Source organism: Paenibacillus sp. J31R109 (genome assembly GCF_059692055.1).
Genome location: NZ_JCAUAR010000023.1, coordinates 1 through 57,671, shown reverse-complemented (window position 1 = coordinate 57,671; position 57,671 = coordinate 1). Strand labels below are relative to the sequence as shown.

The 57,671-nt window shown below is 47.5% G+C and carries 50 protein-coding genes and 1 pseudogene (1 of these 51 running past the window's edge); 9 read left to right on the top strand and 42 right to left on the bottom strand.

Annotated features, from left to right (window positions below):
* Together AC58QT_RS31960 and mutY are read right to left on the bottom strand one after the other, a co-directional pair.
* Positions 1-7: the beginning of a DUF805 domain-containing protein gene (locus tag AC58QT_RS31960; RefSeq protein WP_497412541.1), read on the bottom strand. The gene continues 338 nt to the left of window position 1, outside the view; only the first 7 of its 345 coding nucleotides appear in the window; its start codon is at positions 5-7; its stop codon lies beyond the left edge, outside the window.
* 168 nt (positions 8-175) lie between these two features.
* Positions 176-1,300: an A/G-specific adenine glycosylase gene (mutY, locus tag AC58QT_RS31955; RefSeq protein WP_497412540.1), complete on the bottom strand. Its 1,125-nt coding sequence runs from the start codon at positions 1,298-1,300 to the stop codon at positions 176-178.
* A gap of 99 nt (positions 1,301-1,399) precedes the next feature.
* Between mutY and AC58QT_RS31950 the strand changes: the two genes are divergently transcribed.
* Positions 1,400-1,999, top strand: coding sequence for a hypothetical protein (locus AC58QT_RS31950; RefSeq protein WP_497412539.1), 600 nt, complete (start codon positions 1,400-1,402; stop codon positions 1,997-1,999).
* 666 nt (positions 2,000-2,665) lie between these two features.
* Here the strand turns inward: AC58QT_RS31950 and acpS are convergent.
* Entirely contained in the window at positions 2,666-3,052 is a 387-nt protein-coding gene (acpS, locus tag AC58QT_RS31945; RefSeq protein WP_497412538.1) for a holo-ACP synthase, read from the bottom strand.
* Between the two features lie 199 nt (positions 3,053-3,251).
* Between acpS and AC58QT_RS31940 the strand changes: the two genes are divergently transcribed.
* Entirely contained in the window at positions 3,252-4,229 is a 978-nt protein-coding gene (locus AC58QT_RS31940; protein WP_497412537.1) for an aldo/keto reductase, read from the top strand.
* Between the two features lie 55 nt (positions 4,230-4,284).
* On the opposite strand, the gene AC58QT_RS31935 is transcribed toward AC58QT_RS31940, so the two are convergent.
* From AC58QT_RS31935 to AC58QT_RS31800, 28 genes are all read right to left on the bottom strand, one after another.
* The gene (locus tag AC58QT_RS31935; protein WP_497412536.1) at positions 4,285-5,847 is read right to left on the bottom strand and encodes a response regulator transcription factor; all 1,563 of its coding nucleotides are present in this window, start codon (positions 5,845-5,847) and stop codon (positions 4,285-4,287) included.
* Positions 5,825-7,738, bottom strand: coding sequence for a sensor histidine kinase (locus AC58QT_RS31930; protein WP_497412535.1), 1,914 nt, complete (start codon positions 7,736-7,738; stop codon positions 5,825-5,827). Before AC58QT_RS31930 ends, AC58QT_RS31935 begins: the two co-directional genes overlap by 23 nt.
* A gap of 129 nt (positions 7,739-7,867) precedes the next feature.
* Positions 7,868-9,571, bottom strand: a complete 1,704-nt coding sequence (locus AC58QT_RS31925) for a type 2 periplasmic-binding domain-containing protein (RefSeq protein WP_497412534.1) — start codon at positions 9,569-9,571, stop codon at positions 7,868-7,870.
* 90 nt (positions 9,572-9,661) lie between these two features.
* The gene (locus AC58QT_RS31920; protein WP_497412533.1) at positions 9,662-10,549 is read right to left on the bottom strand and encodes a carbohydrate ABC transporter permease; all 888 of its coding nucleotides are present in this window, start codon (positions 10,547-10,549) and stop codon (positions 9,662-9,664) included.
* 21 nt (positions 10,550-10,570) lie between these two features.
* A complete protein-coding gene (locus AC58QT_RS31915; RefSeq protein WP_497412532.1) occupies positions 10,571-11,539 on the bottom strand; it encodes an ABC transporter permease in 969 nt (322 codons plus the stop codon).
* A 193-nt stretch (positions 11,540-11,732) separates the two neighbouring features.
* Positions 11,733-13,166, bottom strand: coding sequence for a M56 family metallopeptidase (locus tag AC58QT_RS31910; protein ID WP_497412531.1), 1,434 nt, complete (start codon positions 13,164-13,166; stop codon positions 11,733-11,735).
* 70 nt (positions 13,167-13,236) lie between these two features.
* Positions 13,237-13,575: a BlaI/MecI/CopY family transcriptional regulator gene (locus AC58QT_RS31905; protein ID WP_397341913.1), complete on the bottom strand. Its 339-nt coding sequence runs from the start codon at positions 13,573-13,575 to the stop codon at positions 13,237-13,239.
* A gap of 213 nt (positions 13,576-13,788) precedes the next feature.
* Positions 13,789-14,598 carry an NAD(+) synthase gene (nadE, locus tag AC58QT_RS31900; RefSeq protein ID WP_310502147.1) on the bottom strand — a complete coding sequence of 270 codons (810 nt, stop codon included), beginning with the start codon at positions 14,596-14,598 and terminating at the stop codon, positions 13,789-13,791.
* Positions 14,599-15,046: 448 nt separating this feature from the next.
* Positions 15,047-15,484: a BrxA/BrxB family bacilliredoxin gene (locus AC58QT_RS31895; protein WP_310502146.1), complete on the bottom strand. Its 438-nt coding sequence runs from the start codon at positions 15,482-15,484 to the stop codon at positions 15,047-15,049.
* A gap of 129 nt (positions 15,485-15,613) precedes the next feature.
* On the bottom strand, positions 15,614-16,006 hold the full coding sequence (locus AC58QT_RS31890) for a DUF3905 domain-containing protein (protein WP_497412530.1): 393 nt from the start codon (positions 16,004-16,006) through the stop codon (positions 15,614-15,616).
* Positions 16,003-16,938: a hypothetical protein gene (locus tag AC58QT_RS31885; RefSeq protein ID WP_497412529.1), complete on the bottom strand. Its 936-nt coding sequence runs from the start codon at positions 16,936-16,938 to the stop codon at positions 16,003-16,005. Before AC58QT_RS31885 ends, AC58QT_RS31890 begins: the two co-directional genes overlap by 4 nt.
* A gap of 161 nt (positions 16,939-17,099) precedes the next feature.
* Positions 17,100-18,077 (bottom strand): substrate-binding domain-containing protein, encoded by a 978-nt coding sequence (locus tag AC58QT_RS31880; protein ID WP_497412528.1) that lies wholly within the window; start codon positions 18,075-18,077, stop codon positions 17,100-17,102.
* A 15-nt stretch (positions 18,078-18,092) separates the two neighbouring features.
* Positions 18,093-19,886 carry a cache domain-containing sensor histidine kinase gene (locus AC58QT_RS31875; RefSeq protein ID WP_497412527.1) on the bottom strand — a complete coding sequence of 598 codons (1,794 nt, stop codon included), beginning with the start codon at positions 19,884-19,886 and terminating at the stop codon, positions 18,093-18,095.
* Positions 19,883-21,505 (bottom strand): response regulator, encoded by a 1,623-nt coding sequence (locus tag AC58QT_RS31870; protein ID WP_497412526.1) that lies wholly within the window; start codon positions 21,503-21,505, stop codon positions 19,883-19,885. The genes AC58QT_RS31875 and AC58QT_RS31870 overlap by 4 nt, the downstream gene beginning before the upstream one ends.
* 171 nt (positions 21,506-21,676) lie before the next feature.
* On the bottom strand, positions 21,677-24,730 hold the full coding sequence (lacZ, locus tag AC58QT_RS31865) for a beta-galactosidase, LacZ type (RefSeq protein ID WP_497412525.1): 3,054 nt from the start codon (positions 24,728-24,730) through the stop codon (positions 21,677-21,679).
* A gap of 49 nt (positions 24,731-24,779) precedes the next feature.
* On the bottom strand, positions 24,780-25,604 hold the full coding sequence (locus AC58QT_RS31860) for a carbohydrate ABC transporter permease (RefSeq protein ID WP_497412524.1): 825 nt from the start codon (positions 25,602-25,604) through the stop codon (positions 24,780-24,782).
* Positions 25,601-26,479, bottom strand: a complete 879-nt coding sequence (locus tag AC58QT_RS31855; protein WP_497412523.1) for a carbohydrate ABC transporter permease — start codon at positions 26,477-26,479, stop codon at positions 25,601-25,603. Before AC58QT_RS31855 ends, AC58QT_RS31860 begins: the two co-directional genes overlap by 4 nt.
* A gap of 111 nt (positions 26,480-26,590) precedes the next feature.
* The gene (locus AC58QT_RS31850; protein WP_497412522.1) at positions 26,591-27,898 is read right to left on the bottom strand and encodes an ABC transporter substrate-binding protein; all 1,308 of its coding nucleotides are present in this window, start codon (positions 27,896-27,898) and stop codon (positions 26,591-26,593) included.
* Between the two features lie 183 nt (positions 27,899-28,081).
* Positions 28,082-29,860 carry a sensor histidine kinase gene (locus AC58QT_RS31845; protein ID WP_497412521.1) on the bottom strand — a complete coding sequence of 593 codons (1,779 nt, stop codon included), beginning with the start codon at positions 29,858-29,860 and terminating at the stop codon, positions 28,082-28,084.
* Positions 29,861-29,880: 20 nt separating this feature from the next.
* On the bottom strand, positions 29,881-31,425 hold the full coding sequence (locus tag AC58QT_RS31840) for a response regulator (protein ID WP_497412520.1): 1,545 nt from the start codon (positions 31,423-31,425) through the stop codon (positions 29,881-29,883).
* Between the two features lie 223 nt (positions 31,426-31,648).
* A complete protein-coding gene (locus AC58QT_RS31835) occupies positions 31,649-32,650 on the bottom strand; it encodes an ABC transporter substrate-binding protein (protein WP_497412519.1) in 1,002 nt (333 codons plus the stop codon).
* Positions 32,651-32,714: 64 nt separating this feature from the next.
* Complete coding sequence (locus AC58QT_RS31830) at positions 32,715-33,698, bottom strand: ABC transporter permease (RefSeq protein WP_497412518.1); 984 nt, start codon at positions 33,696-33,698, stop codon at positions 32,715-32,717.
* 10 nt (positions 33,699-33,708) lie between these two features.
* Positions 33,709-35,211 carry a sugar ABC transporter ATP-binding protein gene (locus AC58QT_RS31825; RefSeq protein WP_497412517.1) on the bottom strand — a complete coding sequence of 501 codons (1,503 nt, stop codon included), beginning with the start codon at positions 35,209-35,211 and terminating at the stop codon, positions 33,709-33,711.
* Between the two features lie 654 nt (positions 35,212-35,865).
* Positions 35,866-36,552, bottom strand: coding sequence for a PspA/IM30 family protein (locus tag AC58QT_RS31820; RefSeq protein ID WP_310502131.1), 687 nt, complete (start codon positions 36,550-36,552; stop codon positions 35,866-35,868).
* A gap of 3 nt (positions 36,553-36,555) precedes the next feature.
* Entirely contained in the window at positions 36,556-37,050 is a 495-nt protein-coding gene (locus AC58QT_RS31815; protein ID WP_497412516.1) for a PspC domain-containing protein, read from the bottom strand.
* Positions 37,019-37,714 (bottom strand): PspA/IM30 family protein, encoded by a 696-nt coding sequence (locus AC58QT_RS31810; protein ID WP_310502129.1) that lies wholly within the window; start codon positions 37,712-37,714, stop codon positions 37,019-37,021. Before AC58QT_RS31810 ends, AC58QT_RS31815 begins: the two co-directional genes overlap by 32 nt.
* 50 nt (positions 37,715-37,764) lie before the next feature.
* A complete protein-coding gene (locus AC58QT_RS31805; protein WP_310502128.1) occupies positions 37,765-38,061 on the bottom strand; it encodes a LiaF transmembrane domain-containing protein in 297 nt (98 codons plus the stop codon).
* A gap of 224 nt (positions 38,062-38,285) precedes the next feature.
* Positions 38,286-38,987, bottom strand: coding sequence for a 3D domain-containing protein (locus AC58QT_RS31800; protein ID WP_497412515.1), 702 nt, complete (start codon positions 38,985-38,987; stop codon positions 38,286-38,288).
* Positions 38,988-39,150: 163 nt separating this feature from the next.
* Between AC58QT_RS31800 and AC58QT_RS31795 the strand changes: the two genes are divergently transcribed.
* On the top strand, positions 39,151-39,483 hold the full coding sequence (locus AC58QT_RS31795; protein WP_497412514.1) for an ArsR/SmtB family transcription factor: 333 nt from the start codon (positions 39,151-39,153) through the stop codon (positions 39,481-39,483).
* Between the two features lie 43 nt (positions 39,484-39,526).
* Entirely contained in the window at positions 39,527-40,057 is a 531-nt protein-coding gene (locus tag AC58QT_RS31790; RefSeq protein ID WP_497412513.1) for an SRPBCC family protein, read from the top strand.
* A 62-nt stretch (positions 40,058-40,119) separates the two neighbouring features.
* Here AC58QT_RS31790 and AC58QT_RS31785 read toward each other — a convergent pair whose 3' ends face one another.
* The 3 genes from AC58QT_RS31785 to AC58QT_RS31775 are packed head-to-tail and all read right to left on the bottom strand — an operon-like array spanning position 40,120 to position 42,052.
* The gene (locus tag AC58QT_RS31785; protein ID WP_497412512.1) at positions 40,120-40,803 is read right to left on the bottom strand and encodes a hypothetical protein; all 684 of its coding nucleotides are present in this window, start codon (positions 40,801-40,803) and stop codon (positions 40,120-40,122) included.
* Positions 40,800-41,696 (bottom strand): ABC transporter ATP-binding protein, encoded by an 897-nt coding sequence (locus AC58QT_RS31780; RefSeq protein ID WP_497412511.1) that lies wholly within the window; start codon positions 41,694-41,696, stop codon positions 40,800-40,802. The genes AC58QT_RS31785 and AC58QT_RS31780 overlap by 4 nt, the downstream gene beginning before the upstream one ends.
* The gene (locus AC58QT_RS31775) at positions 41,696-42,052 is read right to left on the bottom strand and encodes a GntR family transcriptional regulator (protein ID WP_497287734.1); all 357 of its coding nucleotides are present in this window, start codon (positions 42,050-42,052) and stop codon (positions 41,696-41,698) included. Before AC58QT_RS31775 ends, AC58QT_RS31780 begins: the two co-directional genes overlap by 1 nt.
* A gap of 395 nt (positions 42,053-42,447) precedes the next feature.
* On the opposite strand from AC58QT_RS31775, the gene AC58QT_RS31770 reads away from it, so the two are divergent.
* Positions 42,448-43,452 carry a metallophosphoesterase family protein gene (locus AC58QT_RS31770; protein WP_497412510.1) on the top strand — a complete coding sequence of 335 codons (1,005 nt, stop codon included), beginning with the start codon at positions 42,448-42,450 and terminating at the stop codon, positions 43,450-43,452.
* A 393-nt stretch (positions 43,453-43,845) separates the two neighbouring features.
* Here AC58QT_RS31770 and AC58QT_RS31765 read toward each other — a convergent pair whose 3' ends face one another.
* From AC58QT_RS31765 to AC58QT_RS31740, 6 genes are all read right to left on the bottom strand, one after another.
* Positions 43,846-46,059 carry a hypothetical protein gene (locus tag AC58QT_RS31765; protein WP_497412509.1) on the bottom strand — a complete coding sequence of 738 codons (2,214 nt, stop codon included), beginning with the start codon at positions 46,057-46,059 and terminating at the stop codon, positions 43,846-43,848.
* A 19-nt stretch (positions 46,060-46,078) separates the two neighbouring features.
* The gene (locus AC58QT_RS31760; protein ID WP_497412508.1) at positions 46,079-47,254 is read right to left on the bottom strand and encodes an ABC transporter permease; all 1,176 of its coding nucleotides are present in this window, start codon (positions 47,252-47,254) and stop codon (positions 46,079-46,081) included.
* The gene (locus AC58QT_RS31755; protein WP_497287513.1) at positions 47,251-47,976 is read right to left on the bottom strand and encodes an ABC transporter ATP-binding protein; all 726 of its coding nucleotides are present in this window, start codon (positions 47,974-47,976) and stop codon (positions 47,251-47,253) included. The genes AC58QT_RS31760 and AC58QT_RS31755 overlap by 4 nt, the downstream gene beginning before the upstream one ends.
* Before the next feature lie 33 nt (positions 47,977-48,009).
* On the bottom strand, positions 48,010-49,707 hold the full coding sequence (locus AC58QT_RS31750) for a permuted SH3 domain-containing protein (RefSeq protein WP_497412507.1): 1,698 nt from the start codon (positions 49,705-49,707) through the stop codon (positions 48,010-48,012).
* Positions 49,708-49,764: 57 nt separating this feature from the next.
* Positions 49,765-50,004 carry a hypothetical protein gene (locus tag AC58QT_RS31745; RefSeq protein WP_497412506.1) on the bottom strand — a complete coding sequence of 80 codons (240 nt, stop codon included), beginning with the start codon at positions 50,002-50,004 and terminating at the stop codon, positions 49,765-49,767.
* A 344-nt stretch (positions 50,005-50,348) separates the two neighbouring features.
* Positions 50,349-51,503 carry a hypothetical protein gene (locus tag AC58QT_RS31740; RefSeq protein ID WP_497412505.1) on the bottom strand — a complete coding sequence of 385 codons (1,155 nt, stop codon included), beginning with the start codon at positions 51,501-51,503 and terminating at the stop codon, positions 50,349-50,351.
* A gap of 245 nt (positions 51,504-51,748) precedes the next feature.
* On the opposite strand from AC58QT_RS31740, the gene AC58QT_RS31735 reads away from it, so the two are divergent.
* Positions 51,749-52,135: a DoxX family protein gene (locus tag AC58QT_RS31735; RefSeq protein ID WP_497287517.1), complete on the top strand. Its 387-nt coding sequence runs from the start codon at positions 51,749-51,751 to the stop codon at positions 52,133-52,135.
* 66 nt (positions 52,136-52,201) lie between these two features.
* Here the strand turns inward: AC58QT_RS31735 and AC58QT_RS31730 are convergent, their stop codons facing one another.
* Together AC58QT_RS31730 and AC58QT_RS31725 are read right to left on the bottom strand one after the other, a co-directional pair.
* Positions 52,202-53,716, bottom strand: a complete 1,515-nt coding sequence (locus tag AC58QT_RS31730; protein ID WP_497412504.1) for a sensor histidine kinase — start codon at positions 53,714-53,716, stop codon at positions 52,202-52,204.
* Positions 53,713-54,396: a response regulator transcription factor gene (locus tag AC58QT_RS31725; RefSeq protein WP_310501792.1), complete on the bottom strand. Its 684-nt coding sequence runs from the start codon at positions 54,394-54,396 to the stop codon at positions 53,713-53,715. The genes AC58QT_RS31730 and AC58QT_RS31725 overlap by 4 nt, the downstream gene beginning before the upstream one ends.
* Positions 54,397-54,626: 230 nt before the next feature.
* Between AC58QT_RS31725 and AC58QT_RS31720 the strand changes: the two genes are divergently transcribed.
* The 3 genes and pseudogenes from AC58QT_RS31720 to AC58QT_RS31710 form a co-directional block, all read left to right on the top strand.
* Positions 54,627-55,541, top strand: coding sequence for an FAD:protein FMN transferase (locus AC58QT_RS31720; protein ID WP_497412503.1), 915 nt, complete (start codon positions 54,627-54,629; stop codon positions 55,539-55,541).
* A gap of 204 nt (positions 55,542-55,745) precedes the next feature.
* A complete protein-coding gene (locus AC58QT_RS31715) occupies positions 55,746-57,005 on the top strand; it encodes a BaiN/RdsA family NAD(P)/FAD-dependent oxidoreductase (RefSeq protein ID WP_497412502.1) in 1,260 nt (419 codons plus the stop codon).
* Positions 57,006-57,144: 139 nt separating this feature from the next.
* A pseudogene (locus AC58QT_RS31710) lies at positions 57,145-57,671 on the top strand (hypothetical protein); the annotation flags it as partial.

The following is a 57,671-nucleotide window of genomic DNA, read 5'->3' as shown; positions in this document are numbered from 1 at the left end:
ATTCCATGCACATCAACTCCTTTGTGTTTGTTTACAACGGTATTCTGCGATATCTACACGCCAGCTTTTCTCCTCCATTGATATTCCTTTCAAAGGAATATCATTCATTTTGTTTTAAATGGAAATGCAAAAAAGCGACCCCTCGGGTCGCTTTCTTATGAATAACGCTGTCGTTTTACGCTTCATTGCGTTCCTGATATTCCCTCATAATCCGTACAAACACATTCGGGAAAGCATAATTCTGGAGATCCTCCGGACCTACCCAGCGGTAATGAAAAGGAATCCATTCCTCCCCAGTGCTCGGACGGTTCACGTCGCCAAGCTTCGCGCGATACACCTTCATTTTCCATACAATATGGCTGAAAATATGCTCCGTATCCATGAACCAGGCCTCCGGCTGGATCCCGATCTGTTCCTGCTCCGCAAGTGCCGCACGAAGTGCCTCCTGGTTGTCCTCATCAGACTGCCAAGCCGTTGTCGCCCATTCGACATGCGGGAGCTCCCACATCCGAGCTAGCAAGCCCTCTTGCGGGCGCTGTCTGATCAACCATTTGCCTGCATGCTTGCCAGTGCCCTCGATCAGTGCGACAGCGCGCAGCTCAGGACGTGGCGGCTTCGCTTTCTTTTTGATGGGCAGCGCTTCTTCCATGCCAGCTTCACGTGCTGAACAATGTGCCATGACAGGGCACGTCAAGCAGTGTGGTGACCGTGGGGTGCACACCATGGCTCCGAGCTCCATCAGCGCCTGGTTGAAGTCGCTGGCAGTTCCGTCCAAGATAAGCTCGCGCGCCAGCTTTTCCATAATCGTCCGTGTGGACGGCTTCATAATGTCTTCTTCAATGAGAAAATAACGCGAAAGCACGCGCATGACATTACCATCGACCGCAGGCTCAGGCTTATTGTAGGCGATGCTCAGGATCGCTCCTGATGTATACGGCCCGACGCCTTTGAGCGCGGAGATGTCCTCTTTACTCGCTGGGACAACTCCGTGGTAACGTTCGTGTACTTCTCTGACGGCAGATTGAAGGTTCCTTGCTCGTGAATAGTAGCCGAGTCCTTCCCAGGCTTTAAGGACATTTTCTTCTGGTGCGGTCGCAAGCGCCTCGACAGTTGGAAATTGATCAATAAATCGATGAAAATACGGAATTACGGTATCCACACGTGTTTGCTGCAGCATGACTTCGGAAATCCATATATAATAAGGGTTTTTACTTCTACGCCAAGGTAAATCACGTTTATGTGTCTGGTACCAATCCAAGAGGTTCTTAGAAAAATACATCTTCTGTTCTTCGCTGTACATGAGCTCTCCTTCTCTATGGGGCACGTTCAAGTTATAATGGATGAATGGATATGGTACCATTATACGAGAAGTTCGGAACATAAAACTAGAGGTGAATGTATGCAAACGTCGAAGCAAGCTAATTTGACTAAACCAGGGCAACAGCAATTAACAAATAAAAGAAGAGATTGGCTGCGCGAAGCTCAGGGACTTATTCCCCTTGTGTTCATTTGGGGCGCCGAGTGGGTGTTTAGCGCTGGAGTTGATTTCGCCCTTTACTGGCGCGATTTGGATTGGTTGAAGCAAGCAGCTTTCATCACCGCTGTAGTGGCTAGCTTGATCCAGATTTGGGGGATGCGCAAATCCTTGAGTCCTGGAAGCACAAGTGATACGGAGGATTCTGTGAAGCATGGCTGGGGGCATCCTATATTTCTAGTGCTGCCAGGAGCACTGCTCGTTGCTGCCGTTGCTTTATTGGATGCCATCGGTGCAGTGAGTCCGCTGTTTGCACCTATCTTGCGAGCGTTCCTACTCGCGATCGGGTTCGTTCAGGTCGGCCTGCTGCTCGGCAGATCGCTTATTTATTTAGGCTTGTGGCTTTTCACGCTAACTGCGGTGATGGCCGTGTGGTATTTGGGCTATTCGGATGTGATTCTCGAGGGGATGGGCGGCATCAGCCTGCTCGTGAGCGGGTACATGCTAAAGGTTTGGGCGAGGTAGGCGGCACTAAGCCAAACACCAACCCAAACTGCTAGTCCAAACTGCTAACCCAAACTAACTGGAATTTCGAGACTGTCGATTAACTGTTTATCCTGAATATCCTATAAACATTTGAAATGGAGAGAAACAACCGGGAACTTCTGCAACTCGAGATAACTAATCGCTTCCATGACATAAGAGATGAACCTCGTTTGCAAAATAGCGTTATGAAAACATCTTATTTATTAGTTTAGGTAGAGAATACGGAGAATAACGTTATAGAATAGCGTTATTTCACTCTAAATGGATAAATTCCACTCCATTTGGTCGAAATAGCGTTATTTCGTAATGCTATATTTTCACAGAACATGCATATGTAGCAAATAACGTTATGCCACACCTTTATTTGAAATCGCATGTGACCGTACCTTTGTAAAGAGAAACCAACCTCCTCTGAAACTAACAATTTTTATAAAAATTCACTAAGTTGCATGTTTATTAAGCCTCGATTCATTAATCGACAGTCTCATTTCTCCAGCTATTTTGAGAGATATGTACGTTTTTCAACGATTAGATGCATTTCTGCATCTATTTTCGCCGGAAACAGCCAATTTGGCTCAAACGGCTGAAATGAACTGTAGAAACTCCATCTATTTGCTTTTAAGTGCCAAACCCGTAGGCAGACAGTCACAGCTGCTCAACAATCGCATAAGCCGCAGCCATTGACGCAGTATGCGTAATGCTAATATGTATGCGGTGACTGCCCTGAAGACCTGCCCGCAGCAAAGCCCCCTCTTTCACCTGGCAGACGGGTTTGCCAAGTAGGTCCGGCAGCACTTCGATATCTTGAAAACCAATCTGCTTTCCGATCCCGCAGCCAATGGCTTTCACGATCGCTTCCTTCGCCGCGAATCGACCTGCAACAAACTCCGCGAGCCGTCCGCGACGCTTCTGCGCCAACTCCCGCTCCGCCGGCGTCAAAATCCGCTCCAGAAACCGATCGCCAGACGACCCCTCCAGCATTTTGCCTATCCGCTCAATCTCAACTAAATCCGTTCCGACCCCAATGATCATCGCTATAATGGCCTCATTTCTACTAACGATTCGCTTTGCGTACAATTTAACTGATTCCTTCGCTAAGGTCAAGCGAGATGCCCTGCACAACCCCCATTGCTTACGTTAAGGTAAGTAAGTAACCCTATTTTCAGCTCTTATGTCATCCGGCCGCAAGCGTTATACTAGGCATAGAAATTATAGCTAGGAGGCCATCATAGTGAAAATCATGCCACTGGAAAGACGCGGGATTTCAAACAGCCGCATTGTCTTCGGATGTATGGGATTAGGCGGAGATTGGGCCGGCAATCCATTAACCAAGGAAGATTACATCACCGCTGAAAAAGCTGTAGAAGCCGCATTATCAATTGGAATTACGATGTTCGATCATGCTGACATTTATAAAAGAGGGAACTCTGAGACCGTCTTCGGTCAGGTTCTCAAGAATAGACGGGATTTGCGCGACCAAATCATTTTACAATCGAAATGCGGAATTCGCTTCCAAGATGAACAGCATCCTCAGCGTTTTGATTTTAGCAAAAACCATATCCTCAGCTCCGTAGATGGTATCCTCGGTCGTCTTGGTGTGGAGCACATCGATATCTTGCTGCTGCATCGCCCGGATCCGCTCATGGAGCCTGAAGAAATCGCGGAAGCTTTCAATACACTGCGCTCCGCGGGTAAGGTTCGCCATTTCGGTGTGTCTAACATGACCTCCGCACAGATGCGCTTCATCCAAAACTCCCTGCCAGAGCCACTTGTCGTGAACCAATTGGAGATGAGCTTGGCACGCGTGGACTGGATTGAGCAAGGCATTCTGGTGAATCAAAAGGTAGGAGCCAGCGTTAACTTTGCCGATGGTATCCTTGAACACTGTCAGATGAACGATATTCAAATTCAAGCATGGGGCCCTCTTGCTAAAGGTAAGTTCTCCGGCGGCGCTGCTGAGGATGCGCCTGACACCGTCAAGAAAACGGCCGCGCTTGTTCAGAAGCTAGCTGCTGAGAAAGAAACAACGCCAGAAGCCATCGTGCTCGGCTGGCTCATGAAGCATCCGGCTCGCATTCAGCCGGTCATCGGCACGTCTTCCGCGCAGCGTATCGTCGCTTGCGAGGACGCGGTTCGCATCGCGGACACGATGACACGCGAAGAATGGTACGCGCTGCTCGAGAGCTCCCGCGGCTTGCGTATGCCGTAGCCATACAAAAGAGGGTCTCCCAATGCCTAGTGGCGGGGGACCCTCTTTTTTACCCTTAGCTAATCACTTCACGCAGATCCCTATACTCCTGGGGACTAACGCCCTCCATCTCTTTGAACACGCGGCTAAAATGTTTCACATTCTCAAATCCAGCCCGCTCGCTGATCTCGTAGACTTTGAAGTCGGTCGTGGCCAACAGCTCGCGTGCCCGCTCAATGCGCAGCTTTTTCAAATAGTGCACGAAGCTTTCACCCGTGTACTCCTTAAAGGCCTGACTGAAATAGGAGTAATTGAAGGACACATGGTTCGAAACCATGGCCATATTCAAATCTTTATCAAAGTTCTCCTGTATGTATTGTGTGGCTTTCTTCATTTCTCTGTGGTCGATATGGAACGTCTTCATCGTGCGCACATACGCATTGAGTCGATCCAACAGCCCCTCGACACTATGATAATAATCGGAGAAATAATAGAAATTCGAGATATCCCCTACCTTTTTGAACAGCCGCAGGATCTCCACAGACTCTCCGCCGTACACATGAAATATTTTATCAAAAACAAGCTCGTTCAAGGCTTTGCTCACAGACTCTACATAGGCGATATCGAACCTAGTCACAGTTTTCATGTCCAGTATTTCCAGCAACAGTGCAGACATTTCCTTATTGCGGTCCGTTCCGAGCATATTGGCGATTCGTTGAATTGCAGCAACCGGCACAGTGAAATCCTTATTTTTATGACAAATCGTCTCATAACTAACGCTGCCTGGCCCCGACTGCAAAAACGTATACTTCAGAGCCTCTAGAGCCTCCACATAAGCAGGCTGCAACCGCTCCGCTCCACGGGTGTACTCACTTACCCCCATGCTGTACATGAAATACCCCGCCCCAGCGATCCGCTCCGTTAAATACGGAAACAACTCCCCCTGCTCAGCGATAAGAACTAGCTGGTTTTCTTTATCCAGCACAATTGCGTGCCGCTCACGGCAATGATCGGGCACATGGGCAAGCTCATCTTGGATTCGAGAGAGAAATTCAGCATGCCCCATCCCTGCAGCAGTACCCCGATACTGAAGCACACCAACTTGAAACCCTGCATCCACCCAAGCCATGTCAATCTGCCCCAGCTTGCTCCGTATAGTCTCCCCATCCATATGGGAATGCCTGAGCAAATAACTCAACTGACTCTCCTTGAAAGCCTCCCTTTGCTGCAAGGAACTGCTCAATTGCTCGGAGATTTGCTCTTTCAGCTTTAGATCATGTTCCAAACGAACTAGGGCGCTAAACAGCTCATCCCGAATAATCGGCTTTAAAAGATATTCCTTCACTTCACAACGGATCGCTTCCTTCGCATAGGGGAAGTCATCGTGTCCGCTTAAAATAATAACCGCAGGCTTCAAAACCATCTCCTGAATACGATTAATTAGCGTTATTCCATCCATCACGGGCATACGAATATCCGTAATGACAATATCTATCGTGACGCTCTGCATCAGCTGCAGGGCTTCTTCACCGTCCCCAGCAAACTCGAACGTATATGCTTCGGGAAATTCACGGGCAATCATGGCTTTCAGGCCGAGTCGGATATTTTTCTCATCATCAACGATAAGTATGTTTCTCATCCGTAGACATCCCTCCAGACAATATCAAATATGGCAGCTTCATGAATACTTTGGTATACGTCCCCTCTGCACTCTCTACCCAAATCCCATACTCATTCCCGTAGTACATTTTGATTCGCTGCGTCACATTACGCATCCCAATGCCGTTGCCTTCCTGCTCACGCTCGGGCCTATTCCCATATTTGTTATGAAAATAAGCGTCCTCCATATGCAACTTCTCATGAAGCTCCTCTAGCTGATGGGCTGACATGCCTGCGCCATTATCTCCCACTTCAATGAGCATGCCCTCCTCGCTCTGACTCGCGCGGATCCAGATCGTGACACCCTCTCGTCTAGCCCTATCGATATTCATGCCGTGCTTCACGGCATTCTCCACGAGGGGTTGAAGCGACATTTTCAATACTTCCTGATCGAGATAGCTGCTCGGAATATCCAGTTTCAGTTCTAATTTATCATCATAGCGGATGTTCATGATCGCGATATAGTTCTGAATATGCTGAATTTCATGGCGCAGCTGAACCTGATCGCTGGACCACTTCAGACTGTAGCGCATCATCGCGCCAAGTGAAGTCAACGCATTAGAAATCGTATACTGCGATTCGACTTCAGCCATCATTTTCAAATTTTCCAAGGTGTTGTATAGGAAATGCGCGTCGATCTGATTTTTCAGCGAGCTCAGCTCTGCCTCTTTGGTCGCTGCTTGTTTGTTCACAGCTTCCACGATGAGCTCATTCATTTTTTTCATCATTTGCCGAAAATGATGGGCAAGCTCGCCCACTTCCCCGCCCGCATCCATATCAATTTGTACATTGAGATCGCCTCTGCGCACCTTTTTCATGGAGTCTCGCAGGATATGCAATTTTTTCAAGATTAAGCCTTGTAGGAAATACGTAATCGCTGACAATAGCGCAATTAACACAACGGCAGCCGCGATAAATAAATTACGCGTATGATGAATTTGCGTCACGGGTTCTTTTAACGACACCACATTCAGTAAGTGAGCATCCAGATTATCGATGGCCGTCGCCAAAACCAAGTAAGGCGTATCCCCTATGTTGACTGTGAAATTAGATCCCTCCGGATGCGGGTTGGCATTCCAAGCCTGGCGCAGCTGCTCCATATTCATGCCTTTGAAAAATTCATCACCATTCCCAGTAAACATCCCACCATGTCGATCGATAACGAGCATATGTGACTGTCCATCCTGAATGGGACTGAACAGCTTCTGAAAAAACTTCTCCATCAGCATATCGACCTCAAGAATGGCAACGCGTGTGTCCTTGGGATAGTAAATTTCTTTCAACAGGGAGACGTATGTCCAGCTAGTTTCATTACTCGTGTTGTAGCGATTCATAATATCTTTCTCATTCTGCAAAATTTCCCAGCGGGCCTCACCCTTCCGTTCCAGCACGTCCTTGTACCAAGGTCTATCTGCGATTCGACTCTCTTTTAGAAAAATGGGCCAAATCTCTTCGGTATTCGGATTATCTGTAAACAAGCGCACATTGGCGATACTTGGGTTATTAAACAGGAGACGCTGTAAATTTGAAAACGTATTCATATTAAAATCAACAAGCTCAGAAACTTCTAGCTCATGCGCGCTATGCAAATATTGAATAACCTCTTTGTCCGTGATGGAGAACTGTGCTGCACGCCCCATCGCTTCAATATTGCCCAGAATACTCGCCTTCTCACTTTCTAACGCATACTGATTATTGTTCACGGTGTCCTGAATCGTATTTCGATAAAATTCATTAAATAAATACCAAGAAATCAATATAATGGGAATCAAAATGATAATGATATAGGCACCGATTAGTTTCGTTTGAATCGAAATACGGTTCGTCATCTGCGTAATCCGCATTCTTCCTTTGCCTAGCATGGATCCCATGGTCTCATATCCCGTCTTTCTATTCGGTAGTTCTCTTATTTTAAACTAAAATACGGAGCATGCGGGAACTATTTGCGGCGAAAAACCCGAAAACCCGATTGATTCGGGCTCTCAGGTCGTTTTATAGATTTACTTCGCAGATGCAGCAATTTTCTTCACATTAGATTCAAATTCTTTTTGTTGGTACGCTTGCACCTTATCCAAGCCAGCTGCTTTCCGGTCCTTTTGGTATTTATCAAGCAACTGATCGAATTCTGCATCCGTTTTGGCTAACAGCAGCTTCGGAAGCGTTTTTCCCCACGCCTGGGCGATTTTCGTATTGGCAATGCCCTCTTCCGATGTCCCTGTTGGCACAATGTTATCGTACTGCGAGAAGCTCTTCGACTTGCCCTTCGTCCACTCTTCCGGTTGTTTAATTGGTTCCACGCTAGGCGGCGCCCATTGCAAATTCATGTTCGTATCCATGAGCATCCAGAAGGTGTAGGACGAGCCGTATTTCTTATCAAAAGCAGCCCGGTCTTTATTCATCAGATCCACCACTTCTGGCTTAAATTGATCTTTGCCATTGATAGTGTCATAGCTAACGCCTTTTTCACCAAGGTATAGATCCTTGTTACCCTCTTCACTAATGAGGTAGCTCAAGAATTTAATCGCTCTTGCTTTGTCTTTCACGTCTTTGGAAATCAACGTCACTGTCCAACCGGAGATCCCAGGACCTGCTAGGGTTGGTGCGCTTTTTGCAGCATTAGCTGGACCGTCTACAGCGATGTAGACTTTGTTTGGATCTTTTTGGTACAGGGAAATATTTTGATTCGCTAAGTCAGAACGTTGATACAACATGGCAAAATAGCGGCCTTGCGCGATCTTTTCTTCCATTTGAGGACGTTTGTCGATAAAAATATCCTTGGCCAACAAGCCCATTTCATTGGCTTTACGGAATGTTTTGAGCCAGCTCACGAACTCAGGATCTGAGGAACGATCGTAGAGCTTATTATCTTTCTCATACGGGATTGCTAAGAAATTCTGCAGCATGGAACCATTTTGACCAGCATCCAGCAGTGAACTATTCCCTAAGTCGCCAAACTCATGCAAACCAAGCGGAATCAGTGGCTGACCGTTCACATCAGGGAACTTCTCTTTCGCCGCCTTAAGCGCGTTCAGGAACCCTTCTTGTGTTCTCATATCTGGTTTACCGATCGCCTCATACATATCTTTACGAACAAGGAACGTTTGGTTGGATACGAAGTTTTGCCCGTATTTCTTGTAGTCCTCTGAGGAGGAGGAAGCGTTCGGGTAGCCGTAGAAATTGCCGTCCTTCTGTGTGTACCACGATGTTTTCGCCGGATCAGCTACCTTGATGAAATAAGGATCATACTGTTTGGCAAGCTCATTTAGTGGAAGCACCATATTGCCTTCGATCATTTTCTTTACAGCATCTTCATACCAGCCCAGCGTGATAAAATCAGGCAGCTTACCCGAAGCAATCATCGTATTCAGCTTCTCATTCTCATTGCCCGCAGGGACGATAAAGTTGATATTCACACCGGTTTTCTTGGTGATGTATTGCGAAGTGGCATCAACGCCCCATTTATTCGGAAACCAAGAAAAGTTAAGGTACCAATCGAACGTGATCGGTTTCGTGTCGGATTTCCAACCCGGATCATTGGCATTCGCCACAGGCGCAGCGGATTGTGCCGCAGTCGTTTCAGCTGGCTTGGTCGCCTCAGGACTTGCGGTGCTGGTGTTGGTCTCTTTATCGGTCGTACATGCTGTTATTGAAAAAGCTGTAAATATGGCGAGTAATGTCGTTAGTGTTTTGCGTGGTTTCCTCATTGGCGTTTCCCCTTTTCGGATTCATTGTCATATGTGCAATCTCTGTCAAGAACAGAGCTGACCACCTAAGTAACGTGAAGATTAACGTGATTAACCTTTAATCGAGCCGATCATAAAACCTTTTACAAAATACTTCTGTAAGAACGGATAGACGATGACAATCGGCAATGTGGTTACAACCATCGTTGCGAGCTTAATCGACTGAGATGATACGGTCTTCGCCACACTTCCCGTCGTTGCGGCCATCATTTGATTGGAGCTGGACTGCGCAACGACCCGATAGAGATAGGTCTGGATCGGTTGCAGTTCGCTTTTGTTAATATAGATCATCCCGGTAAAATAATCATTCCATTGATAGACGCCGTGAAAGAGCGCAATCGTAGCGACGACAGGCATAGAGACCGGTAGGATGATTTGATAAAAGATTTTAAAATCATTGGCACCATCAATCTTCGCAGCCTCCTCTAAGGCATCCGGGATTTCTCGGAAGAAGGCTAAGAAGATAATGAGATCGAAAAAGCTGAACATCGCAGGAATGATATAGACCAGGAAGCTGTCGAGCATCCCTAGATCTCGGATTAACAAGTAGTACGGAATTAAGCCCCCGCTGAAAAATAAGGTGACCGTACCGATCAGCATGTAGACGTTGCGGCCGATTAGCTCTTTACGGGAAAATGCGTAGGCCACCATCGCTGTAAAAAGTACGTGAACCACAGTTCCGATCAGCGTTTTCGCTACGGTTACGCCCATCGCCAGCATGATGCCATTATTCGCAAAAACGGCTTTATAGCTGTCTATGCTGAACACCCGAGGCCACCAGTAGATGCCCCCTCGCATGGCGTCATTGCCTTCATTAAAGGAATTGACGAGCACATACCAGATGGGATAGATCGTTACGAAGCAGATGACTAGCATGCCTATAAAGTTAAAATGATCGAATGCAGCCTCTTTGTAGGTTCTGCGATTGAGGGAAAACATCGTTGGCTCACCTCCTAGCTTTTAGAATAGAGACGTGTTGTTGAGTCTCTTGGTAATGAAATTCGCTGAAAGCAGCAACAGGAGTGAGATAAGCGACTTAATCAAGCCAACCGCCGTAGCATAGGAGAAGCGGCTCTGACGAAGGCCTACCTCATACACATACACATCGATCACGTTGCTGGCGCTGGCGTTCAGTTGGTTTTTGAGTACGAGAATTTGATCAAAATTGGAGTTCAGGATGCCACTCACAGACAGAATGAACAGGATTGTGATCGTTCCTTTAATCGAAGGAAGAGTTACGTAGAACATTTTCTGAAAACGCCCTGCTCCATCGATCGTTGCCGCCTCATACATATCCGGGGATACGCCGGACATCGCTGCGAGATAGATAATCGCCGACCAGCCAAGCTCCTTCCAAATATCCGAGGTGACGATAATACTCCAGAAATACGAAGGTTCTGCCAAATAGCTGATAGGCTCTTGGATCATATGGAGCGCTAGCAGGAGCTTGTTGACTAGGCCAACGTCAGCTAACCAAGTGGCAAGTATGCCTCCGAGGATAACCCAAGATAAGAAGTGGGGTAAGTAGGAAATGGTTTGAACCAGCTTCTTAAAACGGATTGAACGGAGTTCGTTTAAGAATAACGCGAACACGATGGGAAGCGGAAAGCCGATGACGAGCTTGAGTACACTCATCCCGACGGTATTTTTAATGACACTGGCTAAATTGTCGTCTTCCAGAAAAGCCTTGAAGTGCTCAAACCCCGCCCAAGGTGCGGCCGATATGGGTTTTACAATATTGAAATCCTTAAAAGCGATGAGTATCCCGTACATGGGGACATAGTGAAAAATAATCATCCACGCCACGCCCAGCAGTGCCATAACCTGCAAATATCGCTGTGCATAGACGATGCGGAGCAGCCGGGACGCTGACCTGCGGAAGGGGACTGACTTGTGATTCGGAGTGGCGATTTCCGTCTCCGTCTTCATTTCTGGCTGCACCTCCTGTGTCTTCTTCCTTGTAAGCACTTTCATAACTCATTATAGGTGTTCTCATTTGCCGATGTAAGGCTTCAAATTTCAGTTATGGTTACTATTTTTTGGATGTTGGATTGTGAGCTTTAGGCTGCCACACGAAAAAAGACCCAAGGCAAGATTTGCCTCGGGTCTTCTTCGATTAGATTTACTTCGCTACCGGTGCAGCTGTCGGTGCTGATGTTAATTCTCTCACTGCCGGGACTGCAGTAGGAACTGTTCTTGAGCCCTCAGCTGCTTGGGCTGCTGCAGCTCTTGACCGCTCCACTGCTGGCGCAGCTGCAGGGGCTGTTCTTGACCGTTCAGCTGCTGGCACAGCTGTAGGTACTAATCTTGAGCCCTCCGTTGCTTGCGCTGCTGCAGCTTCCGACCTTGATCCCTCCACTACTTGCGCGGGCGCTGGTGTTAGTGTTGGCGCTTGACTTGGCTCTACCGTTGGTGTGGCTGGTGTCACTGTGTCGGCAACCTTAGTTTCACTGCTTTTATCCACAGACGTATTCGTATTTGTTCCCGTAGTTAGCGAACTCGTCTCGGTTGTCTTCTGATCAACAATTGGTGAATTGGATTCAGATGCTGTTTTCTTATCCACACTTGCATTCGTCAACGAGCAGCCACTAATAATGAGAACGGCTGCCAAACCAAGGAACGACCAACGGTATGAATTAAATTGGAACTGTTTAATCATGATAATTCTCCTCTTTAACTGTGACTTGTTTCCAGATAAATGAACATTGCCTGGCACACTTACAGGACGGACATAGGTTTCTAATAGTTGAATGAGCGTATATCCGTAATTTTCTCTTTTAGCTGGTTCCAGATAAGAGAGCGCTAAAGCATCGCTTGCAATTTCCTGGTCTTCACGCATCCGTTGATGAGCATACCAGAGGATTGGGTTGAACCAATGAATAATTAACATCACTTGCATCAGCCAATTAACACCGATATCGTTTCGTTTACAATGTGCGAGTTCATGCAGAAAAACATGCCTTAATTGCTCCTCATTTAAACTGTTGAGAACCGTCTGCGGGATAATTAGCCAAGGCTTCCTGACGCCAAATAACGTCGGCATCGAGATTTTGTCCGAGACCACTAACGTGACAGGTTTATGTATCGACATGAGCTGTTGACACTGAGCGAACAAGTGTAGGATGCCGATATCGGCTATCGGACTCGTTTCTTTTTTTATTTTCAGAGCAAATTTACGGTTAATTACTATGGTATATATTGCAAATAGAACAATGCCCAGCAGCCATATAGACATGGCATACATGTATAATAGATTCTCTGCTGCGCCGCTATCTTCAAACTCCTCATGCATGCCAATTTCTACTACCGAATCAATCTCGTGAATGCTCCCAGGGTACGATATCCAATTATAAATGCTTACATGACTTTCCAAGTTCCAAGGCAGGAGCAGTCTAACGAGCACTAGTAACCACATGAGATAATGCCATCTAGGTTTAATCCGTTTATGCAGGATGCGCTGAATCAGCAGGATAAACACAACAGTAATCGTTGCCATGAGCGAGACGGATATAATCCAGCCAAAAAGACCTGTAAGAACTTCACTTATTCGGCTCACGTTCACCCCTCCCTTATTTCATAAAAGCGAAACCTTCCTGAAGCAGATCTGCCCGGACTCGGTATCCCTGTCATTTGTTTTTATTTTTACTTTCGAGCATATCTCTCAACTCTTTAATGTCTTCCTCCGACAACTGCTCCTCTTTCAAAAAATTAACGAGCATCGGCTTAAAAGCCCCGCCATAAATTCTTTTCAGAAAAGATTGCGTCTCCGACTTCACACACTCACCTTCAGAGACCAAAGGGAAATAAGCATAGACCCTGTTCTCTTGTGTAAAAGATATCGCTTGTTTCTGTGCTAACCTGTTCAGCAAAGTGCGAATCGTTTTGGGCTTCCACTCTGTCCGTTCCTGCATAGCATCAATAACTTCATTCGCAGTGCGTGGAGATTCGTTCCAAAGTACCTTCATAACTTCCCATTCGGCATCCGTAATATGAGGGACTGTCTTCACTTCATTTCCTCCTTTCATGTGGATTACAACTGTAATACATATAGAATATTACAGTTGTAATCCACGGGTGTCAAGTCTTGCTGTTTTAAATCTATGTAAATAAAAAAAGACCATCCATGTAACCATGGATAGTCTTTACTCAGCTGGCTAGGTATCAACGTGCCCTACCTTTTAAATGCCTGGGATTGGAACACGTTTGTGTTCGGTCTTCAGGTACTGCTTCTCCAGCTTTTCTTGAATAGCTGGAGAAATTTGCTTGCCTTCGAGGTAGTCGCTGTTATCACCGTAGGTGATACCGAGCTCGTCCTCGTCGGTTTGGCCGTCCCAAAGCCCAGCTGTCGGGGCTTTGTCCAGCACGCTTTGCGGCACGCCGATCTTCGCAGCGAGCGAGCGCACTTGGCGCTTGTTCAGCGTGCTCAGCGGCGTAATGTCAACGGCACCGTCGCCGTACTTCGTATAGAAGCCGGTGACGGCCTCGGAGGCATGATCCGTGCCTACGACGATCAAGCCCAGCTCAAAAGCCAAGGCATACTGCATGACCATGCGCGTCCGTGCCTTGATGTTGCCTTTGCCGCCGCGGCTCACATGCTGGTGAACGCCGATATGCTTGAGTCCGTATTCGACTTCGATGGCAATCTCGTCGACGGACTCTTCGATGTTGTTTTCGATTTGATATTTCAAATCGAAGGCTTTAGCCACCGCGTAGCTATCTTCGATGTCAACTTGTTGGCCATAAGGCTGGAACACGCCGACGGTTTTGTATTCTTTGCCTTTTTCCGCTGTAAGCTCGTCTGTAGCTTGCTTACATAGCCCTGCTGCGACCGCGCTATCAATACCGCCGCTGATCGCGATCAGCAGGCCGTTCGCGTGCGCGCCAAGCACGTAATTTTTGAGGAAATCTACACGCTTGCGGATCTCTTCATCAATATCAATTTCCGGTTTAACGCCGAGCTTTGCGATAATTTCAGCTTGTAAACTCATGCAACTCTCCACCTTTTATCTAAATTTTGGAATGATGCCTTCTTTGAGATCTAGTATAGACTTTCGGCTCTCAAATTTCAAAGTGTAACTTCCGCCCTAACTCGAATTTTTCGAGTTACAGCGCCCACGGGGGCCTCTTTCTGTTGCCCTAACTCGAATTTTTCGAGTTACAGCACCCATGGGGCCTCTTTCTTCTGCCCTAACTCGAATTTTTCGAGTTACAGCGCCCACGGGGTCTCTTGCTTCCGCCCTAACTCGAATTTTTCGAGTTACAGCATCCATGGGGCCCCTTTCTTCCGCCCTAACTCGAATTTTTCGAGTTGCGGGAGCTTGACCTGAGCTCAAGTCAAGCTCTTGCAATCTCGCTGGGAACAGCGTGCTCGCCGCAAAAAGAAAAAGCCCACCCGCTCATCATCAGCAGGTAGGCCTCTATGTTGCCTTGCACTTATTATTTGCAATATTGTTCAAAAGCACCAATCAAATCGCCAGCGATCATGTCCGCGGAACGATCTTCGATTTGGTGACGTTGAATGAAGTGAGCTAGCTCACCGTTCTTGAACAACGCGATGGATGGGGATGATGGCGGGTATGGTGCCAAGTATTCACGCGCTTTCGCCGTAGCATCCTTCTCTTGACCAGCGAACACCGTGTATGTGTAAGTTGGTGTTGTTTCGTTCTGTAGGGCTTTTGCAACACCTGGACGACATTGACCAGCTGCACAGCCACAAACGGAGTTCACGACAAGCAACATCGTGCCATCCTTGGATTTTTCAATTGCTTCCTCAACTTGCTCAGGAGTCAAAAGCTCCGTAATACCCAGACGAGTCAAATCTTCTCTCATCGGTTTAACCATATCTTTCATGTATGAATCAAAAGACATTGCCATATGTGCCACCCCTTAGGATTTGATAGTTACTCTTAAAACGTAATGACTACAATTTATATTATACATCCGTTAGCGGTGAAAGCAAAGTCCAATGTCCCTTGATAAAAATAGAAATAAAGCGAAAGCTGTTTAGGCTTCCGCTTCATCATTCTTTTTGCTGGTCGTCGCTTCGGCCGTCACTGAGGCCACATTCTTATCCGCATGGGTGAAAATCCCACTTTGCGGCGCAACGCCTTCTTCAAAGATCTCCCGATTCTGGGCGCTTTGGAAGCCGACGTCCTTGAACGGATGAACCCATTGATCGCCCGCCATAACCTCGGGATTCGTGTCCGACGTCCATTGCTCCAGCGGCGAATTGTCGGACTCATAATCATGATCGCCGATGGTCACGCCATACTCGTTCACGAATGGCGCACGCGGGCCTCGCCCCTGCTCAAACTGAGGTAGAAAATCGATCTCAAAAGGATCCAGCTCACTTTGATCCTTCGAAGAGGTGGCTGATTTCTTCTGATCTTCGCTCATGTGGATGGGCGGTTGGGGCCGTCCAATTTTTTATCATAGCCCTCTCTACTTACAGTTTTTTTATCACGCTCTTGGTTTTGTTGTTCTTGCTGGATTTGCGTTTTGGAATCGTTCTGACTCATATCCATCAGCTCCCTTCTGCCCGTAGTATGTGACAAAATAGGGAGGTTCATTCCAATAATCAGCATGAGCAAATTCATCAACTGAACAGGGGTGAGATACACCGCGGTTGGATCAGCTAAAGCGAAATAGCTTGCAATCATCCCGGCTGTACCGCCAAAGAACAAGGTGTTTTTTAGCAGTTTGCCCGTTCCTAGAACTCGTGTCGAACGAACTATCCATAGTTGCTGCCACACCAGTAGCGGCAGCAACAGGATCGCCAAGTACGCATGATAGGGATGAAACCTTGATACAGTTCCTTCCACTCCAATTCCCCAAGGTAACTGGGTGGGTAGTCCGAACGTTGGCGTCAACGCCGCATAAAGAAACATCGCAGATGCAGCACCGACAGCGAGCATATCCAGCAACACCCGCCAATCGATGCCCTGCTTGCGCACTTGATATGTGAGGTAGATGTACGCCAGAACGACACCTACTACAATCTCCATTTGAGCGCCTGCTGTCATAAGCAGCTTCATCGGGCTCTCCCATAGCAAGGATGGCTGTGTCAGAAGACTACCCAAGCGCCATGTAAAAAACACGATCAAGGCACTATTTAAAATCAGGTCATCCATTCTTTTTACAGCTACCCGCTCATTATCAGGTGTTTCTTGCAGTTCTTGTAATTTTGGTACTTCTTGCACTTCAAACTCTACCCGGCTCCAAAGCCGCACTACACGTCGCATCAGCCAAAAACCAAGTACACACGCCAACAACAAAGCGACTAACTTCCCCTGCAACTGCAGCGGACCGATTTGTACCACATCAGGCATAGGTGAGTGACCTCCGATTTCGCTTTCCATGTATCATTAACCCACTTAACTTTCGACAAGACGCTTACTATTTCCTGGGAAATTGTGCAGAAGCGCGTGAACATTTGTCTAAATCCCTCGAACTTACTGGTGAATGATCTCCCGTTCTTCTTGTCCCCATCCTATTTCCCGACAAAAGGAAACAACAGCTTCTGATTCTCGTTCGTATACATGTTATCCTTGGTGATAACCTCAGAGCCCGTATCCATCATACGTTTGACCGTTTCGCCGCGATGCGCTTGAAGTGCAGTTTTGACAGCGAGATATCCCATGTTAAAAGGTTTCTGAACAATCGTCCCTTGCAGGATTCCCGCCTCGAGGAAGGAAATTTCATTCATGGAACTGTCGAAGCCGACGAGTTTAATCGTGCGGTCGGGATCCAACTCTTTTAACGCGCGCGCCGCGCCCATAGTGGATGGCTCATTCAGACCAAAAATACCCTTAATATCTGTGCGGCCCCGCAAGAGCTCCTTCGTCTGCTCATAGGCTCTATCCTCAGAGCCATTACTATACAGCGTGTCTAACAATTGAACAGACGCATCTCCTTTTAGACGATCCCGCACGCCGTTCTCACGATCCATTTGTGTATTCGATGTTTTCACGAAGCTAACGATGGCATAGGTTGCTGGTCCTTGCACATAGCCTTTCATCGTTTCCACCGCTTTGCGCCCTGCCGCATAATTGTCCGTTGCAATGAAACTCTCTGAAACGCCGCCAGCAAGCCCCGAATCCACTGTGATCAGTGTAATTCCTGCATTTACCGCACGCTGAGCAACAGGAACTAATCGATTGTAATCCGTCGCCGCCAGGATGATGGCCTTCGGCTTCTCCGCTATCGCTTGCTCTACAAGCTTTATCTGTTCATCGATTTGAGATTCCGAAGACGTTCCCATGATCTTGATTTCTGCATTGTACTCTTTCGCGGCAGCAAAAACACCTTGATTCAACACCTGCCAGAATTCAACGTGTGGATCAATCGTCTTAGGAATCACAATGATTGCATGGTTCTTAGCACTGAATTGGTTGCCGAATATTAGATACCCCGCGATCCCAATAGCAGCAGCAAGTGTAATCACAACAGCACTCACTTTATTTTTCAAAAGAACACCCCACTTCTAGCCTTCACCTTGATCCGAAACGAGCGAAATGGCAGGAAACGTAATGGTGACTGTCGTCCCCTCCTCCAGTTCGCTTTCGAATTGCAATCCGTACAGCTCGCCAAAGTATAGCTGAATGCGGTGATTGACATTTTGCAAACCGAACCCTTTGCCTGATTGCGATTGATGCGTTGTCTTTTGTCGGACAGCTTTCAGCTGCTCCTCGTTCATGCCAACACCGTTATCCATGACCTTCAATTCGATAACACCATCCCGCTTCCGTCCGGTTATGCGAATATGCCCGCTCTCTGCCAAATGCTTCATACCATGATAGATCGCATTTTCCACCAGCGGCTGTAGAACAATTTTCAAACTACGATCCTCCAACAGATCCGCGTCCACCTCAATGTCGTACGTAAATTTATTGCGGTAACGGATATTTTGGATCGTTAAGTAATTCTCAATATGGGCTAACTCTACACGAATGGGAACGAGCTCTTCCCCTTTGCTAATGCTCGAACGCAGCAGCTTGGACAAGGCTGAAGTCATCGTCACAACATCATCGACTTTCCCCATCTCGGCCATCCAAATAATCGAATCCAACGTGTTGTATAGAAAATGTGGCTGAATCTGCGCCTGCAAGGCCTTTAGCTCGCTAATTCGCTTGACCTCTTGATCCAGCACCGTCTGGCTCATCAGCTCTTTGATTTTGCTAATCATCAGATTGAACGTGCGTGACAGCTTACTGATCTCGTTAGCGCCTTCCACATCGACACGGATGTCAAAGTTCCCTTTTTCAACCTGCTTCATATGCACTTCAAGCTGTTTAATCGGTTTGGTCAACGTGATAGACAGCCAAATCGAAATCGCCAACGCAATAATAAGCGCAATACCGCCCCACATAGCAGACGTCAGCTGCATCTCTTTTTTGTTCCCGCTGAGGTCACCGGCGTAGGTTACGCCAATCATTTTCCAACCAAAGCTCGTTGTGCGGACGGTATAGATCTTATTTTCATCCGTTGCCACCGTCTCGAACGTGCTATCCGGAGCCTGCATCAATGCGCGGATGTCCTCGGATTTCAAGCCCGAATACAACAGCTGCTGTTGAGGATGATAAATGAGATCTCCGCTCTGATCGAGGATGAACACGTACCCCCGCTGGCCCAACTGAATTTGATTGCATAGATCATTAATGAGGTTAAAGTTCAGGTCAACGAGCAGCACCCCGCTTGCGCCGCCTGGCCCAGGACTTGGCATCTGCTTCGAGATGGAAACCACCCATTTATATTCATCTTGATACACATGCTGCACATGGGAGGAGGAAATGACGATATCCCCCTTACTCCTGCTCGCTTTCGTGTACCATTCCTGTGAAATCAGCTCGGCATAGGGCTTAAATTCAGGTGAAACTCGATCCGATACTATGGCGCCATTAGAACCGATGAACACAATGGAAGCGATATCATTTCGCGAGGCAACGATCGTGCTAAAATAGCTGCTGATCTGGCGTTTAAGCTGCTGTGCTTCGGCTTCCTGTGGATTTTTCAATGAGAGATATTGCTTCAGATCGGTGTTGCTCAAAGATAGGGTAGAGATACTCTCCATATTGCCAATGTAAGTTTGAATGTTCTTATTCACTTGTTCCATCAGCTGATTCGTATACGTCAGTGACGCATCTGTTACGGCGACCGTCGAGAGACGATAAGCACTATAGCTGAGAATGACGGTTGTACATAAAATTAAACAAGAAAAGGCCAATGCGAACTTTGTATGTATGCTTTTGAATTGAAAGGCATGGTAGACACTTCTCATACATTCAGCCCAGCCTTATTGGCGGCTCTGAACTCCTTCGGGGTCATGCCCGTATGTCTTTTAAAAATCACACTAAAATACTGCGGATCCCCATAACCAACCTTCGCTGCGAGTTCGTATGTTTTAAGCTGTGTCGTTGCCAGCATTTCTTTGGCTTTCTCCAAACGGTATCGGGTCACATACTCAATGAAGGTCTCCCCCGTATACGGCTTAAATAGAGCGCTGAAATAACTCATGCTCATATAGATATGATTGCACACGTGCTGCAGGGAAAGCTGCTCATCGGCATAATGCTCATGGATATAGGCAACCGCGGATTCTAACTGCGCCCCTGACACATGCGTACGCTTCTCTGCCAGCCGGTCTACGAAGGCTACACAGATGGCCTCTAGCCATAGCCGCACATCATCTAACGTTTTGTGTGTGTAAAGTTCCATGAACGAGTGATCGCCCAGCACGTCATCCCCATCCAGCCCCGTCTCCACCCCGGCATTCATCAGGGCGACGAGCAGTTTGTGAAGCTTGCCATAACAGGACTCCATCGGGCACGCCGACTTCTTCAAATCGTCCATCCACTCCTGCAGCGTGTTCGTGATGGCTGTCTTTTCACCTATTTTGATCGCTGCGATCAGTCTTTTCTCTGTACGCAAATAGCTCGTGTTATCTTGACTGCTCCCGAACTCCATATCTCCGATCGCTATGATGCGATTATTTCCCAGCATAAAGCGATAATCCAATGCCGTAAGCGCTTCCTGAAATGCCTTCGGCAGCTCCTGCAGTCCCTCACACATGCGGCTAATGCCGACCGTGACCGTCATACCCAAATACTTCTCAATACTATATCTCGCCTGTTCGGCCAGCGTTTGACTGACGACTTCGACCCGCTCCTCAGCGCCCGAAACAAGCCCGACAAGCTTATCATCACGCGTCCGAAAAACCGCACCGCCATGCTCCTTCTCCACAATTTCATGCAAAATATTATAAGCCGCAAATCGCAGCAGCTCCTCTTCTGCCACTTGGTCGCTGTACAGCTCCCTCCCAAAATCATCAATATCAAGTGCCAGCACGGTATGCCCCGGTCCGGAGCTCTCTAAATGCAAGCCAAACATCGGGAGCTTCCGCTCGATCTCTTCTTTCCGCATGCCGGATGTGACCAACCGTTCCAAAAACCGCTCACGCAGCAAAGGCATGCTCTCTTGAAATTGATGGCGAAGGAATGTAATGTCCTCACGCTGCTTACGCTCCTCGTCCAGCTCGAGACATAGCTTCTGTAGGAATTCCGTGAATTCAGCACTATTGATCGGCTTTAGCAAATAGTCTTTGACCTTCAGTTTAATCGCTTGCTTCGCATAGTCAAAATCCTCGTAACCGGTTACAATAACGACTTTGATCGTGCGATACTTGGCGACAATCCGCTCCGTGAGTTGAAGTCCGTCCATGAACGGCATATTAATATCCGTGATGACCACATCTGGTTGCAACCGCTCGACCGCTTCATAAGCGTCTCGCCCATTATCATAATCGCCTACCAGCTGGAAGCCGCAAGCTTCCCAGTTCGTCTTCTTTTTGATACCTTCTCTGACTTCATCCTCATCATCGACCATGATGATTGTATACATCTCGGTTCACCTCTAGCGAAATCGAATTAGGCTCTCTATATATTGTACACAGCAGTCCCAGTAACTGGCAATGTATGTTCCCTTGTCGATGCACTGACAAGCGCACAAAGAGGCTGCACAATGGCAGCCCCTATCGCTTGTATGATTATTTCCCCATAACTTCTACTATGCTTAGGAAGGTACGTTATGACTAGACAAGAAGAATTCAAATTGAATCTCCTGATCCGCTGGAATCTGATATTCTTCATGAACAGGTGCACCCCAGCTATCATCTCCGCCAACACCCATTTGTTTGCCCGCAACGGTAACAACCGTATAATGAACCTCTGGCAGCTCAAACGCGTGATCAGCATGCTCGAGCTCAAATGCCGTATATGGCGACAAGTTGCATTCTACCGGTGCTAGTGGATCTGATTGAATCGACAATCCGATGCCGGTTACATCCGTCACATTCACACGGCGGACGCCCGTGCGGTTGCCTGATTCCTGTGGAACCAGATATGGCGTAGGCAATTGATTCACCGGACGGCTGAATACACCCAAACGAGCACCGAAATTGCGGTCCATATAATTCTCTTCAGGCCCCATCGCATACCACTCGGATTGACTATAATCCGCAGACATCTTGAACGATACAGCGAGTATCGGCAAATTCGGCAGACCCGCGGCACCTTTGTACTGCGTATTCACGCGAATCGTGCCATTCGCTAATACCGTGTACGCAATGCGAACGGAAACATCCGAGTGAATGCTGAACTTGTAATCAAAAATGACCGTTGCAGAACCTTGTTCTTGGCGTATCTCCCATTTGACGCATTTGCGCGCTAGACTGGCAGCATACCAAGCTCCGGCCGTAAAGCTCATTGCCGTCCCTTTGTCATTATCCGTGGTAGCCCGCCAGAATAAAGGCGCAGGCGGCGTCGCGATCATTTCGCGGCCCTCGTATTGAAGCGAAACGAGCGATCCTACTTGTTTCGAGAAAATGGCAATAAAGCCTTTCCCTGTCACGCTCATATTGACATCGCCCTCAACGACGATGACTTCGCCAGAAGGCTGCTCATGCAGACGACTTGCCCCAACTACGAACGTCGTTTCTCCAAACGAAGTCTCAAATCCAGCATCCCCCCACAATGTAGCTTCTCTTAGGACTAAAGATGCTTGAATGCAGTACTCACCTGGCGTTCCATCTACATTCGGCAATTCGATTGGCAGACTGAATTCACTCTGTGCTTCGACTTCAATATTTGCTTGTCCAGCGCCAATTTCTATCCCTTCATGGTACAGACGGTACACAAGTACCAAATCATCTGTATTTGCAAATAAATTCTCATTCACGATGTTAATATGAGTACGAGTTGGTTCCAACTTGATATTTTGATACAGGAATTTAACTTCCTGCATTTTAGGTGTAATTTGACGATCAGCAAACACTAGGCCATTGCCGCAGAAGCTGTAATCGGTTGGACGATCTTTGAAATCCCCACCATAGGCCAAAAACTCACGGCCATTTCGGTCTTTTTTCACAATCGCCTGATCGATATAATCCCAAATAAAGCCGCCTTGATACATCGGATATTTGTTCTCAAGCTCCGTATATTTATGAAGGCCTCCGACGGAATTCCCCATCGCGTGCATGTATTCGCAGCTAAGGTACGGTTTATCCGGCTGATTATTCAGATACGCCTCAATATCCGCTGGCTTCGCATACATGCGGCTTTCCATGTCGCTAGTCGCACCATAATTAATGCGATCGTAGAACACTCCCTCATAGTGTACAAGTCGCGTAGGATCCGTTTCACGGAAATAGTTAGACACATTGAGAATAACTTGCCCCGCATACGACTCATTACCACAAGACCAAATGAGAATCGACGGATGATTCTTATCCCGCTCCACCATTGAAATCGCGCGGTCCATGACGATGTCTTGCCATTGCATATCGTTACCAGGAATATTCCAGGAAGGTTCGATAGCGCCCATCTTTTGCCAGGAGCCGTGCGTCTCTAGATTCATCTCATCAATGACATAGACCCCGTACTCGTCACAAAGCTCATACCAAAGCGTCTGATTGGGATAGTGAGACGTACGAACGGAATTAATGTTGCTGCGCTTCAACGTTTGAATATCCCACAACATATCCTGCTTCGTGATCGCTCGTCCGCTGCGTGAGTTAAATTCATGTCGATTGACACCTTTGAAAACAATACGTTTCCCATTGATGCACATCAACTTATCCTTCATTTCAAAACGACGGAAACCTACCTTCTGGACAATGGCTTCCACTACATGTCCGCTCTCATCGTAGATCGAGATACACGCGGCATAGAGATAAGGGCTTTCCGCACTCCAAGGCTGAACATGGCCAGCTGCAAGGTTGAAGCGTAGGTTGCCTTGGCTGAATTCCCCTTCTTCTGAGAGAATTACAACTCCTTCCGCATCCTTTAATTCAAGCTTAGCGCGTACGGATGCCGCTTGTTCATTGCGCAGCTTGAGCTCCATCTCAAGCAGCCCTTGCTCATAGGTATCATCCAAATCTGCCTTCACACGCATATCCCATACATGCACTTTAGGTACCGTATACAAGTACACCTCACGGAAAATACCCGACATCCGCCAGAAATCCTGATCTTCCAACCAACTTCCTGTGCTTCGCTGATAGACTTCAACAGCCAGTTTATTCTCACCTTCACGAATATGCGGCGATAAGTCAAACTCGGCAGGTGTAAAGCTATCTTCGCTGTAACCGATAAATTCGCCGTTAAGCCACACATAGAAGGCCGATTCAACACCTTGAAAGGAAATATAGACAGGCTTGCCAATCATCGTTTGCGGCAATTCAAAATTTTTCACATAGGAGCCTACTGGATTATGCTCTTGCGAAATGTGAGGAGGACGAAGCGCCTCTACCCCATCCCACGGATACATCGTGTTGACATATTGCGGTTGTCCCCAGCCTTGAAGCTGGATATGACCAGGCACCTGGATATGCTCCCAAGCGCTGCAGTTATGATCCATTTGATAAAAAGACTGCACACGACTTGCGGGGTTAACCGCGTAGTTGAACTGCCAGCGCCCGTTCAAGCTATGCCGCATAGCCATAGGTGCGCCTGCCTCCGCAGACGCCATTTCCTCATAATAGCGATGATCCGAATGAGCTTCCAGCCGGTTCACTTTGAATACTTGTACATCTTGAAGCCACTCCAGGCTAGGTGCCGAATGTTTCATTTATATGCCTCCCGAAAAATAAGACCCACGAAGGGTCTTGATTTACATCCTATTTTACAGAACCTACCATACCCGCGACAAATTGTTTTTGCATTAAGAAAAATACGAGTGCTGTCGGCAGTGTTGAGATGACAATAGCCGTCATGATCACCCCAAAATCCGGTGAATAACTCGATCCCAAATTGGAAATCAACAAAGGAATTGTTCGTTTCTCCGGTGTTTGCAAGACGATCAACGGCCACAAGTAATTATTCCAGCTCGACATAAAGGTAATGATCGCTGCAGCGGAATACGTCGTTTTCATCGTCGGCATGTATACGCGGAAGAACAACCCTAATTCGGTCAATCCATCGATCCGCCCAGCTTCAAGAAGCTCCCTCGCAAACATTTTCGTGCTTTGACGAAAGAAGAAAATGAGAAATGCTGTCGTAAATGTCGGAAGAACAACTGCGTTCATCGTGTTGATCCCGATTAGGGGCACCGCATTCGACAGGCTGGAAAACATTTGGTAAAGTGGCACCATCAACGCTGCGAACGGAATCATCATGGAGACAAGCAGTAGATTGAACACGATATCTTTGGCTTTGCTCTGATAAATTTCAAAGGCATAACCTGCCAGCGAAGCCACCAACAAGGCCAAGATGGTTGTCGTTATCGAGATCTTCAAGGAATTCCAAAGTGCGGGAACGAGATTAATCGATTCGGTCAGTTTATGGAAGTTATCCATGAAATGCGATCCTGGTAACATTCTGCCCTGCGTAACATCGACAGACAGATTCGTGGAACTGATGACCATCCACAGGAACGGAAATATGGATATAATCGCCACAGCTATAAGGAAGACATAGATGACTGTGCGTCTTAGAGCTATCATTTTTTATCACCCGCCAATTTGATTTGAAGGACAGATAACACAATAATCATGACAACAACCGAGTAGGAAACTGTTGCTGCATAGCCAAAATCAGGTGTGTATTTAAAGGAAAGATTGTAGATGTATTGTGATATCGAGAGAGTAGCATTACCTGGGCCACCCTTCGTAATATTCATGATCTCATCGAACAACTGGAGCGTACCAATCGTCGAAGTAATGGACGTGAAGAGAACAATGGGTTTAAGCATTGGGAACGTAATATGGAAAAACTGTTTGACCGGAGATGCTCCGTCAATACGTGCTGCTTCATAGATAGAGTTATCAATGTTTTGCAAAGCGGAAAGGAAGAAAATCATATTATATCCTGTCCAGCGCCATGTAATGGCAAGGATAATCGTAATCTTCGCCCAAAAAGGATCGGAAATCCATGCGATAGGCTGTGAAATCAAGTGAATTTTAATTAAAGCCATATTGATCAAACCATCGTTGCCAAACAAGTATTTGAAAACAACCGAGTAGGCAACAAGTGAAGTTACGCAAGGCAAGAAAATTGCTGTACGGAAAAACCCTTTGAAACGAAGCTTGCTATCATTCAACATGACGGAAATCATCATCGACAGAATGATCATGACCGGCACCTGAATAATCAAATAGATAAACGTATTCTTAACGGCAGTGATGAATGTCTTATCGCTAAAGAGCCGCTTATAGTTGCTTATCCCATTGAAATGCAAATTAGCACCCGCGCCTGTTTTAAAGGAAAGCAGCAGAGCCTGAATCATGGGATAAAAGTAAAACAAACAAATCATCAATACAGCAATAGCGATAAACAGCCATCCCGTAAGCTTTGCACGGCTACGCATCGAGTAGTTCATTAGATTCAAATCCTTCCTATCATTTACGATGAAAAATTGAAACGCTGTCCCCTGCTTTGCATACTTCGCAATTCAGAGGTCAGCGTTCCATAGGTTAATGGGAAGAGAAACTTACTTAAGTTGGGATTCTGCTTGGGATTGAGCATCACTGAATACTTTCGCGATGTCTTTACCCTTCAGGTAGTTTTGCATCTCAACTTTGAGAATATCTTCAATCGCATACGTATGCAGACCATAGTTGACTTTAGGAATTTGAGCCGTCCATGTTGCGAAATCAGAAATCACCTTTTGACCTCCGAAGAAGTCGTCGGCTTTCGTATAAGCTTCACCTTGCGCAGCAGGTTTATAGGTACCAACAACCCCTACGTCAGTAACTAATTTTTGATACAAATTCACATCAGAACCGAGTGTTTTGCCAAGGAACTCAGCAGCTGTATCTTTGCCCGTGCTGTTCAATACATACCAGGAGCTTCCCCCAAGGTTGGATGCATTAACGGAAGCAGCTGTATTCTTCAATTTAGGGAAAGGAACTACCGCCCATTTACCGGATTGATCAGCTTGTGATTTAATCGATGGTGTAATCCAGTTACCTGTCGGAACAGAAGCCACAGCACCGCTGTTGAAACCAGCTAGGAAAGAGTTCCAATCCGAGTTGATTTTAACAATGTTCGCGTTCATGATTTCTTTGTACGTCTCGAAAGCTTCTTTCAATACTGCGTTATCTTTCAGATCCGGGGTAGTACCATCACTTTTTAGATACCAAGCGCCACCAGATTGAATCATCATACGGACTAGGCCCAGATCATTAGGATCTTGTGTCAGCAAGTCTTTACCTGTTTTGGCTTTAACCGCTTTACCTACCTCAATGAATTTCTGCCAGTCAATATTTTTCAGATCATCGACTTTATAGCCAGCTTGTTCCAAATAATCTCTGCGTACGTATAGACCGGTTACACCTGAATCGAATGGTACACCGTATTGTTTGCCGTTCAAGCTTGTTGGACCTAACTTGTATTCGGCGAAATCGGAAGCTTTAATGGATGCGGACATATCTGCAAATGCATCTGGATATGTTTTCAAGAAGCTTTGTGCACGGTAATCTTCAATCAATACAACATTCGGCAGGCCTGATTTTGAACCGGAGTTTAGTCCTGTGTTCAACTTTTGAATAATGTCATCTTGTGCATATTCGACAACATTGATTTTCACATCAGGATGGTCTTTCGCATATGCGTCTTTCGCTATGTTCATCGCTGCAATATTAAAGTTCTTATCCCATGCCCAAACTGTAATTTCCTTACTAGTGCTTGCAGCACCGCCGCTAGGAGTAGTAGTTGATGTCGAGTCTGGCGAGTTACTTGAACATGCTGTCAATAGCATAAAACTTGCAAGTAAAACCGTAGAAATTTTCTTCTTCATGTGATCCCCCTTGATGAGCTTATATTGTTGTAAGTGCTTACTTATAAATAATATCATTTGGGCTAAATGTCTTGTTAGAACGAAATTTACTGAAATTAGCGTTTTTATTGTGTCTAAAATCCCTTCCTCCCTTGGTCATTTGTATTATTTTTATATTTTGTATTTATTTTAGTTTTTATGCTTCTATGTGATTTGTTCTGTACGCCATGGAAGGGTAATCGAGATTTTCGTTCCTTGTCCCAACGTGCTTGTTATCGCAACGCCATATTCTTCTCCGTACAAAAGGACTAAGCGATCATGAACATTACGAATACCAATCCCTGTGAACAATTGCCTTGCACTTGTGGGATTCGGCATCTCATCCGCTTTATTCGAAAGCTCCATGCCATCCCCATTGTCAACGACTTCACAAAGCAGCGTATCCCTCTCTTTCGTGATGATGACATAAATATATCCTGTGCCTTTCTTATTAAACGCATGAAAAAAAGCATTCTCGATAAAAGGTTGCAGCATCAAATTAGGCACTTGCGCAGGCAAGCAGTCCGGAGATACGAAGTAATCGACCTTAATCCCTTGGCCATAACGAATCTGATTGATGAACACGTAATGCTTTAAATTCACCAACTCTTGCACAACGGGAATCGTTTCTTTGACATTACTAATCGTATTTTGCAGGAGAGAAATAAGCGCATGAATTGTTTGGGTGGCGGTCTCTTTGCTCCCTCGTTGGACAAGGATGTTAACGGAAGCCAGCGTATTATATAAAAAATGCGGATTAATCTGCTGCTGCAGCGCGGCTAATTCTGCCTTGCGCTGCTCTTTCTGCGTATCCACGAGCTGGCTAATGTAGTCATTCAGCTCATCGAGCATAAAATTAAAGGATCTGCTAAGTTCCCTTGTCTCATAGGTGCCCGTTACCGCCATATAATTATGGAAATTCTTTTGCGTTACTGTGGACATTTTCTTAACAAGCTTTCTTAACGAGAGCGTCAACCTTCGTGTAATCACATATACAATGAGCACAGCAACAGCCACGATTCCCGCAACAATGAAGAAAATCGCTTTCCTATTGAGCATTTGACCAAGTGTCACCTTTTTATCAATGACATTCATGATGTAAAAGTCGAATAACGGCAAATCTCCCGCCAATACAATGACATCCTTATCGAACATCTTCATTTCATCCTTGGCCAGACCCTGCTGCTGAATCCTCTGTGCACTGCTTAAGAGCTCTTTCGATGTTGTACCGATTAACTCGGCTCGGTTACTTGAAACAATCAGCCCCTGACGATCCAAGATCATCACATCATTCCCATCACTTGTAAAGCTGGTGTAAATAGATCGCAAATCGCTTTCTTTCAAGATGATATACAGCGTCCCATACCATTCTTTACTGCCAGAATCCGTTAGCGCTTTGGCGGCAACGAGCCCTTGATCCCCAGAACCTGGTGTTCCTTCATCCAAATAGCTGTACAACAAGCGCCCCGGCTCATCCCGCGACGCTTGTGTAATCGGATTTCGCCCTAAATCCGCCGAGGAACCAGACCAGTAGGTACGATCGCTCGTATAGTTTTTGCCATTTATGCCTGAAATGATCATCCCAATGTTCTTGGCTCCAATACCAGACTGGATTCGCTTCATCTGTTCGCTCATACCGAAGGTCACCTTGAAATTGGTTACCGAATCGCTATCTCCTTCGGTCAGGAAGCTTTTAATCGCACCGCTTTGCGCTGCGTTAACGACAATATTTACATTTGAATAATGAATGGATTCCAGACCGCTTTTAATTTGCTCGATGATTTTGGAATTCGTGATACTAAATGTCTTTACAAAAAGTTTCTCCGACATTTGCACGGTAACCCAAGAAGTTGCCACCGTAACCGTAATCATGCTAAGCACCATAACTAGAAACAATTTACTAAATAAACTTTGATCGGAGATCCTTCTAAGCCACGCCCCCATAGTAATGATTCCCTTCTTCTCTATTTTTTTCGATAGTGGCTAGGTGATGTCCCCATCAACTTCCGAAACACTTTCGTGAAATAACTATGATCCGAGTATCCAACAAGAGAAGAGATTTCCGAAATCGAAATATGCACGTTATCCCTTAATAATTCACAAGCACGTTGGATTCGAATACGATTCAAATACTCATTAAAACCTTCTTTATTATGAATGGTAAAATAATTGGATAGATACGATGGGTTGAAATGAAAATGTTTGGCCACTTCTGTCAGCGTGAGGGGTTCTGTAAAATGCTCATCCAGATACATTAAAATTTTCTGAATGCCCGGAGAACTCGTTTTATTTCCAGTCACACAGTCTGTCGCCTCATTAAGAAACTTGGCTAGAAGTGCGCGGACTTCCCCAATATGTTTGGTCTCATGAACGGCACGGAAATACTCATATTTTGCTTCATCCAGCGTTCTTACCTCGTAGTGAAAATGCAGTAAGGAAACAATAATATTGAATAGGCTGTGACCTAAAAAAGATTTAAACTCAAACATATCCGTATCCAGCCTGTCAGGCATGGATTCTACATACTGGCTGAGACGACCAAAAGCTTGTTGAAATTCTTGACGATTCAGCTCCGCAGTAAACGCCTCCGAATCAAATGTTTCGCCTTTCCCTTCATGTTCCACCAGTTCGTCAGCAAAGAACAGCTGTTGATCCGACAGGAAGAAACGGTGATCCAACACTTTGAGACTATCATGCGTATACACGTCATGGAGTTCTGTAATTTCCGTAAAATTCTTGCTAAGTGCGACATAGAAGGATAAACCCGACCTTACGGCTGATACTACCAATTGCTCTGCAAAATGAATGACATCCATTCGACCAGCATCTTCTATATTCAGCAAAAACCGGATATGGCTGTCTTGATGTGAAAGGCGGTGAATAATGCATGGTTCCTTCATATCCTGAACCATCCCGTTCAGAAAAGCTTCGATCCATTCCTCATTTCGCTTCAACGAGGATGTGTTATCTTGCCTATCTGCGACTAATAGAACGAAACAAGGATGAGGAAAATGGGTGCTTATCTCTGCACCATCTACCTCCATGGCATAGCCGGAAATCAACTTGTCCAACACATAGTCGACGGACTGCCCTTTTTCATTCGTAAAGTCCAAGTGCCGAAAGGCTGGCATCCCCGCTACCGTCTTTTTTAATACGGCTAACAGCGACCTCGCATCTAATTTGGGCTTTAGTAAATAATCAGCTACACCACTTTGGAACGTAGAACGCACATACTCAAATTCACCGTAGCTGCTGAGAACCACAATTTCAATCTCCGGATATAAACCTTTTACAACCCTAACCAATTCCTCCCCACTCATGACCGGCATAACGATATCCGTCAGGATCATGTTGGGTTCTAGTTGTTTCACCATATCAAGAGCATCCTTACCGTTAGATGCTTCACCGACAATTTGAAAGCCTTCGCTTTCCCAATCGAGAAGATGTCTGATTCCTTGACGGACCAGCATCTCATCATCAACAATTAATACCTTGCAATATGTCTCCATGACTTACTCCTTTGTGGACTATACATAGCTTTCCACTTGTTGATTGAACGATGTACGATCTCTGTCAGATTTTAAATGTAATTGTACACTTTAACAAGAATGAATCAACAATGGTCCCGAGCGCTTAACAACACAGCAAAAAAGCATCATTCACCATGTTAACGTGAACGATGCTTCTAGCAATCGTGTTTTAGTTCAGACTAAAACGTTGCATAATGTCGTTTTACTCGTATAGGAGCGGCTTGATATCCGCTGCATCAATGTTTGTTTTGTCATACCAGTGGAAACCGGTATCGATGTTCTTGGCAACTGCTTCACCTTTGATCGCTTGCACAGCTGCTTTCACGGACCAATAGCCGATGCCGATTGGATCTTGCGTAATCGCCCCAGCCATTTTGCCGCTGCGGATGGCAGCCATTTGTTGCTTGCCGGAGTCGTAGCCAATGACGACGATTTTATCTTTCTTCAGCTCGGTTACCGCATTCAGAACACCGATAGCTGAACCTTCGTTGGCACCGAAGAAGCCTTTGATATTCGGGTGCGCTTGAACAATCGCTTTCGCTAAGTCAGTGGATTTGAGCTGGTCGCCACCGCCGTATTGGGTATCGACGATTTTGATGTTCGGATATTTGGCTTTGATCTGATTCGTGAAGCCATCTCGACGATCAATCCCTGTACGGCTCGTTTGGTCATGTACGACAAGCGCAATTTCGCCTTCGTTACCGATGAGCGCAGCCATTTTGTCGGCGGCGAGCGCAGCAGCCGCTTTATTATCGGTAGCGGCCGTCGTTACCGGAATGTCGCTATCCACACCAGAGTCAAAGCCAATGACCGGGATTTTGCTTGCTTTGGCCTTCTCGAGCAGCGGCGTCGCCGCCTTACTGTCAAGGGCAGCGAACGCGATGGCCTGTGGCTTTTTGCCCAGTGCAGCTTGCAGCATTTCAATTTGCTTATCCACCTGCGTTTCTGTTTCAGGGCCTTCAAATGTAATCTCTACGTTGAATTCTTTCGCTGCTTTCTCGGCGCCTTGCTTCACCGCTTGCCAGAACTGATGCTGGAATCCCTTGGAGATGACAGGAATATAGATTTTATCTGACTTGACGGTTGTTGTCGTTCCCGATGTGGATGTCGCTGTTTTCGTAGTGGAACTGCACGCACTCAATAAAATAGCTGACAGCAATACCAACGATGATGCTACAGCAAATGTCTTTGTCCGTTTAAGCACTGTACCTCGCCCCTTACTTCTCAAATTTGTTTGTATAGGACTCCTGACGGAGTGAATACCACGGTTACTTCTTACGGCGGCGCATCATATCTGCGTATACCGCCAGCACAATGACAATCCCGACAATGACCGTCTGCCACTCTTGCTTCACGGATAAAATACGAAGTCCATTCGTCAGCACACTCATGATCAAGGCACCAATGACGGTTCCCAGGATGGACCCCTTGCCCCCACTTAGGGATGTGCCCCCAATGACCACGGCTGCGATAGCTTCGAGTTCATAACCAGAGCCAAGTGCAGGCTGCGCCGAGTTAAGGCGAGAGGCCATCATGATGCCGGCGATCCCACTGAACACTCCTGTCAGCGTGTAAATCACGATTTTCCAGTAGTCTACATTGACGCCGGAAAGCCTAGTGGACTCTTCATTGCTGCCTAGGGCAAAGTTGTAACGGCCGATGATCGTTTTGGTGAGGATCATACTGGCGATGATTGCAGCTCCAAAGAAGATGAGAATCGCATTCGGAATGCCAGGGATCATCGAACCCATTGAAATCTTCGTAAATCCAGGTGTGTCATTAAAATAAATCGGCTTCGTTCCGGATATGACAAGCGATAAGCCCTTCGTCACCATCATCATGGCGAGCGTTGCGATGAAGGGTGGGATTTTCATTTTAGCTACAAGTAATCCGCTAATGAGACCGCAGATCGCTCCGGCGAGAATGCCGCCCAGGATGCCGAGCGGCATCGGCAGCTGCCACGTCGTGATGATCACACCAGCCATTACGGCTGAGAATGTCATCACGGTTCCAACGGCCAAATCGATCCCCGAGGTGATAATAACGAACGTTGAGCCCAAGGCTAGGACCCCGATAACAGCGGTTGAAAGCATAATGGCGACGAGGTTATCGAATTGGAAAAAATTGCTCGATGAAATGGAAAAAATAAGAACGAGCATTATTAAGCTGGCGAATGCCAGTAATTTCTGTGCAGCCCCACTTTGTTTGGACAGGTTGGGAATGGTTTTCTTGTGTGCAAGCCATATCGACATGAGGCTCCTCCTAACTAATTCGCATTGTAGCGAATTTCATAATGGCTTCCTGTGTGGCTTCTTGCTGCATGAGTTCACCCGTGATGCGACCTTCGCACATGACCATGATGCGATGACTCATACGTAATATTTCTGGCAGCTCCGAGGAGATCATGATAATCGATTTCCCCTGTGCCGCGAGATCATCGAGCAGCTTGTAAATCTCGGTTTTGGCTCCCACATCAATGCCCCTCGTCGGCTCATCGAAAATGAGAATATCGCAGTCCCGCAGCAGCCATTTGCCAATAACGACTTTTTGTTGGTTACCGCCGGATAGGAATTTCACTTGTTGGTGAATGGTTGGTGTTTTGATTTGAAGCGCTTCCACATAGTGTTGCGCTTTCTCACCGATGATGCTGTCTTGCATCCAGCCGAGTCGCCGCGCTTGGCGATAAGAGGCGAGTGCGATGTTCATCTTCACATCCATGTCCACCATGAGCCCGAACCGCTTGCGGTCCTCGGACAAGTAGCCGATGCCATGCCTTACCGCGTCATGCGGCGCTTGGATACGGACCTGTTGTCCGTGGATGCGAATCTCTCCGGAGTCGATGGCGTCTGCGCCAAATATGGCCCGCGCCACCTCCGTGCGTCCCGCTCCCATCAGGCCGGCGAAGCCGAGGATCTCGCCTTTGGCCAGATGGAAGGACACGTCCTTCACTGCTGAGCCGCGGTTGAGTTTGGAGACCTCCAGCACCTTGGTGGGCGAGGTGTAGGTGAGCTGTTGATTCGGGCTTACGTAAAGCTCGCGCCCTACCATCATTGAAATAATCTGATCGATGGATGTCGACTGCGTCTGCACGGTATCGATATATCGGCCATCACGCATGACGGTGATGCGGTCGCTGATACGTTTCAGCTCTTCCATACGGTGAGAGATGTAGACGATTCCTACACCGCGGCTGCGAAGCTGGTTAATGATGCGGAACAGCTCCTCAATCTCTGCGTGCGTTAGCGCCGCTGTCGGCTCATCCATAATCAGCACCTCGGATTGAAAGGATAGCGCCTTCGCGATCTCCACCATCTGCTGCTTGGCGACCGTCAAATCCGCCACCAGCGTTCGCGGGTCTAGCTGCAGATTCATCTGATCTAAGAGCAGCTGCGCTTGCTCGTTCAGCTTTCGCTCATCGACGAATAGCTTGAAGCTATGTCTCGGCTCGCGGCCGATGAAAATATTCTGTGCGATCGTCAAATCCGGCATCAGATTCAACTCTTGGTGAATCATCGAAATGCCAAGGTGCTGCGCTGCTCTTGTATGGGGAAGATTCACTTCGGTGCCTTTGATGAAGATGCGTCCCTCATCCTTCTGATACACCCCTGTGGCAATTTTCATCAGCGTGGATTTCCCTGCCCCATTCTCACCGACAAGCGCATGTACCTCACCTGCTGCTAACGCTAATTGACACTGATGCAGCGCATGTACACCAGGAAAATGCTTCTCAATCCCTTCCATCCGGAGCAAAACTTCCTCATTCATCGTCGATCTCACCTCTGTGATCATTCTAACTGCCAGAAGCTGGAATGAGAGTGGATAAATCTCTTTAAAAACATTGAAAATCTTCTGATTTCAGCGCAGGGCTGGCGCACCGCGCGCAACTCCCATCGCGCGGTGTGTGTCCAGACGGTGCTTATTAAGCCAATGAGTGGGTCAGAGGCGAGGTATGGATGTGCGAAAATGTAGGTACCTGAGGTAGTGTGTGTGGATAACCTGTTTTAAGTAGCTATGCCTTGGAGATCCCACGCAACGCAACGCAACATCAGCAAAACCACTTCACTGCCTTCGCGGCGGTTTCCGCCGCTTTAAGGCCCAAAACGGGCCTTATCCGCACGCTCCACGGCCCGTGCACGCACAATAGCGCCCATATAGGGCGCTATTCGCTCGTCTTCGCTGCCTTCGCGGCGGTTTCCGCCGCTTTAAGGCCCAAAATGGGCCTTATCTGCACGCTCCATGGCCCGTGCACGCACAATAGCGCCCATATTGGGCGCTATTCGCCCTTCTTCGCTGCCTTCTCGGCGGTTTCCGCCGCTTTAAGGCCAAAATGGGCCTTATCTGCACGCTCCAAGGCCCGTGCACGCAAAATAGCGCCCATATTGGGCGCTATTCGCTCGTCTTCCATACTACACCAAGCTGCTATTCGCCAGCTTGACCGTTTAATTTCTCTTTAAGCAGGTTGAGCTGCTCATCCACTTTGGCTTGCTTCGCTGTGTCGACCGGCGTGTAGCTGCCTACGCTGCCTGCAGGTACATATGGCTTGCGAGCAATCTCAGCTTCAACTTCAAGCTGGATGATCTTCTCTTCCATACGTTGGAAGCCGCGGGACGCGTTGCCGCTCTCAATCACACCGTTGTAGGACACTTGTGCCATTTGTTTCTTCGCTTTCGCCAATTGAGCACGGGATACAAGCTCATTGCGCTTGTTGCGCATTTTGTAGAATTCATCTTTCATCTCGTGCAATTGTTGTGTCAACTCATCTGCATGTGCTTTCGCAGAAGCATGTAGATCAGTGTACTCAACAATTTTGTCTTCGTGGTACAGTTTTTCTTCGACGGCTTGGCGAGCAATCGCTTCTTGGCCGTTTTTAATTGCTGCGGAAGCTTTTGCTTCACGGTCAGCTACAAGACGCACGGATTCCTCAAGGCGCTGCTTCAGCTTGCGCTCACTTGCGATTTGGCGTGCAACCGTTACCTCAGCTTGCGCAATTTCTTGCTCCATATCGCGAAGGTATTGGTTCAACATCACGATTGGATCCTCAATTTTATCTAATACCTCGTGAATAGATGCTTTTGTCATATCTTTCATTCTTGTGAATACTCCCATGGTTTACACGTCTCCTTTTTTACTATCCAATGTTTGTTTTTCAAAGCGAGCAACTTTGGCTCTTAGTTCATCTACTTCTCTTTGCAATGCTTTCTTCTCAATGTCTTTCATCATCTCATCGATGTTATTCGTTGGTTCGCTAGCTTCATAGGATGCATATTTGCTAGTCGGCTGTTGCCCTTGGCGGTGGTTATGGTGATTATGGAGATTTTGGTGGTTATGGTGGTTATGGGATTTATGATTCCATGCTCCCCCTGAATAGTTCTGACGACCATACGAACTTGCATAGGGATCGAATGGGGGCTGATCAAACCCAGGTTCCTTCGGAATAACAATCGCCGCTACAAAGTAGATGAAAATGACGGTCCCTCCGGTGAAAAACGTGGTGATCACGACTAGTAAACGTAATAGTGTGACATCTACATTCATGGCTTCTGCAAGTCCTCCGCATAGGCCCGTTAATTTCTTATCTCTTCGTGAGCGGTATAGTTTGTTCATGATCCTGTGTTCCCTCCTGTTTCAGTCTATTGCGAAGTGCTTCCATTTCCGCATCTACCGCCGGGTTTCCCCCACTATAGAAGCTTTCGCGACCCATCTTCCTAACATCGCGAAGTGTCCTGGCGTGTAGCTCCATATCGGATACGCGCTCTTCCAATCGGCCGAACATCCGCGGTGCCCCATCTTGTGTGACAGAGCTGCGAGCATGCATTCTTTGCTGCAAGCGAGCGGACTCCATACGGGCCAAGTAGTAGCTTCGTTTGTCTGCGACTTCTTTGTAATCTGCTTTCAGTTGTTGCAGCTCCTCATCTAGCTCAAGGATGGACTGCTTCGCCTGCTCATAAAGTTCATGGTATTGCACGCTTTTCTCTTCCGCCTGCAACTTCTCTTGCAGGACGATTCGTGCCATGTGCTCTTCGCCTGCTTTCAAAGCCAGCAGCGCTTGATGCTCGCGCTTTTCTTTCGTTTCAAGTGCGGTTAAATATTGCTGCCGAAGTGATGCTGCGTGACTAACGCATTGCTGATACAGCCTTTCAGACTGTACAAGCTGCTCACGTTGGTTCGCTAAGTATTGGTCAATCAAGCGTACCGGATCTTCTGACTTCTCTAAATGCTCATTCAACGTTGCTACGGTTATATCTCTCATCCGCCTAAATAGGCTCATCTTCACTCCACCTTTTTCACACTCTGTATTCAATTCATGTCCAACTTACATTAAGCTGTTCTTCCTTTTAACATGGAAAATCCATATCCGATTAACCCAATTGCAAGAAGAATAATAATCCAACCTGCCAGTTTACTAACCAGGATGATGATACCGATACCCGCAATAACCCATCCAATTTTCTTATCGTTCTTAATCCCTAGGTAACCCAGTCCAATCATAATGAGAGGAATCACCAATCCCATCACTGAACCTACAAAGTGACCCAAGTGAAAACCTAGCTTATTGAATAATATCAGTGCGCCGAATGCGATTAGCAGAGCGGCTAGCCCTGTATTTCTTTTCATTGTTTCGTCACCGCCTTTCGCCTTTTGTCGTCGTCTTCTTCATGTCTTTATTCTAGGTAAAATCCTAGCTTTCCAAAACGGACCGTGGACGGTATTTGCTCCTAGACCTTAGTCGGGGTGGGTCTACGACCCTTGATAGACAAGCATTCCTTCAACACCAAGTCTGACACCCATGGCAAAAAGGAGCTGCCAGCAGGCAACTCCCCTATCCATCGCATTCAACCTTATGCGACTTCCTTATCTAACACGTAGACCTTTACGTTCTTTTTCACACCAAACTCTTGTGCTTGGCCCAAATCATTCATGAAGACATCAATTCTAGAGCCGCGAATCGCTGACCCGACATCCTCCGCTTTCCGTATGCCGATCCCCTCAATGAACACTGTTGATCCTAGTGGAATGACGGATGGATCTACGGCAATTGTGCGCCCCTCTTTGGCTTTGATTCCGCTGTATGTAATGCCGTATGTGGGGTGTGACGCTTTTTTGCCTGTAGATTCAAAACCGGCAGTGTACGCAGTTAGCGTTGTATTGATAACTTTTTTGATGATTTTGGGCTGTCCCTCGGAAGCTCCAGCTCCAGTGGCAACAATGGGAATCGTCAGACTTTGCCCGATCGTCAACTGATTCGGATTTGAAATCGAATTGGCGGAAATCAAATCATCAACGGCAATATCGAAGCTCTTAGCAATTTTGAACAGCGTATCCCCTCGGTTCACTTGGTAGGACGTTGTAGCTTTCTCAATAGCAGTCGGTGTAACTTCTTCCATTGGTTTATCAGAGCTTCCAATCGAAGATGCTACATAGACAGGCGGCATGCCTCCATCTTCATCACTCGTTGGAAATGAATATACTTTCGTTTGCATGAGCCACAATCCTAGCAACAGAGTAAGGGATAAGGTCGAAATACATAGTTTACGAAACATAGCGATAGCTCCTCCTCGAAAAGTTAATAGAGTTATAGCTACTAGACTTGGCAAAAATAACTATTTATATACCTTTCCTATGAAATAATTGCTAGATAAGTAGAATGACTAAGAGTTTGAATATTCCTTGACAGGAATATTCCATTTGAGGTATATTGAATTCATGAATACGATATTCAGCGCGCTAGCCGAACCCCATCGTTTGCACATTGTTGAACTTTTGCGAAACGGTCCTTTGACGGTAGGGGAAATTGTTGATCGGCTTGGCCTCAGCCAACCTCAGGTTTCCAAGCATCTTCGGGTGCTGCACGAAGCAGGGCTGGTCGAGGTACAGCCAATCGCGAACCGGAGGGTCTATAAACTGCAAACGCAGTCCCTCCAAGCTATGGATGACTGGTTAGGTCCGTTCCGGCGTCTATGGGAAACTCAGTTTGACCGTATGGAAGCTTATTTACAAGCGCTGCAAGCCAAGGAATCGAAGCCGACTGACGAATAGTCGGGCATAGAAAGACACATTTTAACCTATGGAGGAATGAATAATGAAACAAAACGCTTTTGAAATGACAGGGACTGGAACTGACGTTCAATTGGAGATTACGCGTATCGTGAAGGCGCCGCTTGAGCTTGTGTACAGTGTATGGACACAGCCAGAGCATTTGGCAGCATGGTGGGGGCCAACAGGTATGGAATTGACTGTGAAGTCTTTGGACGTTCGTCCGGGCGGCATTTTCCATTACGGAATGAAAAGCCCTGAGGGCTTCGAAATGTTCGGAAGATTCTCCTACCGCGAAGTGGAAGCTCCTACGAAGTTGGTGTATGTCACTTCCTTCGCAGATAGCGAGGGGAATATCATTCGTGCGCCATTCAGCGCTATTTTCCCACTAGAAATCATAACTGAATTAACGATGACTGAAGAAGACGGCCATACCGTTATCACCATGAAGGGCGGCCCGATCAACGCGACAGAAGAAGAAATTGCCTTCTACGCTTCGATGAAAGGTTCTATGGAACAAGGCTTTGGCGGGACGTTCAATCAATTGGACGACTACTTGGCGAAAATCACTGGTTAATTCAAAGCATGATACGAAAAAAGAGCCCTCAGAAGTTTTATCTTCTGGGGCTCTTTTGCTATTTACACAGCAGCTCTGCGCAGCAATCCGTAGGAAATGATCAAGTAGACGCCAACCATCGGAATCATCCACCAGAACAAGTCCATATAGTTATTGGCTACCCAATGGGCGATATCCGCCCATAGTCCGAAATGCGTCATCGTATAGGATATGATCGTTCCTATTAGCAGCGCCGCTGTAAAGAAGATGTACATGGACATGCCACCAAAACGGCGATGCAAGCTAGAAATAGTAAATCCGAGGAAATACAAATTGATCAACAGGATGATATTAATCCCCAGTATACCGATGAACGGCAGATCTTTCAGAAAGCCTAATTCAAATAAATGTAATTTCACATACCAACCATCCGTTGCTTGCTCAACGGCAGAAAGAATAGTTATGGCAAGCCCTGAAATCGTGTTTACTAGTAGAACAGTCAAAGCTGTACCGAAGAAATAATCCTTTCTCCGAATACTAAGACCGATGGCAAATGGGAACGTTTCTTTAAGCGTTAGCGTGCCAGTTATCAATGTGTACACAAAGATGGAAGCAATCGCCCCCGTATTCACTACTTCACCGTCATTCAATGAGGTTGCAATTACAGCATTAATCAGAAAATTAGCGCCCAAGATGGCCCATGGAACCAGAAACCACGTAAACTTGTTCCTTAGATGCATTTTTACGACTTGGTTGACTCGATTCATATAGATTCAGCCCCCTTTCCCGCAACTTGTGTGCGTGTCAGATGAACGATAAGCTGTTGGATGGATACAGCAGCAAATTCCAATCCTAGCTCCTCTGCGTATTTCCGATCTTGCACAGAAAGAGTGCCTATGATGGTCGCTGTTGCAGCAGAACCAATTGCGGATCGCTCCAATACTTCTTTCCCCCGAGTGAACGCATCTACCGCTGATTTCAAACCAGACACCGTACAAGCGCGGCCGCGTAATGCATCTGCATCCTCATTAAGAATTAACTTCCCGTTGTCGATGACGAGCACATGCTCCAGCAAACGACTTACTTCATCAATCAGATGTGTAGAAAGAATGACTGTACGTGGGTATTCTGCGTAATCAGCCAGCAAGCGATCGTAGAAAAGCACACGAGCTACCGCGTCCAAACCCAGATAGGGTTCATCGAAAATCGTCAATGGCGCGCGGCTTGCAAGCCCTACTACAATCCCTACAGAGGACAGCATGCCTCGGGACAGTTTTTTTATTTTCCTTTTGATCGGAAGTCTGAAATCTTCGATTAAGTCGTTAGCATAAGCTTCGTCCCAGTTCGGGTAAAGGGATTTGGCCACTGCCATCACATCAACAATACGAAACGTTTCCGGATATTTCTGGCTCTCTTTTATAAAACAAATCTGATTCAACACGCGACTATTCTCAAAAGGCTCCTCACCAAACACCATAAGCTCACCACTAGTCGCAAATTGCTGTGCGGAGATCATATGCATGATGGTCGTTTTGCCAGCGCCGTTTCTGCCGAGTAACCCATAGATTTTATTCGCTTCAATCTTGAAGCTTACCTGATCCACAGCGGTCACTTTGCCATAGGACTTTGTAAGTCCTTTTACCTCAACTACGTTCGTCATTATGCTTTCTCCCCTCTCCGCACCATTTCCGTCAATTGCTCTAACGTGATGCCCAGCTTCTCAGCTTCCCTCACCATCGTCACCACATATTGCTCATAAAATTGCTCTTTACGCTTCTCCATCAGCTTGACTCGCGCTCCCTCCGCTACAAACATGCCAATTCCACGCTTCTTGTATAGAATCCCTTGGTCCACTAGCAGGTTAACACCCTTCGCTGCCGTTGCCGGATTGATCTGATAAAAGGCTGCAAATTGATTCGTAGAAGGTACCTGCGATTCTTCCGGCATGCGTGATTCGATAATGTCATCCTCAATCTGCTCTGCGATTTGCACAAAAATCGGGCGGCTATCGTCCATTATTAATCCCACAATTCTCACCACCGCTTTCGTTGCTACATTGGTTAGTTACTCATGTAATTAACCATACAACCAAATAACATTGAAGTCAAGCGAATTACAAAATTTGGGTAGTTAAATAATTTCTTTTTTGCAGGGGAATACCAGTAGGGCGTGGGGTGGGAGCCGATCGAGGTCAAGATCAAGGGTCAAGAATTGGTTGAATAAAAGAAGAGCTGGTTAAAGACATAGAAAAGAAAAAGCGCATAACGACACACTTATTGGAAGGTAGGGTTTCTATGTTTCTATCTATCATCATACGGAGTAGTTTGGTTGTTTTGTTGGGGTTAGCATTGCTTAACCCTGTAGGGGAAGGAATAAAGTCTACTCGCGCATCCCAGCATGCTGCTGTGCAAATGGCGTCGCAAACCGCTGCTGGACAAGCTGAGCCACAAACCACTGCACAAGCGGAACCGCAAACCGCAACTGCACAAACAGAGGCACAGCCTGCTGCCACACAAGCCGAATCGCAAACCGCTGCGCCGTTGTTTTCCTTCTCGGTGATGAGCGACGTTCATATCATATCGTCGGATTCCTCTTCTCAGCTGCTTCTGCGGCAAGCGCTCGCGGATCACCATGAGCTGCGCCCAGACAGCAAGCTGCTTGTCTTGAACGGTGATCTCACGAATGGCAGTGAGAGCGATTATCGCAGCTTATTGGCGCTGCTTAGCCGCCAGCCCCATGCCCCTGTGCAGGCGACCATGGGCAATCACGACTACTACGGCGTGTGGCGCAAGCCGGATGGCAAAATGGATTACGCGAAGATGAATCCTTCGTGGAAGAGTCGCGATGCGGTCGCGTTATTCGACCGCATGATGGGTTACGACAAGCCGTATCACGAGCTTGTCGTGGAGGGCTACCGCTTCCTATTCCTTAGCGGGGAAGCGTACAGGGACGTTGACGCATCCATCGGCGAGGATGCGTATCTCTCTCCCGCGCAGCTCAGCTGGCTGCGCGAGCGGCTCACGGCGGCGGGCTCGGCGGATGCCAGCAAGCCCGTGTTTGTGTTCCTCCATCAGCCGCTGCCTAGCACGCTGGATGGCACGGATCTGGAGCTGGGCGTCGTCCAGCACAAGGAACTGCGTGCGCTGCTGGACGCGCACCCGAACGTCATATTGTTCAGTGGGCACACCCACTGGAACGTTGAAACGACCAGCCAAGTGAAGCAGCTGAAGTTTCTTGCCGCTTCCAGCGCCTCCATCCGCGAAGTATGGAGCGCGAAGAACGAGCCCGAGACACAGTCGCTCAGCCAGAGCTTGATCGTCGACGTCTTCCCGGAACGCGTCGTCATTCTGCGCCGCGAGCATACTGAAAAGCGATGGATTGAGCCATCCATCGCCAAGGGGTATGACGTGAAGTAGGACGATCGAACATTATCCGTCTTCTATGCAAAGAGACCCTTCCAGATAGGAACGGTCTCTTTCTTATAGCCAATGCTGGTGCTGTTCTGTTCCACTAGCGGTAGTCCGATTTTGCCAACTTAATTTCAAATTATAGCACTACTCACCAGCTGTAGTTCGATTTCCCCCACCTAAACTAGCCATATACAGCCATCACACCAATAAAGGGCCAAATAGTTCGGCATAATCAAACTAATGAACGTTTTAGAGCCAAATGAGCTGATTTAAGTGGGCTAATCCTGCCTATTGCCCCCAGCACTCTCCTTACCCAACATTCCCGCTTCCCTCTCCACAGCCCCTTCCTCAACGCAAAAACAGCCCACCCCAATAAAACCGGGGTTAGGCTGTTCTCTTTTACTTAAATTGCTTCAACAGACGCTTCGCTGTACCATTCGGCGTGTTGATCACTTCGTACATATTGACGACGATGCCGGAACTCACTTGCTCGTTTTTCAAGCCAGATATGGTGACCTTTTGGCTGCCGCTCGTTAATTTAGCCGTGCCCATTAGAGCAGCATCTTGTGTACCAACAATACGACCTAGGGAATCAACCATCTCGAATTGGATACCCGAGAAGTTCGAATCCACAATAACTTGATCCTCGTGAGTAATATCCATGTCTAAACTGAGCACATACGAATAAGTTCCGCCGCTATACGTCCATCCAATTGAGCTGTCATTGATGGTAAGCGAGAATGGATAGATCGCAATGGTATCGCCTGTCTCTGCTTCCTGCATAGCAACTTTGAATGTCCCTGCGGACACACTTCCTTCAGATACGGACTTATTGTCATACACATTCAGCGCAAAAGATTGATCATCATCCGCACCCTTATTAGGCAGTAAATAGGAATAGCTAACTACATAAGAACTGCCTGGCGTGATTTGTGCAGCGGCCGCACTTTGACGAGAGCCCGTGTAGGCGTTGCCTTTATTATCAATGAGCTCATTCTGAAGCTCAGGCAGCGCGAGTGTGCTCGTGCCGTTGTTGGTGATTTTGTATTTGGCAATCGCAGTTTTGTAGCCGAGATCATCATTCTCATGCGCATGTAGCTCAACGAGTGATACATCGAGATTAGGGTTCACGACACTGCTGCCCAGCACAAGCTTGGTCCCAAGCTCGTAGTCGACCGCTGTGGTAAAGCCGTTTTGGGCTTCACTCGCACCTTTGAGCAGGAACACAGCCACAGGCTGTTGCCCTGTTGTTGTCGTTGATCCGCTTCCCGTCGTTGACCCGCTTCCAGTCGTTCCTGCACTGTTACCCGTCGTTGATCCACTTCCAGTATTACCAGTTGTCCCACTTCCCGTAGTACCGGTCGTCCCGCCGCTTCCCGCTGTGCTGCCCGTGCTCGCAGAAGCTTTCTGCCACAGCACGAGCTGTGTCGTATTTGGATCCACGCCCGTTGGCAATGTCGCATTGAAGTAATAGGTCGCCGTCTCCTTCGGCGCCAAAAATCCGTTGCGCGCACTATTATCTGACGATGACACAGATGAACCGGAGTCACCAAACTGGTAGGAGGCCGTCAATGAAGGCACAGGTGCGACGACTTCCCCATCATTGCTCAGTGTAACCACAGTCTGAACGTGGACACCATCCGCTTGAATCGAATAGGTAGAGGAGCTTCCTTTCGCTGTTACATTTTCACCATCTTGCTGCCCAGCATAGCTTGTTTTCGTACCCAAGGCTACCGTATTCAGCGACGAATTCATGCTCATGGTCCCCAAGGAGACATCTTCCGTTTGATTTAAGTAATAATACTCCAGATTTAATCCGCTAGTCGGCATACCTTTGGATATGAGTGTTTTAAGTGTCAACGTATCGGACTGATTCGGCAAAATAGCCGTATCCGCCCCACTCGCAACCGACCCCGTGTATTTCAAGCCGTTAGCATCCACTAGGCGTACGAGCAGATTTGCTGGCACCTTCACACTGCTAGCTCCTAGGTTTTTCGCTGCTACCTGTGTATACATGTACCATTTGCCATTCTCCGTCACACGTACGCTCTGGCCTAGCTGAAAGGCAAGGGACGCATCACTCGCGAGTGTGCTGTCTAGCGTGCGTAAGCTAATGATTTCCTCAGGCGCTTCCTGCTGCCCATCTTGAATGACAGAGGACACCGGCAGCTCACCGAGATGATTCATGAAATCTGATTTATTGTAATCCCAGCGGAATACATCGACTTGCAGATCAGCAGCGTTTTCACCAGCAGGTAAATTTGCGTAGAATCGAAAGCTCTCTTCTTTTCCGCCACTCACAAGGCCGCTCTTCTTCTCACTCAGATTAGCTGTATAGCTATGACCAGCACCATCTGTTACGCGTACGCCATACTTGTTAAAATCAAGCGTCTGACCTTCCCCATTATGGAACAGCACTGAAAATTGCAAGGATGACGACGAAAGTGTCGCTTTATTTAGCATAAAATAAGAGTCCTTCGAGATAAAAACGCCCTCATTAGCAGCATGTGCGGAAGGGGCTGGAGCTGCCCATGAGGCAGCCATTAAGCTTCCTGTCAGCAGCACGGCCAGGCTTGTTTGTTTCATTGAGATTGATGTTAGTTGACGAATCATGGTACAAACCTCCTGTTGCCTAATCGTAACGCAGAGCGTCGATAGGTTTTAATTTCGATGCTTTATTGGCTGGATATAAACCGAAAATGACTCCAACAAGTGCTGAGAATAAAAATGCGTAAAGACCCACGTTGATCGATAGACTCGTCTCTTGGCTTGGGTTGATATACGGCCAGGCCAGTGACAAGGCGACCCCTGCCACTAAGCCAATTAGTCCACCCATCCCACTAATCAATGTCGCTTCCACTAAGAATTGCAGCAAAATATTTCTCCGCTTCGCCCCAATCGACTTCCGAATACCGATCTCCCTTGTTCGCTCACTCACGGTGACGAGCATAATATTCATAATTCCGATTCCGCCTACGAGCAAGGAAATCGCAGCGACAGCAACCAATTGGTTGGTCAGCGTGCTAGACGCCGTTTGTCTTGCGCTAATGAGCTCAGATGAGTTCAAAATATTGTAGCCTGTCGTACTTTTAAACTTCTGATATAAATAAGCTTCTACAGCGAGCTGCGCACGTGACACCATGTCGCCTGAGGATGCTTCCACGTAAGCTGTCCGGATATTACCCAATTTGAAATCTCGGCTCATCGTCGGCAGCGGCACCAACACGGAGCTATCTAACGAAGTTCCGCTCGTATTGGAGCCTTTCGTTTGAAGAACACCGATAATCGTGTACATGTAGCCTTTCACATTAATTTCTTCGTCGATCGGATCTTCCTTGCCAAAAAACTTCGCAGCCACTTCACTCCCGATAACCGCAACATGATTGCGAAAATCCAAATCTGCCTGAGCAAGGAAACGTCCGCTGGCCATCTTCCCTTTTTGCAGCTCCAAATAACGGTCATTCGTTCCGATCACATTGTAGCTCTCCGTTGTGCGGTCAAACTTAATGCTGCTATTCTGCGTCATCGTTGGCGCAATTGACGAGATACCCGCTGTGCCCTCCAGGGTCATGAACTCATCGTAATTCAACTGTGTCGCTCGCCCGTTCCCCATCAAATTGACCGTCAGGAGATTCGTTCCCAGTCCTTCATATTGCTTCTCGATGGCTTTGGATGTCCCCTGACCGATCGACACAAGCGTGATCACGGATGCAACCCCAATAATAACGCCCAGCATCGTCAAAATGGTTCGAAGCGGATTGGAACGAATCGTAGCCATCGCCATCTGGAAGAGTTCCCAAATTCTCATGAATGCGCCTCCTCTAGCTTAGGCACTTCAACCGACCAAGCATCATTGCGGATATCGCTGACGATTTCACCATCTCGCAATGCCACTACGCGCTTCGCGTTATCTGCAATGTGATGATCATGGGTGATTAATACGATTGTATTCCCCTGTTGATTTAACTCTTTGATTAACTCAAGTACCTCGATGCCCGTCTTCGAATCCAAGGCACCTGTCGGTTCATCCGCAAGAATGAGCGAAGGGGAGATGGCCAACGCTCGCGCGATCGCAACCCGCTGCTGCTGTCCGCCTGAAAGCTCACTCGGCTTGTGATGTCCGCGTTCTCCCATCCCTAGCTTCGCCAGCATCTTTTTCGCCTGTTCTTTCCGTTGCTTGGGAGGAATACCCGCATAAATCATCGGCAACTCCACGTTCTCCATCGCTGTCAGCCTAGGCAACAGGTTAAACTGTTGAAAAATAAAACCGATCTTCCGATTGCGCAGTGAAGCAAGCCCGTTGTCTGACATTTTTTCTGTCGCTACGCCATCCAATGTATAAGATCCTGATGAAGGGCTGTCGAGCAGCCCGATCGTATTCATCAACGTCGATTTCCCCGATCCGCTGGGACCAATAATGGCAACAAAATCGCCTTCCGCAATATGCAGCGTAATGCCACGCAAAATCTGCAATTCCTCAGCCCCACGAGTGTAGCTCTTCGTTATTTCATTTAGCTCAATGATATTCATCCCATTAGCTCCTTTCCGAGCGAGGTTTGCTCCTTATTGTCGGCCGCCGCCACCACCGCCACCTGCTCCGCCACCTTGGAAACCACCGCCGCCTGCTCCACCAGCGCCTCCACCCGGGAATCCGCCTGCTCCGCCTTGGAAACCACCCGCACCACCAGGGAAGCCTTGCTGTTGTTGATTCGTCGTTGTCGCTCTGCGCACCGGCATGACAACCTCTTCGCCTTCTTTTACCCCATCAAGCACTTCAACTTGTGTTTTGCTTCGAATACCTACTTTTAACTCCCGCTCTTCCGTAGTACCATCGGCCTTCTTCACCGTAACCGTCGACTTGCCTCTTGTTGTCGTCACCACTTGAATTGGAAGGACGAGAATATCCTTCTTATCTTGGATGAGGATTTCAGCCGTCGCCGTCATGGCATATTTCAAATCATTCTGTGCTGTATTCGGAATCGCCACAACCGCATCATAGGTCGTAACACCGTTCGTCGTCGTCCCCACATTGGAGACGGAAGTCACTTCACCTGTGAACGTCTTCCCTGCAATGGCATCTACCTTGACGTTAACCCTCTGTCCTACTTTCACGCTGGTTAGATCGAGCTCATCCACTGCGATTGCGAGCTGCATCGTGCTTAAGCTTGCTACTGCGCCAAGTGTTGTGTTCGCATTAATTTGCGCGCCAACTGGATAATTGCGTAGGACATTATTTTTACTATTGGCAAAATCCGCCGAGAACACGCCATCAAACGGTGCTTTGATCGTTAATTGATCTATCTTTTGCTGGGCATCGCTGACACGGATTTTCTGGCTATCAATCGCGGATTGTTTGGCGACAATATTCTTTTGGAGGTCGTCGTTAAAAAGGGTCACGATGAGATCGCCTTGTTTAATCGTATCGCCATCTTTGAACTTCAACGTTTTCACCGTACCGCTGGCCTCAGAGAAAATCGAAGCCGTACGCACATAGGCGAGCGCAGCCTGATCGGAAGACTCCACTTTGGCAGCGCCGCTGCCAATGCTGCCTTTGACTTTTAGTCCAGCCGAAAGCGTGCCATCATTATCGACCAGTACATCAACAAGCACCACTTTATTCCCATTTGCGTCTGCGCTAATTTCATGGCCAATTGTATCCACCGTTCCAACTTTGGATAATAAGTACCCATCCACACTCAGCTCCACGGGATCGCCTTTTTTCAATTGCACAGCCTCTTGCAGCGAGAATGGCAACTTCACCTTAAACTGCGTTGTATCTGAAATCGTACCGATCTTTGTCGTTTTATTCACTTGACTGCCAACATCAAAATTAGCATTCAACGTAATCTTGCCCGACATCGGAGCGGATACGCTCATGTTTCCTTGCTCAGACTGGAGCTCGCTTAGATCACTCTCTAACTGCTGTAAGCTCACTTGTGCTTCCTTGAGATTCGTTTCCGTTGACGGGACAGAAAGCTCGACGAGCACATCGCCTTTTTTGACAGCTTGATTCTGGGTTAAATTCATGGTTTTGATGATCCCCTCAATCGGAATCACAATGTTTTGTTTATCCTTAGCGTCCAATTGCGAGGTACCCGAGACAGCCATGGAGATAGCTCCTTTGGTCACTTTCATTGTTGTTTGTTGCGTCGCCGCTGCCGCTGGCTTCGCCTTACTATGTACATAATAATAAGTACCTGCCCCACATAGGATGGCCGCTAGGGCTACAATGAGCCACCTTTTCTTACTGCCTACTTTCATCCGTCATAACCCCTCTCACGGTTTACCCAGACACTCATTGCCTAGGTCGTACAATCTTCACATGATGTAGTCTACTAGGGGCGACTGAAACCTGTCTGAGCGTAGGCTGAAAGTGAGTTGAACGGAAGCTGAACGTTTGCTGAAAATGGGGACGAGTTGCATTGCTGTCTGGCACTCATCAACGAGTGCTTCTGTTCGCGACTGCTGATGCTGAAACTCGACCTCTGCAGTTGCTGGTGCTACTACGACTGATACTGATACTGATACAGCCGAGGCTGCCTCCGTTCGCGACTGCAACGCCAATACTCCCCCCCATCCGTCGCCCGACGGCCCGATAACTGGAAAAACTCCATCTAATTTTCTGGTTTCCCTTCAATTTTGGATATTAAATGGAAAATCTACATCTATTTCCTTACTTTCGGACGATTTTGACCTAATAGTTCTGAATTAGCTGTACTTTTTACAGCTAGTAGTATGAAAATGAGAATTCATTCGAAATTAACTGCATGTTTTCCAGTTGTTATTTGGCGAATCTCCTACATAGCTACTCGAAGAGCACCCTCCCACCCAATCTCCTCCTACACTTCTACCTCAAGCACAAAAAGCCGCTCACATTGTGAGCAGCTTCCTATGACTTCCCCTTAGTTTGTAGCTGTCGAGGATTGTGTTGTTGATTGTTTGGAGGCATTGCGATCTGGACGACCTTCGCCACCTTCAGGGCGTTTAGGTGCTGTACCTTTTTCCTCTACAGCCTTCTTGATGGCATCCGTCATGCCGTCCTTGATTTTACTAATTAAATCATCTTCACTAATCCCCTTCGCTGTTGCGATATCTACAAGGGATTTGCCGGACTCCAGCTCTGTTCTCAACTCATCTTGCGTAATACCCAGAATAGTTGTGAGAAGCTCTGGATTGCCGATCGGTCCGATACCGAAGCCGCCAGGGCCTCCTGGACCTGCTGGGCCACCTTTACCTCCTGGGAAACCACCTTTGAAGCCCGTGCTATCAATTTGCTTCGTTAACTGGTCGCTCAAGCCCTTAATGATCTCATCCGCCTTCTCTTGCGTCAGCTTGCCAGCGGTTACTTCAGCTGTAAGGTTAGCTGTTTCTGCTGCCACGAGCTTAGACAAGTAATCTTCCTTTGTTAGTCCTTTTTCAACGGCAAAAGCTGCTAATGTTTGATCAGCTTTAAGCGCTTCTTGCACAGCACTTTCTTCAACGCCAAGGATTGTTGCTGTTTCTTTGATTACGTTACCGCCATGGAAGCCACCACGATTCCCCATTTGTCCACGGCCTTTATCACCGCCTGAGAAACCGCCTTTGAAGCCCGTGCTATCAATTTGCTTCGTTAATTGGTCGCTCAAGCCTTTAATGATCTCATCAGCCTTCTCTTGCGTCAGCTTTCCAGCCGTTACTTCAGCTGTAAGGTTAGCTGTTTCTGCTGCTACGAGCTTGGACAAGTAATCTTCCTTTGTTAGTCCTTTTTCAACAGCAAAAGCTGCTAATGTTTTATCAGCCTTAAGTGCTTCTTGAACAGCACTTTCTTCAACGCCTAGAATTGTAGCCGTTTGTTTAATGACATTGCCGCCACGGAAGCCACCGCGCTCTCCCATTTGACCACGGCCTTTATCGCCAAAGCCTTTGCCACCCTGACCTGCTTTAGGAGATGCTGTACTTGTGGAATTGCCGACTGTAGCTGCGAACGCTTCATTATGTAGGGCTCCTACGAAGCCAACTCCGATGACAAAAGATGCGACTAGTGAACCTGCGAGAATTTTTTTGCTGATTTTTTTCATAATTATGATTCCACCTCAACTTTAGATTTGTGTGATTGTGTTTCCCTTACAAAACCTAGTATAGGCCCCTTACCTGAAACCCATCTGAGTATAAACTGAAGGTTGGTTGAGAGCTTTCTGAGAATTGGCTGAAAATGGCTTGGAAAATAACGGGTTAAATTTTTACGTACTGGTGTTCGTTTTTCATATTTTCGTGGTAGAATAAGGAATAACGAGCACAATTTCGAATAAAGGGGACGATGATGATGTCTTATCGGAAAGAACGCAACAAACTCATCGCTTACTGGGTGACAACTATTCTAGGACCTGCAAGCTTCGTCATTGGCGGCTTTTTCTTCCTCACGCATGGTGAGCAGCAAATCGCTACGCTAGCCGATCTCGGTTATCCCGAGTACGTATTAACCATTCTGGGCTTCTGGAAGCTGATGGCTGTCATCGCAATCCTGATTCCTCGCTTTCCGCGGCTAAAAGAATGGGCATACGCTGGCTTTTTCTTTGAACTGTCCGGCGCAGCGGCTTCGCATATTCTGAATGGCGACAGCCTTACACTCGCTGCACAGCCATTGGTGTTTCTAGCCCTCGTCATGGCCTCATGGGCACTCCGCCCGCGCAGTCGCAAGCTCATCTCTTAGCTGTTGAAGCACAAAAAGCTGGCGCATCCACGCCAGCCTTTCCCTCGCACTTCCGTCCAATCCCAGTTATCGCGGCAATCGCACGATAAACGTACTTCCCTCGCCGACTGCGCTCTCCACACCGATCATGCCGCCATGCAGCTCCACGATGGCGCGAGTTATGGATAGGCCCAAGCCAGCTCCCCCGCTGCGCCGCGCACGCGAGGAATCGATGCGGTAAAACCGATCAAACAAATGCGCAATATGCTCTGGCGCTATCCCAGGTCCATTATCGTGAACAGCGATTTCCACGCCCATGTCCGTTCGCGTCAGGGACAGTCGTACCTCTCCGCTTTCAGGATGTGTATGCTGAACAGCATTGTGGAACAAGTTGAGGATGACTTGCTTGATTTTATCGGGATCACACTGACAAAGTGTCTCCGGCTCCAAGCGAAACGTAACGGTTCGCTCTCCTGCGAGCAGACGCAGCTGATGCTCCATCTCATGCAGCACGTCGTCCATCGCTACCTCCGACTTCTGGAAGGCAGGCGTTCGATCCAACCGCGCCAGCAGCAGCAGGTCCTCGACTAATTTATTAATGCGCACCGATTCGCCGTGCATGCTTTTCAACGCTTTCAGCAGCGGTTCAGGCTGTTGATACGCTCCTCGCAGCAATACCTCCAGGAAGCCATGAATGGACGTCAACGGCGTGCGTAGCTCATGCGAAGCATCCGCAGCAAAACGGCGCATCTGCTCCTTCGCTTCCTTTTCCGCCTCAAATGAAAATTCCAATCGCTCTAACATACTGTTGAATGAAGTAGCCAAGCGATCCATCTCCGCCTGCCCCTGATGATCAGGGAAGCGTTCATTCAAGTTACCCGAATCGATACGCTTCACCGTATCCACCAAATTAGATAGTGGCACAAGCGTCCGCCGTAATACTGGCAAGAATCCCAGCAAACCAATCACCATGGCAAGCATGGATAGAAATAAGAATGTAAGCAGCTGCCTCAAAAGGACATCTTTAATAGGACCTGTGCTTGTACTTGCTTGAATAAGCGCTTGATAGCCGCGGGGACGTTCCGGTTCTCCTCCTCCAATTTGATGGAAGACGACTAACTGTTCATTCCCCTTGCTGTCTTTCATGATCAGATGGTCCTGCTTCTTCGCCCTCTTTTGCAGGATGTCCAAATACTCTTCCTTGGCAAGCTCCAAAGTCGACTGTTCATCCTGAGAGGAAATAAGTTTATAGGTCCCTTTGTCATCAATGAGTGCAATCGTTAAATCCGGCACAAAAATCCGCGGTCCTTCACCAAAACCATCTTGCCGATTGTTTCGCATAAAATCCTGCTTAGGGAGGAACGGACTTGTTCCCTTATCTGGCCCTTGCTCAGCCCGAAGCCAGACGTTAGGCGGGAGCGCCGCTAGCTGATTCCGAATCGTTTCTGCTTTATTTTGATACATAAACTGCTGCATGAACACATATTGAAACACACCGATTAGCAACAAGAGCGCGGACATGACCAATAGCGTACGAGATAATATTTGGAACTTTAAGGACCGAGTCTCCGCAACTTTGGCTAACCAACCGCGCGCCTTCATGCCAAATCCATCCGATAGCCCGCTCCGCGAATCGTGCGAATCAGCTTATGCTCCTTATCTCCAAGCTTTTCGCGCAGGGAGCGTATGTACACTTCTACAATATTTTCTTCACCGCCAAAATCATAGCCCCACACTTTATCCAAAATCATCGTCTTACTTAGCACGAGGCCATGGTTAATTGCCATAAATTTCAGCAACTCATATTCCGTTGGCGACAGCTCTAAGATCCGATCATGCATACTTATCTCTTTGCGGCGATCATCCATGCGAAGAGGCCCAATCACAACTTCCCCGAATAGGTTTGGAAAATGGTTCCGAATCCGCGCATAGATCCGCGCCAGCAGCTCCTCAAAGCTAAACGGTTTGATCATGTAATCATCGGCTCCAAGCGTGAGCCCTTTCACCCGATCATCGATTTCATCTTTGGCAGTCAGCATAATAACGGCGATGTTGTCCGTTTTTTTGATCATGCGGCAAACCTCAAAACCATCCATCCCCGGCATCATAACATCCAAAATCGCAATGTGCGGCTGAAATTTATTACAAGCTGTGATTGCACTAATGCCATCCTGTGCAGTCATAACTTCAAAGCCCTCATTCGTAAGTCCTAGTTCTAGAAATTCTAAGATATGCGGCTCGTCGTCGACGAGTAAAATTTTAATCCCTTTTAACTGACGCATGTGTATCGTCTCCCCCGGATATCATTCATACACGACTTCTACAATCAGTATCCCATATCCTGCCTAAAAGCAATCTGAGCGGCGGCTGAATGCTAGCTGAAAGTTGCAAAAAATAATGGCGAGTTGCCAAATCTTCAGCGCTTTTTCAGCTAACGATCATTTGAATCTCAGTTACGCCTTTTATACTGATGCCATAGAATACAGGATACGACAGAAAAGAGGAATTCCTGATGACAATGACAACAAACACCTTCCTCCCTTTTCATTTTCAAACGTTGGACTCCGCCATTGAGCTCTTACTCCCCTGTGAAGAGCGGCAGCAGCTGCGCATTCAAGAAATCGGGCGTGAATGGTTTGGGCGTGAGGAAAGGCGTTTTAGCCCAGGGCTCGCTGACAGTGAAATTAACCTTTTAAATACATTGGCCGGAGAAACCTGCCTTGTTTCCAATACCATGCTAGAGGTGCTTTTCCTCGCCGAAATGTATCAAGCCATCACCGATGGCAATTACGCGCCTCTTCTATATAAAGAGGAAGAAGCCTCACAGGTTATATCCGTACCTGCCGCGCAGGGTTGGAAGGTTAATCCGTTAACCAAATCCGTGACTTTGCCAAAGCACACGCATATTCATTTGCAAGGAATCGAGAAAAGCTGGTCATTGAAACGTTTGACAGATTATATGAAGAAAACTTTTTCGTTTCCACAAGGGCTCATGCTAGCCGACAGTGATGTCACAGTATGGGGACAATCCAGCCCACGGCAGAAGCCATGGCGGATTGGCATTCAAAATCCATGGCACACCGAGACCAAGCTAGGGGCGGTTGTCATGGTGGAAGGCGGGCTCTCTACGTACAGCCCGATGGAAAAAGGGCATGTTGCAGGCAGCAGCGATGTGCTGCAATGCTCCGTGGCTGGTCAAGATCTCGTGGAATGCCACGTATGGGCGCGACTATTATGCTCACTCGGACTAGAGGCTGGGCTTTCCCTGCTTGCCAAACGCAGTACAGCCTGTGAAGCTATTGTGCTTTCTAAACAAGAGGAGCTTCACTACTATGGAAGAGAAGCCTCCCTTGGACACCGTTGGCTGGACCTGCAGGTGGATCATTTCCATTTCAGCGACAGCAATTTGCCTGTTGATGGTGCATGACCGATGACGATCGCCTGTGGATGAAATTAGAAAAAAGTGGATGTTATCCACATTATTCCGTATTTTGTCCACAATCAACGTGTAACTTACCCACATATATGGACATTTTATCAACAAGTTATCCACGTACTGTGTGTATCTTTTGGATATCTAGCTCCTACCATGCTATGATATAGAAAATACGCGAGGCAGGGGCTTTAGGGAATGACATATGATGTAATCGTAATTGGCGGCGGTTCTGCTGGCCTCATGGCTGGTATTGCCGCGAGCAGAGACGGCGCAAAAGTGCTGCTCGTCGATAAAGGAGATAAGCTGGGACGTAAGCTAGGCATTTCTGGCGGCGGCAGATGTAATGTGACGAACAACAAAGACATGGATGAATTGATCAAGCATATCCCCGGCAACGGGCGATTCCTTTATAGCGCATTGACCCATTTTGGGAATAAGGATATTATCGCTTTCTTTGAAAATCTCGGCATCCACCTCAAAGAAGAGGACAATGGTCGGATGTTTCCCATCAGCGACAAGGCCAAAACCGTTGTAGACGCGTTAATCGGCCAAGTGCGGCGCCAGGGTGTGGAGATCCGGACCAACAGTCCGGTCAAAAAGGTATTGTACGCGAACGACCGCATAAGCGGCGTTCAGCTGCAAGGCGGAGAGACGATCCACAGCCGCGCAGTGATCGTCGCCTCCGGCGGATGTTCGGTGCCGCACACCGGCTCCACGGGAGACGGTTATGCGTGGGCTGAGGCGGGCGGCCATACGATTACGCCGCTGTTTCCGACTGAGGTTCCGTTAACCTCGAAGGAGGCTTTCATCCGCAGCCGCGAGCTGCAAGGACTGTCCTTGCGCGACGTGACGCTCAGTGTCCTGAACGCGAAGGGGAAGCCGATTATCGCGCATCGCGGCGATATGCTGTTCACCCACTTCGGCTTGTCAGGGCCGATCGCGCTGCGCTGCAGCCAGTTCGTCGTGAAGGAACTGAACAAATCCGAGCGCAAGGAAGTGCTCGTCACGGTGGATTTGTTCCCTGATCTCAGCACCGACGAGGTGTACAACGAGAGCATGGCGCTCGCTCGAAGCGATGCGAAGAAAGCGATCAAAAACGTGCTCAAGTCCCTGCTCTCCGAGCGGCTCATTCCACTGTTGCTTGCGAAATCGGAGCTGGACGAGCTGCTGACGTACGACAACATTCCGAAGATGAAGTGGCTGGAACTATGTAAACTTATGAAAGCATTCCCCGTCATTGTCAAAGGGACGCTTTCCTTGGAGGAAGCTTTCGTCACAGGCGGCGGTGTCACGCTCAAAGAAGTAGATCCGAGCACGATGCAATCCAAGCTGGTTCAAGGTCTCTACTTCTGTGGAGAGATCCTCGATATCCATGGATACACCGGCGGATATAATATTACGGCAGCCTTCTCGACGGGATATATGGCGGGGACGCACGCGGCGTTGCAGGACTAGGTGAGAACTTCATTAACTGGAAAAACGAGACTGTCGATTAATTCCAAATTTAATCGACAGTCTCTTATTTCGAGTTACAGAGGCAGCACTGCAGCCTTTTCATGCCGTAACTCGATTATTTCGAGTTACAGGGGCAGCGGTGCTGCTTTTTCATGCTGTAACTCGATTATTTCGAGTTACAGGGGCAGCGGTGCTGCTTTTTCATGCCGTAACTCGATTATTTCGAGTTACAGGGGCAGCGGTGCTGCTTTTTCATGCCGTAACTCGATTATTTCGAGTTACAGAGGCAGCACTGCAGCCTTTTCATGCTGTAACTCGATTATTTCGAGTTACAGAGGCGGCACTGCAGCCTTTTCATGCCGTAACTCGAATATTTCGAGTTACAGGGGCAGCACTGCAGCCTTTTCATGCCGTAACTCGATTATTTCGAGTTACAGGAGCAGCGAGGCTGCTTTTTCATGCCGTAACTCGATTATTTCGAGTTACAGAGGCGGCACTGCAGCCTTTTCATGCCGTAACTCGATTATTTCGAGTTACAGAGGCAGCACTGCAGCCTTTTCATGCCGTAACTCGATTATTTCGAGTTACAGGGGCAGCGAGGCTGCTTTTTCATGCTGTAACTCGATTATTTCGAGTTACAGGGGCAGCACTGCAGCCTTTTCATGC

What these genes read in the sequence shown, in the direction of transcription:
- mutY (WP_497412540.1), bottom strand. Translation starts at nt 1,300, where the DNA reads ATGTACAGCGAAGAACAGAAGATGTATTTTTCTAAGAACCTCTTGGAT.
- AC58QT_RS31950 (WP_497412539.1), top strand. Translation starts at nt 1,400, where the DNA reads ATGCAAACGTCGAAGCAAGCTAATTTGACTAAACCAGGGCAACAGCAA.
- acpS (WP_497412538.1), bottom strand. Translation starts at nt 3,052, where the DNA reads ATGATCATTGGGGTCGGAACGGATTTAGTTGAGATTGAGCGGATAGGC.
- AC58QT_RS31935 (WP_497412536.1), bottom strand. Translation starts at nt 5,847, where the DNA reads ATGAGAAACATACTTATCGTTGATGATGAGAAAAATATCCGACTCGGC.
- AC58QT_RS31930 (WP_497412535.1), bottom strand. Translation starts at nt 7,738, where the DNA reads ATGGGATCCATGCTAGGCAAAGGAAGAATGCGGATTACGCAGATGACG.
- AC58QT_RS31925 (WP_497412534.1), bottom strand. Translation starts at nt 9,571, where the DNA reads ATGAGGAAACCACGCAAAACACTAACGACATTACTCGCCATATTTACA.
- AC58QT_RS31920 (WP_497412533.1), bottom strand. Translation starts at nt 10,549, where the DNA reads ATGTTTTCCCTCAATCGCAGAACCTACAAAGAGGCTGCATTCGATCAT.
- AC58QT_RS31915 (WP_497412532.1), bottom strand. Translation starts at nt 11,539, where the DNA reads ATGAAGACGGAGACGGAAATCGCCACTCCGAATCACAAGTCAGTCCCC.
- AC58QT_RS31905 (WP_397341913.1), bottom strand. Translation starts at nt 13,575, where the DNA reads ATGAAGGTACTTTGGAACGAATCTCCACGCACTGCGAATGAAGTTATT.
- nadE (WP_310502147.1), bottom strand. Translation starts at nt 14,598, where the DNA reads ATGAGTTTACAAGCTGAAATTATCGCAAAGCTCGGCGTTAAACCGGAA.
- AC58QT_RS31895 (WP_310502146.1), bottom strand. Translation starts at nt 15,484, where the DNA reads ATGGCAATGTCTTTTGATTCATACATGAAAGATATGGTTAAACCGATG.
- AC58QT_RS31890 (WP_497412530.1), bottom strand. Translation starts at nt 16,006, where the DNA reads ATGAGCGAAGATCAGAAGAAATCAGCCACCTCTTCGAAGGATCAAAGT.
- AC58QT_RS31885 (WP_497412529.1), bottom strand. Translation starts at nt 16,938, where the DNA reads ATGCCTGATGTGGTACAAATCGGTCCGCTGCAGTTGCAGGGGAAGTTA.
- AC58QT_RS31875 (WP_497412527.1), bottom strand. Translation starts at nt 19,886, where the DNA reads ATGAGAAGTGTCTACCATGCCTTTCAATTCAAAAGCATACATACAAAG.
- AC58QT_RS31870 (WP_497412526.1), bottom strand. Translation starts at nt 21,505, where the DNA reads ATGTATACAATCATCATGGTCGATGATGAGGATGAAGTCAGAGAAGGT.
- lacZ (WP_497412525.1), bottom strand. Translation starts at nt 24,730, where the DNA reads ATGAAACATTCGGCACCTAGCCTGGAGTGGCTTCAAGATGTACAAGTA.
- AC58QT_RS31860 (WP_497412524.1), bottom strand. Translation starts at nt 25,604, where the DNA reads ATGATAGCTCTAAGACGCACAGTCATCTATGTCTTCCTTATAGCTGTG.
- AC58QT_RS31855 (WP_497412523.1), bottom strand. Translation starts at nt 26,479, where the DNA reads ATGAACTACTCGATGCGTAGCCGTGCAAAGCTTACGGGATGGCTGTTT.
- AC58QT_RS31850 (WP_497412522.1), bottom strand. Translation starts at nt 27,898, where the DNA reads ATGAAGAAGAAAATTTCTACGGTTTTACTTGCAAGTTTTATGCTATTG.
- AC58QT_RS31845 (WP_497412521.1), bottom strand. Translation starts at nt 29,860, where the DNA reads ATGGGGGCGTGGCTTAGAAGGATCTCCGATCAAAGTTTATTTAGTAAA.
- AC58QT_RS31840 (WP_497412520.1), bottom strand. Translation starts at nt 31,425, where the DNA reads ATGGAGACATATTGCAAGGTATTAATTGTTGATGATGAGATGCTGGTC.
- AC58QT_RS31830 (WP_497412518.1), bottom strand. Translation starts at nt 33,698, where the DNA reads ATGTCGATATGGCTTGCACACAAGAAAACCATTCCCAACCTGTCCAAA.
- AC58QT_RS31825 (WP_497412517.1), bottom strand. Translation starts at nt 35,211, where the DNA reads ATGAATGAGGAAGTTTTGCTCCGGATGGAAGGGATTGAGAAGCATTTT.
- AC58QT_RS31820 (WP_310502131.1), bottom strand. Translation starts at nt 36,552, where the DNA reads ATGGGAGTATTCACAAGAATGAAAGATATGACAAAAGCATCTATTCAC.
- AC58QT_RS31815 (WP_497412516.1), bottom strand. Translation starts at nt 37,050, where the DNA reads ATGAACAAACTATACCGCTCACGAAGAGATAAGAAATTAACGGGCCTA.
- AC58QT_RS31810 (WP_310502129.1), bottom strand. Translation starts at nt 37,714, where the DNA reads ATGAGCCTATTTAGGCGGATGAGAGATATAACCGTAGCAACGTTGAAT.
- AC58QT_RS31805 (WP_310502128.1), bottom strand. Translation starts at nt 38,061, where the DNA reads ATGAAAAGAAATACAGGGCTAGCCGCTCTGCTAATCGCATTCGGCGCA.
- AC58QT_RS31800 (WP_497412515.1), bottom strand. Translation starts at nt 38,987, where the DNA reads ATGTTTCGTAAACTATGTATTTCGACCTTATCCCTTACTCTGTTGCTA.
- AC58QT_RS31795 (WP_497412514.1), top strand. Translation starts at nt 39,151, where the DNA reads ATGAATACGATATTCAGCGCGCTAGCCGAACCCCATCGTTTGCACATT.
- AC58QT_RS31790 (WP_497412513.1), top strand. Translation starts at nt 39,527, where the DNA reads ATGAAACAAAACGCTTTTGAAATGACAGGGACTGGAACTGACGTTCAA.
- AC58QT_RS31785 (WP_497412512.1), bottom strand. Translation starts at nt 40,803, where the DNA reads ATGAATCGAGTCAACCAAGTCGTAAAAATGCATCTAAGGAACAAGTTT.
- AC58QT_RS31780 (WP_497412511.1), bottom strand. Translation starts at nt 41,696, where the DNA reads ATGACGAACGTAGTTGAGGTAAAAGGACTTACAAAGTCCTATGGCAAA.
- AC58QT_RS31775 (WP_497287734.1), bottom strand. Translation starts at nt 42,052, where the DNA reads ATGGACGATAGCCGCCCGATTTTTGTGCAAATCGCAGAGCAGATTGAG.
- AC58QT_RS31770 (WP_497412510.1), top strand. Translation starts at nt 42,448, where the DNA reads ATGGCGTCGCAAACCGCTGCTGGACAAGCTGAGCCACAAACCACTGCA.
- AC58QT_RS31765 (WP_497412509.1), bottom strand. Translation starts at nt 46,059, where the DNA reads ATGATTCGTCAACTAACATCAATCTCAATGAAACAAACAAGCCTGGCC.
- AC58QT_RS31760 (WP_497412508.1), bottom strand. Translation starts at nt 47,254, where the DNA reads ATGAGAATTTGGGAACTCTTCCAGATGGCGATGGCTACGATTCGTTCC.
- AC58QT_RS31755 (WP_497287513.1), bottom strand. Translation starts at nt 47,976, where the DNA reads ATGAATATCATTGAGCTAAATGAAATAACGAAGAGCTACACTCGTGGG.
- AC58QT_RS31750 (WP_497412507.1), bottom strand. Translation starts at nt 49,707, where the DNA reads ATGAAAGTAGGCAGTAAGAAAAGGTGGCTCATTGTAGCCCTAGCGGCC.
- AC58QT_RS31740 (WP_497412505.1), bottom strand. Translation starts at nt 51,503, where the DNA reads ATGAAAAAAATCAGCAAAAAAATTCTCGCAGGTTCACTAGTCGCATCT.
- AC58QT_RS31735 (WP_497287517.1), top strand. Translation starts at nt 51,749, where the DNA reads ATGTCTTATCGGAAAGAACGCAACAAACTCATCGCTTACTGGGTGACA.
- AC58QT_RS31730 (WP_497412504.1), bottom strand. Translation starts at nt 53,716, where the DNA reads ATGAAGGCGCGCGGTTGGTTAGCCAAAGTTGCGGAGACTCGGTCCTTA.
- AC58QT_RS31725 (WP_310501792.1), bottom strand. Translation starts at nt 54,396, where the DNA reads ATGCGTCAGTTAAAAGGGATTAAAATTTTACTCGTCGACGACGAGCCG.
- AC58QT_RS31720 (WP_497412503.1), top strand. Translation starts at nt 54,627, where the DNA reads ATGACAATGACAACAAACACCTTCCTCCCTTTTCATTTTCAAACGTTG.
- AC58QT_RS31715 (WP_497412502.1), top strand. Translation starts at nt 55,746, where the DNA reads ATGACATATGATGTAATCGTAATTGGCGGCGGTTCTGCTGGCCTCATG.